Here is a 57,671-nt window from a genome sequence, read left to right as displayed (position 1 = left end):
TAGCTCATAATGATGATAGGAATGACGATCTCATTTGCAGGAAATCCCAGAATGAACGCCATCAGGATATAGCCGTCCAGCCCCAGCGTTCGGGCAAACGGGTCCAGAAACCCCGCGCATTGCGCGAGAAGGCTGATACCGCCGACCTGAATGTTGGCGAGCAGCCAGATCACAAGACCCGCGGGGGCGGCTACGACGACGGCGCGGCGCAGGACGAACAGCGTCCGGTCGAAGATGGAGCGGACGATTACCCGGCCGATCTGCGGGCGGCGGTAGGGGGGAAGCTCCAGATTAAACGAAGACGGCATCCCTTTTAGAATCGTCATGGAAAGAAGCTTGGAGATCAGCATGGTCAGGAAAACCCCGAAAACAATGACGGCGGTCAGGGTAAGCGCGGAAACGGCGGACTGGAAGGGGCCTGCCACCGCCGATGCAAAAAACATGGTGATGACGGCGATCAGGGTGGGAAACCTTCCGTTGCAGGGAACAAAGTTATTGGTCAGGATGGCGATGAGCCGTTCCCGGGGAGAGTCGATGATGCGGCAGCCGATCACGCCGCAGGCGTTGCAGCCGAAGCCCATGCACATTGTCAGGCTCTGCTTGCCGTGCGCGCAGGATTTGCGAAAGAAGTTGTCGAGGTTAAAGGCGACTCTGGGCAGGTATCCCAGGTCTTCCAGCAGAGTAAACAAAGGGAAAAAGATCGCCATCGGCGGAAGCATGACGGAAACGACCCAGGCCAGGGTCCGGTATACTCCCTGAACCAGCAGCCCTGTTACCCATTCGGGTGCGGATATCCACTGGAAAAATTCCATCAGCCGGTCCTCCACCCAGAACAATCCGTCCGCAATCAGGCCGGACGGCACGTTTGCGCCGGTAATGGTGATCCAGAAAATACCGAGCAGCAATAAAATCATAATGGGAATGCCGGTTGCCTTTGAGGTCAGGATCTTATCGATCTTCTGGTCCCGCTGTGCGTATTCCGCCTTTTCATAAACAATTGTTTCGCTGCCGATTGCTTCACACAGCTCTACAATCCCGGTAACGATCCGGTCGCGGAAAGAATCGTTCGAAATCCCCGTGCCTTCCAGAAACTCTTTTGCTTCTTTCAGCCGGTCTGAAATCTCTTTTTCCGATAAGACGTCTGTTCCGAGGAAATTTCTCATGGACTGCAGCAGGCTTTCATCGCCGTCCAGCAGCTTGAGCGCGACCCAGCGGCTGTTCAGCCTGCTGCCCAGCGCGCTTTCCAGAACGGGCTGAAGCATTGCCGCCGCCTGTTCGATTTCGTCCCCGTAAGTAATGGAAAGCGGACGCGTTTCGCTTTCCTCCCGCGTCAAACCGGCAACCGCATCCATCAGGTGATTTAGCCCTTTTCCGTTTCGGGCGCTTGTTCCCACGACAGGGATGCCCAGCTTTTGGGAGAGCGCTTCCAGATTGATTTTGATTTTCTTTTTTTTCGCCTCGTCCAGCAGGTTGACGCAAAGCACGACCCGCTTGGATATTTCCATGATTTGTAAAACCAGATTCAGATTGCGTTCCAGACACGTGGCGTCCGCAACGACGACGACGGCGTCCGGATTTCCAAAGCATATGAAATCACGCGCGATTTCCTCTTCTTCCGAGTTTGCCATCAGAGAATAGGTCCCCGGAATATCGACGAGGACAAAATTAGTCCCCTGATGTCTGTATTTTCCCTGTGCGTTGGCCACTGTCTTTCCGGGCCAGTTGCCCGTATGCTGATTCATTCCGGTCAGGCTGTTGAATACCGTGCTTTTTCCCACGTTGGGATTTCCGGCCAGTGCGACCACTTTATCGTCCGCGGTTTCCCTCTCAATTTGGAAAGCCCCGCTGCAGCCGCATAAAACCCCGGCGCCCGTGGATTCTCCCGTGAGCCCCATAACTTTCCCTCCTATATTCTAAAATAGAATTTATTTGTGCAGAGAAATAGGGTGGGGCCAGAGAGCGCATATCAACAGGAGATATGCCTTCTTTCGGTCCCACCGGTTCTACCTTACGCAGTAACCAGAATCTTGTCGGAAACATCGGACCGCAGCGCAATCACTGCTCCGCGAATCCGGTAAGCGGTCGGATTTCCGGACGGGCTCTGGTAAAGCGGCTCGATTTCCGTTCCGTCGATCACACCCAGATCAAGCATCCTTCTGCGGACCGTGCCGTTGGCATTTAAAGATGTCACGCTGCCTCTGACCCCCATGGGCAGTTCATTCAGCGGTATTCCTTTTTCACTCATAGCAATGACCTCCCGAAAACTATTTTTAAACCGTGTGACGGATTGATAGAGACCCTTTAATTTCTTGCACTAGGCTAATATATGGTTCTTTCACTGAAAGTGCTACAAAATTGTATTCGGACAAAAAAATTAGCCCTGCCGAATAATTTTTCCTTCCTCTAAAATTAGTTCTTATGCGGGAGCAATTTTGAATATATTATCGTAGGCATTGTTTGTAAGTTCTTCGGCCAGATTCCGCCCCAAATGCCAGGAATACGGCGGGCTGGGCCTGCATGCACATTTACAGACAAGGTCCAGCTTTCAATAAAAGGAAGGGTGCCCTTATGAAAAAATCGGAGAATCGCGAATTTCGGACTGCGCGCGGATATCAAATACTCAACCAGCGGGAAGGAATGCTGACCTCCTCCATGGAGGACTATTTGGAAATGATCTACCGCGCATGCAGCAGCGGCGGCTATTCAAGGGTCGGGAAGGTCTCAGAGCTGCTTCACGTAAAACCGTCGTCCGCTTCCAAAATGATTTTTAAACTGGCTGACATGGGGTATATCCGATATGACCGATATGAAATTATTCAGCTGACGGAAATGGGGGAAAAAACCGGCGCGGCTCTGTTGAACCGGCATATGATCATTGAGGAATTCCTGCAGCTGATCGGAAGCCCCAATGCTTTGGAAGAGACGGAGCTGATCGAGCATTCGCTGAGCCCGTCCACTGTCGAAAATCTGCAGTCTTTGATTGATTATTTTAAGGCGGATCCTCAGGCGGTCGATCAATTTGAAAAAATCAAACAAAAAACAGTCGCTTTGTAAATCAGTCGACGGAAATCATCAGATCAGCCCGGTACCTCTTCGGAGGTGCTTTTGTTGTATCCGGAAAACCACTCGCTTCTATCTTCACTCAGGAAGCGTGGATTTTTGGAATCAGCGTATCAAAATAATGCAGGGCGTAAACACCGCCGAGAATTACTACGGCATTTCCAGTTGATTCTGCAGCAAGGCTGCGTTCCTCCCCGCCTTTGGTGGGGAGGAACGTGTTTTGTATCGCAAACTGAAATGGAATTGCTGTAAGAGACAGTTTGCAGGGTGGTAAATATTGGAGTTGACCCCGAGCTGAAATTGACGGTAAAATGGTATTGAAAAATGCTCCGCTTGCTGATGTCGCGCAAATGATCAGTCGAAAGGCTGCGCGTTCAGACTGCTGGAGCTATCTTTGCACATTGAAATCGGTCTTTTACGGGCCTCCAGAGATTTAGAATACCAATTGGGGAAGATGTGTTTCTGAACATTTCTTCCCCTTTTTTAGCAGAACAGGACGTTTGGGATGGAAGGCTGTTCCGCTGGGGGTGCTATATACTGGAACGCAAACCGCATAAACTTTACCGAATTTTGAAAGTATTTGCCATCGTCAATCGTATCTATGGGTGAAGGGAGGAAAAGAGATGGAAAAAACATCGTCCGGTACCAACGATGTTGTAACAGAAGCTCTCGACAAATATTCCGATATGGTTCGAAGAATATGCTTTATGTATCTGAAAAATGAAGCGGATGTGGAGGACATCTTTCAAAATGTCTTTTTAAAGCTGCTGCAAAATAAAAAACCGTTTGAAAACGACGCGCATGAAAAGGCATGGCTCTGCAGAGTTACCATAAATGAATGCAAGGATTTCCACAAAAGCTTTTTCCGTAAAAATACTTGTTCCATCGACGACTTAGAGATTCCCATAGAGGATAAATCCGAAGAGGGTGTGCTGCGTGAAGTGTTGTCGCTTCCACAGAAATACAGGAATGTAATTTATCTCTTTTATTTCGAGGACTATTCGGTTCCTGAAATTGCAGTGATTCTTGGAAGAAATCAAAATACAATTCACACACATCTGCGAAGAGCGAAAGCAATTTTAAAGAACAAATTGAGAGGTTTTGATGATGGAAACTATTTTTAGGGCCGCTATGAACCATATCCGTGCCAAAGAAGATCTGAAAAGGAAAACAAGGGATTCCCTCATTGCCAGTTTAAGCACGACACCCGCTGCGGCGCAGAGCAGGCACAGGCGCTCCATGAGGCAAAGAGCCCTTATAGCGGCCTGTACCGTCGTTTTTGTGTGCGTAATGTCTGTTGCCGCGGTTTCCTACTATAAAACTCCCGCTTCCTATTTAAGCCTTGACATAAACCCCAGCGTTGAGCTGGGCGTCAATGGATTCGGAAGGATTGTGTCCGCGACCGCTTATAACAGCGAAGGCACAGCGATTCTGAACGGGCAAAACATCATGGACGCAGATGTCAAAAGCGCTGTCCATACTTTGGTTAAGTCGGCCGCGCAGAAAGGCTTTGTCGCACAGGACGGCTCAACGGTAATTTCCGTGACCTCTGAAACCGACGATACCTCGGACGCGATCGAACTGGAAGACGCCGCGGCACAGGGCGCAGAAACGGCAATAAAATCAGAAGGGAAGACCGCAACAATCAGCAAGGACCACATTCCCCTGGAAAAGCGGGATGAAGCCAAAAAACTGGCCATTACTCCGGGCAAGCTGAGCTTGATACGAAAGCTGCAGGCGCTCGATCCTTCCGTTACGGTCAGCGAATACAAGAATGCCAAAGTAACGGATATCATGAAAAAGATCCACGAACTGAAAAATTCGGCGGATACAGACGGGAACGATACAAAGGACAGCTCTGTTCCGACGGATAACAGCAGCGCCCCCGATGAAACGGACGGCGAAGATACACCGAATTCATCCGGTACAGCCGTTGACGGCAATCAACAGGCTGATGAGAGTTCCTTGGTTTCCTCGGGTGAAGCCGGCAAAGACAATGTCTCCGATTCATCCGATGACCCGGAAAAAGAAGACACTGCTTCCAGCCAAAAGGGGGAAACGTCCTCTCAGGCACAAAGTCACTCCAGCAGTTCAAACGGCTCAAAGGTCAGCCGCCGTTCCTCTTCCTCCCCTTCAAGTCAGCAGAAACGATGAAGACTTCCATACGGCGAATCGGCTGACACATGGAACACGGACACGGCATGAAGCCTGCTGCCGAAAAATCACCACCGCACTTTCACCACTGAATTCGCAAGAACATCACTCGATCAGGAGGATTCACAGAATGAAAAAATTTACAGCTAAGGTGCTTTCTCTCGTACTTTCATCTGCGCTGGTTATCAGCAGCTTTGCGACCGTCGCTGCCACGGCGGCTGCAAAGTCATTGACCGGCGTAATCAGCGGTACCAATCAGGACGCAATTTATCTTGTCAACGGCGGTACGGCAAATACCGCAGACCTCACGGATTTTCTGCTGGACAGCGGCAGCGATTTCCGCTTTGAAACCGCGGACCATCAGTCGGTCAGCGACGAGAAGATCAGCGCCATCGCCCATGTTTCCGGCGACAGCCTTGTTTCGTTAAAGGTGGACAGTTCCACCGACACGGCGACTCTCAAGCTGAAGAGCAGTTCGGTTTCCGGCAAAGAAGTGATTTCCGTTCTTTATGAGGGCGGCTACACCGACGAAGACGGAAATGATTACACGGTGAAAGCAAGGAGCAACCTTACCGTATATGTCTATGACAAGGATCAGATCGTCTTCGGCGAATACGACTCAGGCTTCTCAGCCAAAGAGCCCGGCACCGGTTTCTCTGATTTCGAAACCTTTGCTCAGACCGCCAACTATACAAAAGCTTTGGGTATTTATAAAGCGAAACCAGGCTCCGACTCCGCGCTGGCTGTTTATGAGGCTGCCGACTTAACCACGGCAACTGCCGGCATCACGGATAAAAACGCCTACAGCTTCAGCATGACGGGCAGCGACGTGCATGTTTCGGTCGCAGATACGACTTCGGCATTCACCCAGTCCCCGGTTGCTGTCGTAGGAAAAAATTTGTCTGCTGAAACGCACCTGTACACACAGGATGCCAATACCACGAACGTAAGCATCACGGTGAAGAAGCTGGTTTCAGACGGTTCCACCTACAAGGCATCCAGCAGCTCCGGCGACTCTTACACCCTGAAAACAAAGATTGAAAAGAAAACCGATGCGGCGACCTTATTGCCCGGCAGCAAGGTTTTTACCATTAAGAGAACGGACGGAAAAACAATGCTGACCGGCGACGCAAATCCCGGGACAAGCAATGTTACAGACAGCGAAGTAGTATTCCCGCAGGGCACCACACGCGTGAGTGTCGGGGAGAGCACCAATGTTAAGAAAATTTCCGGCTATGTCGGAGATCTCCAGATCGGCGGCGGGAAAGTCGGTTCCGTCGATATAAAAAGCGGTACCGTTGAGGTTACGGACGGCACCGTCGGCGACGTCAAAACGAGCGGGGCACCGTTCACGACCGACGGAGACGCAGTTCTTGTAAGCGGCGGTAAAGTTGGAAATATCGACGTTACGGAGGAAACTCTGGATTCGGACAGCAACGTGACCGTAAACGCGGGAACAACCGGAACCATCCATGCCGACGGTACGGTTACCGTCAGTGCGAATGATTCGGATACTCCGGTTGTTACGGGTAAGATTACCGCACAGGATATCTTGATGTACTCTAAGGAATCCAAAATCACCTGTGCAGGCGTTCAATCGGGCGCGGACGGTTCCATCACATTGTCCGGGGACAACACCAACGTGAATGCCATCGACCTCGATTTCCGCGAGACAACGGTGTATGTCGGCGACGACAGAGAAGCCTTCACCGGAAAAATCCCCGCTCCCTCCAACGCGAAAAACGGAATGCTCTATACCCAGAACGAGGACACAAGCGCAACCGTCAGCGGCTCCGTTACGGTTGACACCATTTCCCTGGATTCCGATACCGTCCTGACGTTTGACGGTATGGTCACGGCGGATACGATTGAAGGGGACGGCACCATGAGGATTGCTGCCGGAAACCTGTATGTAACCGGCAGTGTCTATAATGTCACCCTGAAGCTGACCGACAAGACCTTTGCGGCGGGCACCACCGTCTTTAAGGCCGCTTCGGATGCCGTCGATGTGGATGATTTCAATACCTTTGGATTCACACTCGAGAAAACGACGGGTACGGCAATCGATACTTTTAAAGTCGCATCCCTTTCTTTTGCAGGCATTGCAATCAATAAGGACTCTTCCAGCATTGCCAAGGGCTATTCCGAGACATTCACTGCAGCGGCCTATCCGGCCGGCACCTCCCTTCCCGCCGGGGCCAGAGTGGTCTGGGAGCTTGATGGGGGCAGCAGCGACGTCTTTGAGCTCACTTCCTCCGACGCTTCCGCAACCGTAACGGTAAACAGTATCGATCCGGTTTTCTCGTCGGAAAATAAAACGACTCTGACCGCGGTCCTGTATGACGCGGACGGTTATGAGATGGATGACTATGGTACGGCCAAATGCGATATTACCGCCGTTGCTGTTCCGACCGCGGTTTCCGACACAAACGCCGCCCTCTCGGTCGAGAAGGGTTCCAGCTATATCATGAAAGTGACCGCTTCGGCCACACCTTCTGTTACAGCCGGTACAAGCGGCGTATTCACAGTGGCGCCGGTTTCCCAGAACGGCAATGAATACCTCTACAGGCTTTCCGCAGTCGGCTCCGTCGGCTCCGCGACAGGCATCTACCTGAACGGGAATAAAATCTTTGTCGCGACGGTAAAAGGGATTGCTTTCACAAGTGATACCACAATGGATGTATCCGTGAATGGTTCTTACACCTTTAAGATTACCTCAGCGGTAGCTCCGACCGTTACGGTTGGTTCTCCCTCGTTCCAGCTCTCCTATGTTTCCAAATCCGGCAATGATTATTTGTATAAGATTACCTCCGCCGGTGCGGCGGGCTCAGCAGCCGGAATCTATGTAAACGGTACTAGAATTTTTGTAGCTACCGTAAAGGGGACTCCTTTCACGAGCGATACGACGATGGATTTGACCGTGCATGGTTCCTATACCTTCAGGATTACCTCGGCAGCGGCTCCGTCCGTTACCGTCGGGTCTCCGGTCTTCAGCCTTGCTTATGCCGGCAAATCCGGCAATGATTATCTCTACAAAATCACCTCCGCCGGTGCGGCGGGTTCGGCAGCCGGAATTTATGTAAACGGTACAAGAATTTTTGTTGCTGCGGTGGGATAAGGATTTCCCTGCCGTATTCATTACAATAGAATTAGTCTTATTGCGAGGCATCGGCTCCTGTTTACTTTGAGCCGATGCCTCTTTAGACTGATGCATATTGCAATTCCATTTCAGTTTGCGAGATAAAACACGTTCCTCCCCCGCCGAAGGGCGGGGGAGGAACACAATCTTGTCACAGAATCAACTGGAAATGCTGTAATTGACTTTTTCCATATTTTATATTAAAATAATAATGTTAACAAAGTCATGAAGGCTTTTAAAATCTTCACTTATATTTATTAGCACACAACCATGAAGGGATGCCGTACGAAACGGCTCTTTTCATGGTATTTTTATTTAGGAGGATAGTAAAGATTTGTTTGCTCCAATGATAACTTGTTAAGGAGACTACCATGAAAAAAACAACGACAGTAAATCTGACCGGAACCGCGCTCTGTATCGCGCTCGGAATTCTGCTTCCCACTTTTTTCCATATGATCGGCGCCGGACCTACCTTTTTGCCGATGCACATTCCCGTTTTACTTTGCGGATTGATTTTCGGGTGGCCGTATGGAGCGGTATGCGGGTTTATCGTACCGCTTTTCTCTTCTGTCCTGACTGGCATGCCTCCCATTTTCCCGACGGCTGCGGCCATGACGCTTGAGCTTTGCGCTTACGGCGCACTGACCGGATTCTTTTATCAAAAGCTCCGCTGGAATGTCTACCCCGCGCTTATTGGCGCAATGCTTGGCGGACGGATTGTATCGGGTCTGGCAAACGCTGTGTTTATGAACATGGCAGGCAAGCCTTACGGCTTTGCCGCATTTATTTCAGCTTCCTTTGTCGTGGCACTGCCGGGAATTATTATCCAGATGATTCTGATTCCGATCTTTATTCTGGCCTTGGAGAAGGCTAAAATGATACGGAGGGAAAGAGCGTAAAATATGAGCGAATATTTAAATCAACGAAATGAAATCAAACAGTTCTTTGACGGATGCGCAGAAAATTGGGACAATCATTGTACGTTCGACAAAGAAAAAATTGCATCGATCGTCACCTTGTCGGCAATAAAGGCCGGGTCGCGAGTGGTGGATATCGCCTGCGGGACCGGCGTATTGTTCCCCGAAATCCTTTCGCGCAACCCCGCTTCTGTTTTGGGTATTGACCTTTCGGGCGAAATGATATCCAAGGCGCGAAGCAAATTCGCGGATTCCCGTTTGCGGCTGCTTGCCTCGGATTTGTTTGACGTACATGAGACCGGTTTTGACACGGCCCTGATATTCAGCGCATATCCCCACTTTCCCGATAAACCAAAGCTTGCGGAGCATCTGGCAAGTATGCTGAGGCCGGACGGAAGATTCGTCATTGCTCACAGCGAGGGCAGAAGCCCTATCAATCACTGTCATTCGGGTGATGCGGTGAGCCGGATTTCGTGGCCTTTGCGTCCTGCGAAAGAGGAAGCCGAAGTATTTCTCCGCTGTTTTCATGTGGATATGTTAATCGACACTCCTGAAATTTACCTCATTTCCGGTACAAAAAAATCAGATCCGAAGGATTAGGTCATGCACGAGTTTCCGGACAATATCAATGCACCCCAAAGGTATTTCGGCATATTTTGCCGTTTGGCCTTTGGGGTGCATTTTATCTTCAGGATGGTGGTCAGGGCTGCTTTTCAATCGTAAAGAGGCAGAAAGAATCGTTCATCATTCGTATGCTTTCTTTCAGCCGGTCCTTCACCGCGACGCTTTTGCTCCCGGTAACAGACAGACCGCTTAACGAGTGATCGCTGATCCAGTTGTTATGCTGACCGTCAACATAATACTCAGTCAGCAGATAGGTTCCTTCCTTCAGACCGAAAATCTCCAGGTCATAATCGTTGATCTGAGCCCCGGGATTGGCGGCCAAAATTTGGATAGCCCCCTGCCCATCCATGGTTGCTACGCAGTTGTCATTGACGTAACCTTCAATCAGAAGCTCCCTGTCTCCAAGCATATGGAGCATTTTCATCACGTGCCCGCTCGGGGTCGGAACATACTGATTCTGATCATTCAGGACAAACATCGTGCGCCCAAGCTGCTGATTTGGATTGTGGAAGGAGCACCATGGAAACATCTTGAGATTTTTGCAATAGGAGCCTAAAATCATTCCGGCGATCTCTCCGCTGGCATTTTGAAGGTTGTTCGGTCTTCCCGCGTCGCCCACTCCGGTTCTCAACCCATATTCCGTCATCAGAAGCGGCAGATCAGGCAGGTTCAGTTTTTTGATCTTCGCTTCATGACGGACATAGAATTGAAGAATTCTTCCGGGATTGGTATGATATTCATGCATGGAATAAAAATCAATTTTACGGTCCTTATCCTTTGCAAGGATCTCTAAAAATTCATCCCAGTATTTCCAGTTTGTCATTCCCGCGGACATCCCGAAACCGCCGACCAGCAGCGGCGTCTCGTAGGAGTGTTCTGCATTCAGTTGCTCAATCGCCCGATAGGCTCTCTTATACAGATTATAAAATTCCGGCATAGTCAGTTCGCCGAAATTTGGAATTTCAACTTCGTTACAGCACTCAATATAGACGATATTGGGACACAGGGCTTTATAGTGCTCGACTACTTTTTTAAATACCTCTTCATATTGATCAAACGAAACAAGGCCGTCGGTCACCTCCCGCTCATATCTGCGGATATTCAAAAGGACCGTGTCCGCACAGGCCGCGTGAGACGTCAGATATTCTTCAACATGAACTCCCAGCGGGGAAGGAACGGTCAGAGGCCAGTCGTAGTGATAATGATTCGGGTCGTCCTGATAGCGGTTTTCCCCAATCAAATAATTCCAGTGATAGGTATTATCACGGTAGTCCCATACCTCATCCAATGTAATGAACAGGCGAATCATCTCGGGGCGTCCGATATATGCCTCCATTGCCTCCGGAAAACGTTTATCCGGGGTGTACCTTAATGTGGTGTTATGGTACTTTTCGACGTGCGGCCACTCTCTCATGACTCTGTTTGCGTCCACCTTGATTTCCATATTTTTCTCCTTTTACATAAAATTTAATTTCGTTACAGCATTTCCCGTTGATTCTGCAGCAAGGTTGCGTTCCTCCTCCGCCTTTGGCGGGGGAGGAACGTGTTTTTGCCTTGCAAACTGAGATGGAATTGCTGTAAATAGTATAGAATAGTAAAAATTCAGCCGGCCTATGCGTTTTCGATAGGGAATAGGAACCGGATACCAGTGCTTGAACGTGATGATTTGAAAGGCAGACTCCAACCAATTTTCAAAGCTATTATAGCATGGATAGAATAAAATTTCACTAATATATAAAACAAAATTCTATTTTATATGCTGTACGAATTCAACAAAATAAATCCTTGCCTTCCTATCCGGGGGACATGGCGAAGAACATAAGCTTCCGGGCACAGCACCCGATGGCCGGAAAAAGGAAGTGTGCATAGATGGAACTATGTTCGAATTCAGGCAGAAAATACCGAGCGGAGAAGAAACAAGAAATCCAAATATAAAATAAAGTTTCATAAATGTATCCCGAAAAAACTGATTTTACAGGACTAATTTTAAAAAATAGATTTATTTAAACTGAAATATGTGGAAAACGACCAATGGACAAAATAAAATTTTGTTTCAATTCATAATGGAATTCTGTTTCATAAGTGCTATAATATATGCGAAGGGCGGTTCCCGATCCGATTTTCAATTACATAGTTGTAGGGAGGAAAACATATGGAAGCAAAGACCTTAGCACAGGAAATTCTGGAATGTCTTGGAGGAGCGGCAAACATCGCAGAACTGGAAAACTGTATGACCAGACTGAGGGTACAGGTTCGGGATGCCGACAAAGTGAAAAAGGATGCTCTGCTGAAGATCAAGGGAGTGATGGGGGTCGTTGGGACGCCCGAAGAGCCTCAGGTAATTCTCGGTCCGGGCGTGGCGGACAAAATCTGTACGGAACTGAAACAGATGGACGGGCTGAATTATTCGGAGGCAAAACAGGATGGAGCGCTGATGCACAAGAAAAAGTCAAAAGGCATTTTTGAATTTTTCTCCAACGTATTCGTACCCCTCGTTTCGATCTTTGCCGGAGCCGGTCTGCTTTACGGTATCAGGCAGGTTTTCGTGCTCATATTCACCCTCACGGGTACGGCTGCCTTTAACCCGGCTGCGGTCGCGGACGGCGGCTCCGTATTCATGGCGGCGCTGACGGTTCTGTGCTCCACGTTCTTTACGTATCTGAACATCGCGGTCGGCTGCCAGGCGGCGAAAGTCATGGGCGGCAATCCGTATCTCGGCCTGATCGCCGGCGGCATCGTCACAAACGTAGGGAATCTTGCGGGCGTCTCGATGGGCTTTTTCGGTCTTACCTTCACCAACGGCAAGGGCGGTACGCTTGCGGCGCTCGCGGCCGGTGCGCTGATTGCTGTTGTGGAAAAATGGATCAAGGACCACTGCCCGGATTCCCTGAAAATCCACCTGCCCTCTCTCGGGGCGATCCTGGTCGTCGGTCTTGCAACGCTGTTCATCATCCAGCCGGTATGCGGCATTCTGACAACCGGCATCACCAATGTGCTGCTGTGGCTGGTAAACAACGCGGGACCGCTTGGCGGCGCGGTGATTGCCTTCACGTTCCTGCCACTGGTTATGACGGGCATGCATCAGGGTCTTACTCCCATCCATCTTTCCCTGATCCAGCAGCTTGGCTACACACCGATTTACGCCTTTGACTCCATGGCGGGCGGCGGACAGGTGGGTGCAGCCATTGCCCTGTTCTTTAAATACCGGAAGAACAAAAGCCTGCACAATGCCGTAAAGGGCGGTCTCCCCGCCGGAATCCTCGGCATCGGTGAACCGCTGATTTTCGGTGTTAGCCTTCCGCTGGGCCGCGTATTCTTTACGGCCTGCGCCGGGGCAGCTCTGGGCGGTGCTCTCCTCGGCTTCTTCCCCCACTCGGGCGCCGTTACCGTCAGCGTTTCCGGAATCCTCGGCGTTCTTGTCAACACCAATCCATTGGCGTATCTGGCCGCCTATGCTCTTTCCATCGCCGGAGGCTTCCTGTTTACCTGGTCTGTCGGTGCGAAAAAAGAGGCGCTTGATGCGTTCGGCGGAGATCGGTAAAGCCGGAACTGAAATATTCTGTGGCCCAATGCCGGAACGGGAGCCTTCGGGAGCTCCTTTTTCCGGCAGCGGGCTTTCCCGGCAAGACACTGAAGTTACAGTCAACAACCTGATATCATATTGAATTGAATTTAGAAAGGATTTTGCAAAGATGAGTTTTATGTTCAAACCCCTAGCCTATGATGACCACACCGCAATCAACCGTCCCGACATCCCGGCATCCGTCAGGGAGGATCTTGTTTTCGGTACCGTGCAGTCCGCGAAGCGTATTGCTGAAAAGGCCGTTTCCCTGCTGGAAAGCGGAAAATCGGGATGTGTCGTGGCCGTGGACGGTTACGCCTCCGCCAAATTCAGCGACCTTTCGGGTGCGCTGTCACAGGCCGTACGGCAGCGCGGCTACCGGGTGGTCCTGCGCACCATGGACGAGGTTTACAAACCGGTCGAAGAACTGGATGCCATGGTGGCGGAGTGTCTTCCCCTGAATTACGAGGAAGACCCTGTTCTGCTGTTCGGCAAACTGTACGAGGGAAGCTTCTCCGATTTTATCGACAGGGGAAAGGCAGAAAAACTGCTGGAGGAAATGCGGAATCTTCCCGAGAAAACGTTGCTGATTTTTATCGGGTACGGCAGCACGTCGGAGACCTTTTCGGCTCTGGCGGACCTGAAGGTCTATATTGATGTGACCCCGAAAACCGCCGCTGTCCGCGCACGCGAGGGGAAACTGGTTAACGTTGGGGACAAAACCCCGAGACCGTTTGCGGAACTGATGCGCCGCAACTATTTCGTGGATTTTGAAATTATCCTGAAAAACCGCAAACGTCTGCTGACGCAGAATGAAATTGATTTTTACATCTGCGGCGACCATGACGAGGATTTTGTGCTGATGAGCAGTCAGGACCTCGAAACGATCCTGACCGGCCTGGCCCGCTATCCGTTCCGCACCAAGCCCGTCTATCTAGAGGGCATCTGGGGCGGCGAATTTATCCGCAAGGTCAGACGGCTGCCTTCCGAATACAAAAATATCGCCTGGGTATTCGACATGATCCCGATGGAGGTCAGTGTCGTAGTCGACGCGGACGGCCGCGAAGTCGAGTTTCCGTTCTTTACCTTCATTCAGAAATGCCCTCTGCCGATCATGGGCGAAAAATGCACCAAACGGTTCGGCGGCTATTTTCCCATCCGGTTTAATTACGACGATACCTACCACAGCAACGGCAACATGTCTGTTCAGGTACATCCCTACGAATCGGTCTGTAAGGAATATTATAATGAAAAAGGCAGCCAGGACGAGGCTTACTACGTCATTGCCACCGGTCACGGGGCGAAAACATACCTCGGCTTCAACGAAGATGCCGACCCCGCCGAATTTGTCGCGCTGGCGAAACAGTCCGAAAAGGACGGCAGCGACCTGGATTATGCCAAATATGTCAACCATATCGACTCCGTTCCCGGCCGTCAGGTCATGATTCCCGGCGGAACCATCCACGCCTCCGGCCGCAACCAGCTGATTCTGGAGCTCGGTTCGCTTACCATCGGTTCCTATACCTATAAAATGTACGATTATAACCGGCGAGATGCCGAAGGCAACCTCCGCCCGATTCACAGCGCGATGGGTGAGAAGGTGCTTCGTACCGAGCGCACCTCGGATTGGGTACGCGAAAACATCGCCATTGAGCCGATTCCCGATGGGGAAGGCGACGGGTGGAAACAATATATTGTAGGAAAAACCGATTTGATGTATTATCAGACCAAGCAGCTTTATCTTGAAAAAAAGGCGGAATTCTCCAACAACGGCCAGTTTACCGTTCTCACCCTGGTGGACGGCGAGGAAGTGAAGGTCTATTCCAAATCCAATCCCGAGTTCTGCTACCGGCAGAAATTCCTGGATATCGTTGTGGTTCCGGCGTCCATCACCGATTATGTGATTGAAAATATGGGCTACCAGCCGGCTGTTGTCCACAAGACCATGCTCAGAACCGATGACTGAAGAATTCAGAAAGGAACGGAAAATCATGAGGGAAGACTTTATCCGCGAACCGAAGGGAATACAGAAATGGTGGGAAGACTGCGAGCTTTCCGGCCAGAACGTTGTCTGGCGTCAGAAAAAAATCAGCGAGCTGAAGGGCATTTACAAAAATGAGGATGCTCTGGCGGCGTTCGGCGACCAGCTTGCCTACCGCGTAGCGAATCAGAATTTCCACCGCACCGACTACGTCAAGGGCAATCTGCAGTGGGGCATTACTTATCTGGAAGCTTACTGCGTCGACGGGGAATGCAGCATGACGCACGGACATTTCCACATTGACCGCGACTGCGACGAATATTACTACGGCCTGCAGGGCGAAGGCTTTCTGCTGTTCTGGGACGGCGGGGACGAATTTTACGCGGAAAAGATTTTTCCGGGCTCGCTGCACTACATCAGCGGTAAATACGCCCACCGTATCATCAATTCCGGCGAAGGCGTTCTGGCCGTGGCCGCGTGCAGCCTGCCCGCCACCAAGCAGGACCACGCCGTCATTGAACAGAAGCCGTTTCCTTTCCGCTGCTATAAGCGCAACGGAGAAATCCAGTGGGTCGGGGAGGGCTGAAAAATGGAACCGATTCTTCCCATCTCCGGTTACTGCGTCAGCGTCTGGGGCGGCAGCCGTCTTACAGATATTCGGGGCATCACGCCGCCCGAAGGGCAGCAGTATGGAATCTGCCGGGAGGTGAGCGCCTACCGGAACACAACAAGCAAAATTCTCAGCGGCGAATATGCCGGCAAAACCCTTCACGAACTGATCGGCCTCCGGCACGGGGAACTGCTGGGCAGGGACCCCGCCGACCAGCTGGTGCGTGTGGCCTATATTGACGCGCGGGAGGATCTTTCCATTCAGGTCCACCCCGGCGAAGAGTATGCGAGCCGCGTGGAAAACGATTTTGAAAAGTCGGAATCGTGGTACATTCTGGACTGCGACGAAGGCGCCTATGTGGTGGCCGGAACGACGATAACGGACAAAGAGCAGCTGCGCAAAGCCGCCGCCGACGGCACCATCGAGCAATATATCCGCAAAGTGCCGGTGAAAAAGGGCGACTTCGTCATGATTCCCGCCGGGATGCTGCACGCCTGCGGCAAAAACATGCTGGCGCTGGAGGCGGGCAGCTTTGGCGGCATCACCTACCGCCTGTACGACTATGGGCGCGGCAGAGAGCTGCATCTGGAAAAGGGGTTTGATGTGCTTGACCCGGCCCTGCAGCCTGAGGTGCGGCACTTCGAGCCGGGAAGCAGGCCGGCCGCCGGCGCCAGCGTGCGGGAAGCGATCCGCCATCCCAGCTTCTGCGTGGATATCGTGGATATCGCGGACGAATGGGAGCCGGAAAACAACGGCGTCTGCCTGTCGCTTACCGCCGTGGAAGGGAACGCCGTCGTGGAAACCGCCGAAGGGCGGTATCAGATGAATCATACCCACACCGTTCTTCTTCCGTCGGACCGGAAGTCCTGCAAAGTAAAAGGAAACTGCAGAATCCTGTGCTGCTGGCACCCGTTCTGAGAATATCAAAAAGACCGGCCCCGTTCGGGGCCGGTCGTATTCTCCGCAAACAGGACTACTCTTTCAGTCTCAGCAGCAGCGAACGGTAATCCGTAAGCATTTTCGCCGGGTCCTCTCCGCTCTCGTTCACAAAATTCAGGAACAGGATGTCCACAATAAACAGCTGCGCGTACCGTGAAAAAATGGCCGCTACTTTCGTCACCTGTTCTACGTTCGGAACGAAAAGGCAGATGTCGGCGAGTTCGGAAAGGGTCGTGTGGCCGTACCGGGTAATGGCGATGACTTTGCATCCGTTTTCCTTCGCCCGCTGGACGGCCAGATTTACCTCGCGCGTGATTCCGCTGTAGGAAACGGCCACGACAACATCGTCGGGGCCCGCCATGATGGCGTTTTGGGTGCCGAAGTTTCCGTCGATGTTGTAAATACAGCACTTATGCATCTTCATCAGCTTCTGCTGCAAATCCTGTACGATCAGGGAAGATGCCCCGATACCGAAAAAGTACACCAGTTTGGCGCGGTTGATGATGGACACGGCCTCCCTGAATTTTTCAAGGCGGTTGATGTTCAGCGCTTCCTGGCACACGCTGGTAATATTGTGAAGAAAGTGCTGGTTGAGATCGTCTTTGTTATTGCCCCACTGAAGAATCTCATTGAAATCGTTTACGGTTTTCACGTCCACGTTGCGCACCAGCTCTATGCGCATTTCGTTAAAGGATTTGTATTCCAGATTGTGGACAAAACGCGTTACGGTGGAAGGGGCCACCCCGGCCGCGCTGGCCAGGCCGTATATACTCAGCTTTACGGTCTGCTCTGGATTCTGTGTAATATAATCCGCAATTCTGCGTTCCGCTTTGGTAAACGAATTGTAATATTGACTGATTCGAGTCAGGCAGTTCATAAAGGAAACCTCCGACTGGTCTTTGAATGATTGGACAGCTGGACCATCATTATTGTAACATGTTTTTAACCGGGTGTATACACGGGAATTGTTCTCTAACGGACCTATTTTAAAAAATAGGAACGCAGCCTTGTTGCAGAATGAACTGGAAATGCTGTAAACAGGTTTCCGCAGGTCTTGAAGGAAAGCGGAAACCGAAGACAATTTTATCGCAAGAAAGGAAACAGGAACCATGGAAAGGAAAGTATATTCGCCGATTACCGGCCGCGCTGTCTCTGTTACCGAGGTCCCGGACGAAGTTTTTTCCGGGAAAGTGCTGGGCGACGGCGTCGCCGTTTATCCCGAGTCGCCGTTCGTGCTGGCGCCGTTCGACGGCGTGATCTCCAATATCGCCAGGACCCTGCACGCCATATGCATCACCGGCGACAACGGAATCGAGCTGCTGATTCATCTCGGGATAGACACGGTGAAACTGAACGGAAAGGGATTCACCTGCTATGTGGAAGACGGCAGCCGTGTCCGCAGGGGCGACCGGATTATGAAAATGGATCTCAAGCTTTTCAAGTCAAACAATTTCCGAATGATTTCCCCTTGTATTATCACCAATCTGGCCGACTTTACAAATCCAAAAATCCGGCTGGGAGAAGTGACCGCGGCGCAGTCGGAGATTATTTCCTGCGAATCCGCAGAGGCCGCCGATGACTGATCTCCGTGCCGTTATTACCGATCTGGACGGCACTCTTCTGAATGACCGCGGCTATGTCCATCCGGACGACCTGAAGACGCTGTCCAAGCTTCGGGAACACGGCGTACGAACACTGATCGCGACAGGCCGCCATCCCGATCTGTTCCGTTTCTATCTGCCGCGGCTTGGGACGATGGACGCAGCCGTCGCCTGCAACGGAACCCTGCTGTACGACCCCTCCCGGGATGTCGGAGAGGTCCTGGATCAGTTCACGGCCGGGCAGCTGGAGCGGCTGGATCGCTTTTGCAGACGTGAAGGATTGTATTTTAATTATTACACTTCCGTCAGCCCGTATTTCTGCCGGCGTGACCCCAGGCTTTCAGCGGACGGCCGGTCGGTGGAAATGCATAAAAATTTTTTTATCCGCTCCGGTATCCGGTCTTATGAAGAATGGAGAGGCCTGCCGGAGGAACCTGTGGTAAAGGCATCGATTCCGACCCTTTTACCGGAGCAGATGGATAGACTGCAGAGGGAATTCGCCGACCTGACTCTGGAGCTCTATCATAGTCCCTGCTGCGTGGAAATGGAACCTCCGGACTGCGGCAAAGGGCCGGGCCTGAAGAAGGCCGCGCAGAAACTCCGTTTTCCGCTGGAAAAAACCCTGGTAATCGGAGACAGCAGCAATGACATTTCCATGTTTCGCGTGGCGGGCTTTGCCGCGGCACCCGCGAACGTGTCCCCGGAAGCGGAACCCTACATAGCCTATCGCGGGACCGACAACAATCATGCGCCGATTACGGATATCGTGCGCCATTTTGCGCCGGAGCTGCTGCGATAGCACAGCGGAGACGGCTGGGAAATCATCAAGGAGGAAAAGGAAATGAAAACGTTTGAGTATATCGTAACCGCAGAGGAAGGGCTGCACGCACGGCCGGCGGGCCTGCTGGCGCAGGCCGCGAAAAAATGCGTGTCCAAAATCACTATGACGGCGGCCGGTAAATCGGCAGACGCCAAACGGCTTTTCGCGATCATGAATCTCGGTGTAAAGAAGGGCGACGGAGTCGTCTTTCAGATTGAAGGCGAGGGCGAAGAAACCGAAAGCAGACAGCTTCGGGATTTTTGCGAAAAGAATCTATGATTTTACTGCCTTTTACACGATAGCAAGAAAATGCGCCTTAAAACGGGTTCTTGAAGCCCGCTCAAAGGTGCATTTTTTGTTGAGGGGCTGTTTTGCAACAGCTCCTTTGTACTTATGAGCTTCGCGAAAAAGTTTCAGCGTTCAGACCTGTCCGCTATGCAAAAAGAAAAAATCCAACGGTACATTCAGATAGCTACAGCATTTCCAGTTGATTCTGCAATAAGTTTGCGTTTCTCCCCCCGCCGAAGGCGGGGGGAGAAACGTGTTTTGTCTCGCAAACTAAAATGGAATTGCTGTAGATGAAAACTGTTGACAAATTAGAAAGCTACCTTTATAATATAGGAAGGTAGCTTAATAAAACTTGAACGGCCCGATCTAAGGAGGGAAAATCATGAGTGAGAGCAAATACAGCGGGTTGGTGGAGCAGTTTATGCAAATCCAATGGCTGCTCATCCGGCATCACCACCACAACCACATGGCTTTCGGCCTGACGGGGAATCCATACCGCGGTCAGGGACGGGTGCTGAAATTGCTGAAAATGAAGCCGGAAATCACGCAGAAAGAGCTTTCGGACTTAATGGATATGCGTCCCCAATCTTTGGGGGACCTGCTGAAGAAGCTGGAGCAGAAAGGGTACATCACGCGTACGCCGTCGGAGGATGACAAGAGGGTCATGATTATCCGCTTGACCGAGAAAGGGAAAAACGCCGAAATCCAGGACGACAGGCAGCTTGGATTTGAAACATTATTCGACTGCCTCTCGGAAGAAGAGCAGACGAAGCTGGGGGAATATCTGGAGCGCATTATAGACGATTGGCGCGGCGACAATGAACAGGAGTTCGGATTCGGACATTTTGGGCACGATGGCTTCTGGAATCGGCACAGCTAAGAGGACGGCGCATACCGCCCGAACCCCGTAAGGAGGTTAGAGAATGGACAATAATACGATAACCCCTTCGCTTGAGAATTACCTTAAAACGATATACCTCCTGCACAAGGCGGACAGCTCCGTCCGGCTTATCGACATTGCCGAAAGGATGTCCGTGTCGAAACCGAGTGCAAACAGGGCGGTTGCGGAGCTGTCGGAAAAAGGATTTGTGGAACACGAGAAATTCGGTCCCATACGATTGACCGATCAAGGAATTGCAACAGCGCAAAAACTGCTCGCCAAGTTTGACACAATCAAGCGTTTTTTAATGAACGTGCTGAAGCTCAGCGAAGCTCTGGCGGTAAGTGAGGCCTGCGTCCTTGAGCATACGATTCAGGATGTAACATTGAATCAAATGGCGGCACTGATATGAATACGCCAAACCAGGTTGAATGCATACGTACTGTGCCATACAAATGCCTGCACGAAAGAAATAACATAGAAAGCAATGCTTACAAGCTCATTATACGGAGGTTATACACGATGTTTCCTTGGATCAAAAGGAAGACAGCCATGCCCATTGACCCTGCGCTTCAGCAAATATTGGAAACAAAACGCTGTGGCCAATGTCCGCGAAATTGCAGGCTGTCGGACCCGAAATGCGGGCGCGGAAAAAAGCAGGCGGAAATCGCGGCGAAAAATAACACAAAAGGATAATCAACTATTGGTTTCATTACCGTGACACCGGACGGCTGTAAAAAATGCACCTTAAGCGGGCTTTAAAAACCCGTTTTAAGGCGCATTTTCTTTTTATGAAAAGCGATTCCTTTGTGCAATTTGCTGTCATAAAATTCATTTCACAGTGGCTCAGGTAATGCAGGGGACGGAACTTTGACCGCGAGGGCCGAACCGGTTACGGCCCTCATTTGTTTTTATCCACAATCTCCTTTGCCATTGCCGTCAGATCAGTCTGCTGAAGCTTGCTGTCAGAGGCCATTAAATCATAGCTGATCCCTTCGCTGTCGGTCCAGGTTACGTTCTGAACGATGCTGTTCCGTACGGCGTCGCTGCCGTAAGTGAACATGATCTCTCCGCTTTCCTGGGCCTTTTTGTCTTGTTCCGTCAATTGATAATCTGCCGGAACAAATTTATATTTCTGTGAGGAATAAGAAAGGGTCACACCTTTATAATCCGTGTTTACCTCTTTGGAATCTGATGTTGCTCCGGGAAGCTGTTTGTTGGCGTATAGGTTTACTTTCTTATCCTTGCCGGATACATATGTGTAGGAAATAAATTTATAATCGCCCATTTTTTTGCCGTTTTCATCAACCGGGGTGGTATTGCCGATGACCGCTTCCTGAAAAGTATAGCCGTTTGAAAACGTTTCCAAATTGTTCGGAACAAATCCAAGATCCTTTTGAAGCGCTTTTTCCGTCGGAAAAGAAGTATAGGTCGGTTTGGATGACGAGGTTGACAGATACTGGCTGACTTGTGTCGCCGCGAAAACGGTAACCGTGGTCAAACAGAGGATGGCGGCCAGAATCACTGCGCTTTTTAGTGAAAGTCGTTTCTTCATTAGAAAACCCTCCTTTTGGGTCTGTTGTTTCATTGCTTTATTTATTCTGAGTCTTAATTGATCGGAAGCCTCAACCTGGTTCGAGATATTTAAGAGCGCCTCTTTTATATTTTCTTCAAATACTTTTGTGGTCTGCATAGGTCCCCGCACTCCTCTCCTGAATGGTTAACAGAATACAGCCTTGCTTTCAACTTCTTCCTTGCTGAAAAAAGTCTGGACTTTACGGTACCTTCCAGACATCTGCAAACTTTTGCGATCTCCTTTGTAGAAAGGCCGTTAAAGTAGTACAAAATGATAACTGTTTTCTGCTTTGGCTCCAAATGGTTGATTTCCGAGTATAAAAGTCTGTTTTCCTCAACTGCTGAATATTGTTCATTTAAAAGATCAAGATTTGACTCCTCGACCTTTTCCGCCATGTTATCCATTGGTATTTCACGGCTGGCTGACCGGCCGAATTTCCAGGCTGTTCTGGTCAATATTCTGAAAAACCAGGCATGAAAGCCGTTCGGATTTTGCAGGTCGCCGATATGTTTAAAGCATTTTATAAACGCCTCTTGTGCAATATCCTCACAGATGGACTTTCTGCCGGTAATCAGATAAGCCGTTCTGACCGCTTCATTCTTGTACTTCTCGAATATCTGGTCGAACGCATCAGAATTTCCTTGCTGCATCATTAAAATCAAATCTGAATCTTCGATTTTGCATTCTCCTTTCCCGGAACGATTCGGTGCACCTGACTATAAGAGTCCCTGAAAGATGAAACGGTTCAAAAAAAATCAGTTTTATCATAAAAATATTCGCACAGGACCTCAAGGATAAATAAACGGCTTCGCCGTCCTTGGCTTCCCGTGTGCCTGCTGTTATATTGCAGATATGGCAGCATCAGACAAAGTCGCTGCCGTCACATCTTATTTTGCTCCATTTTACACCCGTGTCTGAACTTTTAACAGAATTTGGGATACTCCCCAGACGCCGCCAGTAACTTAGGGCTTTTGCCCAAATATGAAGACCCCCCGGTTTTACCGGGGGGTAACTATTCTAACACGCAGTGATACGACTTCACAATGCGGTTTCAATTTTATATTCCAGCGTGTATTGAAAGAAACAATAGAGATTGATGGCTTCTCACAAGTTCTTAGTGCCTTATATTACAAGCCGCAGATTATAGTTCTGCAAAATATTTAATTGTTCTAACCATTTGGCTTGTATACGAATTTTCATTATCGTACCATGACACAACTTTCACTAAAGCCTTCCCATCAGGAAGGGAAGTAACCTTTGTTTGTGTAGCATCAAACAATGAACCATATGTTATACCAATTATATCTGAAGATACCAGCTGTTCTTCTGTATATCCAAATGAATCGGAAGATGCCGCTTTCATAACAGCATTTATATCCTCTTTCTTTATCGTCTTATTGACTACAGCGACTAACTCTGTCACCGAACCAGCCGGTACTGGCACGCGCTGAGATACACCGTCTAATTTCCCCTCTAATTTTGGAATCACCAGTCCGATTGCTTTAGCTGCACCAGAAGAAGTTGGTACGATGTTTAAAGCTGCTGCACGTGCTCTTCGCAAGTCGCCCTTTGCATGTGGGCCGTCAAGGGTCATTTGGTCACCGGTATAAGCATGAATTGTTGTCATAAATCCTTTTTCAATTGGAGCCAATTTATCAAGCACATCAACCATCAGAGCCAAACAATTTGTTGTGCATGAAGCGGCTGAAATAACCGTATCATTTTTGGTCAAAACATGTTCGTTTACTCCATACACAATGGTGGGCAGATCATTTCCAGCCGGAGCAGAGATAACAACCTTTTTAGCCCCTGCTTCAATATGGGCTGATGCTTTTTCTTTGGATGTAAAAAATCCTGTACATTCTAAAACCACATCTACATCAAGCTTACTCCAAGGAAGATTTTTAGGATCCTTTTGAGCATAAATTTCAATTTCTTTTCCTGCTACCACAATAGAGCTTTCTTTTGTTTCTACCTTATCCGCTAAAGCATATCTTCCCTGCGCAGAATCGTACTTTAATAAATGAGCCAACATCTGGGGGCTGGTTAAGTCATTAATTGCTACTACCTCATATCCCTCTGCGGAGAACATTTGTCTAAAAGCAAGTCGGCCAATGCGTCCAAAGCCGTTAATTGCAACCTTTACTGCCATGATTTATTTTCCTCCTTGTTAATTAAAAAATCATTCTAACACAACGTTAATAGTAAAAAGCTGGCTAACATGTTGATATTATATCCTTTTGCTATATTAATATTTTATAACTTGCAGCTCTGTGGTACAATGAAATAAACGAAGAATTTAACTATACTATCTGTAAGGAGAGTGTTATGCCACAAATAGACCGCTATAAAAAAAGAACTGTTGATATAGATTTTTTTGCCACGGAAGATTTTAAAGCGCTCCCATACCAGAGCCGGTTTACTATAGTATTTGTCACCAGCGGGAGCATAAAAGGAACGTTGAACAATCGGCCTATTGCAATTTCTGCACCCGGAATACTCTGTTTGTCAGAAACTGATGTGATACAAGTTTTTAAAAGAGAAAAAGTATCCGCGCAATCGTTCAGCTTTGACCCGGATTTTCTCAGTACAATACCAATTTCAAAAACAGAAGATTATTTTATGCCTGATTTAAAAATACACACAGGATTATCTTTATTTCAAAGAGATAGTACACATACTGGCGTACCCGTTATTACTACAAAAGCATATTCGAAATTGTTAGATTGGTTTTTTATTATTGGAACAGAAGTATTTGCTCAAAGCGATTCACTTTGGGTTTGCAGAATCAAAAAAAATCTTATTCAAATGTTAGGTTTAATCGAAAGCTTGGATTCGGAAAATAGACAATCTCCTGTTGATACGGTTTTAGAATATATACACACCAATTACGCTAATAAGATTACTCTAGGAGATTTAACACAATGTGCTCACCTAAACCGTGTTTCACTCAATGAGATGTTTCATCAACGATGTAACTGCACAGCAATGTCCTATTTATTATCATATCGGTTAAAAGTCGCAGAAGAATTACTCACCCACACTGGTATGACCTTGAATGAAATTGCACGTTCTACAGGTTTTGAATACGACACCTATTTTATTAAGCAATTTACTGCTAAAAAAATGATGTCTCCTACATCATTCCGAAACACCTCCCGTAAACTGGCAAGTTATCTGTAGCCATGCAGGGGTAATATGCTTCTACGAGCATGAATTCGGGATACAAAAAAATTGATATTCTGATTCCTTATAAGGGCCTGCTGCAATTCCATTTCAGTTTGCGAGACAAAACGCAACCTTGTTGCAGAATCAGCTGAAAATGCTGTCATGCGATAATTCTGTTCAAAATAGTCTGTCTTTTGAACGGTAAAAAATATAATTGACATTGGACGAATAACATGATAATCTAAACACGGTCGTCTATACAGGACGAGAATTTACTGACCGCTTCTATTTTTTAGAGGTTCAGGGCCTACGGACAGCCCGGTCAACTGCCGACGCGGAGCAATCCGCATTATTGATTGCGTTAAAAGCGCAACTTTTATAAGCTGGCAACTTAATTGCCTGTTGGGTTCATTCGCCCGAAGTGTACTATGGTACACACTTGTAAAACGGTCAATAAGAGTAGTAAAAGTAAGTTCTTTGCTATATAGACTCTGAAACATCAGCACGAAAGCAATCCTTCCTTACGGCATATCCATGTGAAAATCGTGGTGTTCCGTGTGGTGCTGTTTATATTGAATTGATTTTATAGGTGTGTCACAGTATACTGTGGCGCACTTATTTTTTTATTTAGGGAGGAATTATCATGGCGGATAAGCTAAGCCTGTACGGTTTTAATAATCTGACAAAATCGCTCTGTTTCAATATTTATGATATTTGTTATGCAAAAACCCCCCGCGAGCAGCAGGACTATATCAAATACATCAACGAGCAGTACAATTCCGAGCGCCTGACCGCGATCCTTACCCACCTGACGGAAATGATCGGCGCAACGGTGCTGAATATTTCAAAGCAGGACTACGAACCGCAGGGGGCGTCGGTAACCCTTTTAATTGCCGAAGAAAGCATGGTGCAAAACCTCAGCGGTGAAACAGTGGTGGCGCATCTGAATAAAAGCCATGTCAGCGTACACACCTATCCCGAATATCATCCCGGGACCTCGATCGCAACCTTCCGGGTGGATATTGACGTAGCCACCTGCGGGGAGATTACGCCGCTTTCCACTCTTGAGTTTCTCATCAACAGCTTTGACTCGGATATCATCACCATGGATTACCGCGTACGCGGCTTTACCCGCGACGTAGAGGGGAAAAAGCTGTTTACCGACCAGAAAATCAGCTCGATCCAAAATTTCATTACGCCGGAAACATTAAAGAAATACGATGCCATTGACATCAACGTTTATCAGGCAAACATCTACCACACCAAAATGCTTATCAAGGATATCGTTTTGCAGAACTACCTTTTTAATTCCGATGTTTATGAAATCCCGCCAAAGCTGCGTTTGGACATTACACAGGCGCTGCGGCAGGAGATGATCGAGATTTTCAGCGGCGAAAACATTTATCAGGAGGGTGGAGCCCAATGAAACAAAATCAGGCTCCCCTTTATGAAGCGCTGGAGCGCGTGAGGGACGGCGGTCTTGTACCGTTCGATGTTCCGGGGCATAAGCGGGGCAAGGGCAACCGGGAGCTGACCGAGTTTTTGGGCGAACGCTGCCTTTCCGTCGACGTTAATTCGATGAAGCCTCTGGACAACCTGTGCCACCCCACGGGGGTACTCCAAGAAGCCGAAGCCTTGGCCGCACAGGCCTTTGGCGCGGCGCACGCTTTTTTTATGGTGGGCGGTACGACCTCTTCGGTGCAGGCGATGATCCTTTCCCACGTGAAGGCGGGCGAGCGGATTATCCTGCCGCGCAATGTGCACCAGAGCGCAATCAACGCCCTGGTACTCTGCGGTGCGGTGCCTGTTTATATCAATCCCCGGACCGACAAAAAAATCGGTATCGCACTGGGCATATCGGTCGCCGATGTCAAACGGGCAATCGCGGAGCATCCGGAAGCGAAAGCAATTTTAGTCAATAACCCCACTTACTACGGCATTTGCTCTGATTTAAAGCAAATCACCCGGCTGGCCCACGCGCAGGGAATGAAGGTACTGGTGGACGAAGCCCACGGCACGCACTTTTATTTTGGGAAGGATATGCCGGTTTCCGCTATGGCGGCGGGCGCGGATATGGCGGCCGTGAGCATGCATAAATCGGGCGGCTCGCTTACGCAAAGCTCGATCCTGCTGTGCGGGGAGCATGTGAACGCCCACTATGTGCGGCAGATTATCAACCTGACCCAAACCACCAGCGCGTCTTACCTGCTGCTTTCCAGCCTGGACATTTCACGCCGCAACCTCGCTCTGCGCGGGGAAGAGCTGTTTGAGAAGGTCAAACGCTTTTCACAGTATGCCCGGGAGGAAATCAACAAGCTGGGTGATTATTACGCCTACGGCAGGGAGCTGTGCAACGGCGACAGCTTTTTTGATTTTGACGCCACCAAACTTTCGGTCAACACCCGTGCTCTGGGTTTGGCGGGTATTGAGGTCTACGATATTCTGCGTGAGGAATATGATATTCAGGTGGAATTCGGCGATTTGGGAAATATCCTTGCCTATATTTCACTTGGGGATAAAAACAAGCATATCGAACGGCTTATCAGTGCCCTGGGCGAAATCCGGCGGCTTTACAAGCGCCCTGTCAGAGAGATGCCCGAGAGCGAATATATCAGCCCCGACGTGGTGCTGTCCCCGCAGGCGGCCTTTTACGGCGATAAGCAGAGCCTGCCGCTTGCGCAGTGCGCGGGCAGGATATGTGCCGAATTTGTGATGTGCTATCCGCCGGGGATCCCGATTCTTGGCCCGGGCGAGCGTGTTACCGGGGAAATTATTGCATACGTCCGGTATGCAAAGGAAAAGGGCTGCTTGCTTACAGGGCCCGAGAGCATGGATGTAAGCAGCCTGAACGTGCTGAAAGGAGAAGGGTGATGGACGATTTATGGTACAGCGAATATGATACGCCCAACGTGCGCTTTTCGATCAGGGTAAACGCGCAGTTACACAGCGAGCAAAGCGATTATCAGAAAATCGCCGTGTATGACTCCCCCGAGTTCGGGCGCTTTTTGACGCTGGACGGCGTGCTGATGCTCACCGAGCGGGACGAGTTTATTTATCACGAGATGATTACCCACGTTCCGATGGCTGTCAGCCCGGAGGTCAAACGGGTGCTGCTGATCGGCGGGGGAGACGGCGGCGCAGCCAGAGAGCTCGGTAAATATCCGGACATTGAGCAGATCGACGTGGTAGAGATTGACCGGCGCGTGGTCGCTGTCTGCAAACAGTATCTGCCTCAGACCGCCTGCGGGTTTGATAATCCAAAGGTCCGGCTGCATTTTAACGACGGTCTGCGCTTTGTCCGTTCGGCAGAGGAGGAATACGACCTGATTATCGTCGATTCCACCGACCCCTCGGGACCGGGTGAAGTGCTTTTTACCAAAGAGTTTTACGGCAACTGCATGAAAGCGCTGCGCCGGAACGGGATCATGGTCAACCAGCACGAAAGCCCCTTCTATAGCGAGGATGCCAAAGCCATGAAGGCGGCGCATAAGCGGATTGTTTCGGTATTTCCGCTGGCGCGTGTCTATCAGGCGCATATCCCCACCTATCCCTCGGGGCAGTGGCTGTTCGGCTTCGCCTCCAAGGGGCTGCATCCGCTGAGAAATCTGGACGCGGAACGCTGGAATGCCCTGGGCATTCCGACACGTTACTACAATACCAATCTGCACAGGGGCTCGTTTTATCTGGCAAATTACATCGAGGAGGCGCTGAGCGAAAATGAATAGGAATCTGCAATGCTTTTTGTCCTGCGAAGCAGAGTACGACGAAGCGGATATCGCGCTCTTTGGCGTGCCGTTTGACGGTACGACCTCCTTTCGCCCCGGCGCACGCTTCGGCCCCGCCGCAATCCGCGGAGAAAGCTTTGGGCTTGAAACCTACTCGCCGTACTGCGGCCGCGACCTTACCGACTGCCGTATCTTTGACGGCGGCGATTTAGAGCCGCCCTTCGGCAATCCCCGGCGGATGCTCGCGCTGACACAGGAGTATACCGCACGGGTGCTGGAAGACGGCAAGCTGCCCGTTATGCTGGGCGGCGAACACTTGATCACCCTTGGTGCGGTGCGGGCGGTGCTGGAGCGCTATCCCGGGCTGCATATCATCCATTTTGACGCGCATACCGACCTGCGCAGCGATTATCTGGGCGAGGAGCTTTCCCACGCCACGGTCATGCGGCAGATCTGGAAGCTGGTGGGAGACGGCAGGATACACCAGTTCGGCATCCGCAGCGGAGAGCGGTACGAATTTGAATTTGCGGGGGCCCATACCGACCTTCATCCGTTCAACCTGCACGATTTCGAGTCGTTTCTGCCCAGTCTGGCGGGAAAACCCGTCTACTTCTCGCTGGATTTGGATGTGCTGGACCCCTCTGTGTTTTGCGGCACGGGCACTCCCGAGCCGGGCGGAGTCGGTTTTCAGGAGCTTTTAGACGCCGTTCTGCAGCTGCACCGGCTGAATATTGTAGGCTGTGATATCAACGAGCTATCCCCCCACTACGACCATAGCGGGGCCTCCACAGCCGTCGCCTGTAAAATCGTCAGAGAACTACTATTACAGCTAAAAGGAGAAATGGAAAATGGGTAAATGTATGATCATCGGCTGCGGGGGTGTGGCGGGCGTTGCCATCCACAAGTGCTGTCAGAACAGCGATGCCTTTGAAGAGATTATGATTGCCAGCCGCACCAAATCGAAATGCGACACTCTGAAGGATTCGCTGCAGGCCAGTACCAAAACCAAAATCCACACCGCGCGGGTAGATGCCGACAAGGTGGACGAGCTGGTTGCGCTGATCCGGGACTTTCAGCCCGATGTCGTCCTGAATCTGGCCCTGCCATATCAGGATTTAAGCATTATGGAAGCCTGCCTTGCCACCAAAACGCACTACGTCGATACCGCCAACTATGAACCGACCGATACCGCCAAATTTGAGTATAAATGGCAGTGGGACTATCGCGAACGCTTTCGCGAGGCGGGGATCTGCGCGCTGCTGGGCAGCGGCTTTGACCCCGGCGTAACCGGCGTATTCTCGGCCTATGCGCTCAAGCACCAGTTTGATGAAATCAGCGAGATCGATATCCTCGATTGCAACGGCGGTGACCACGGGTATCCCTTTGCCACCAACTTTAACCCCGAAATCAACATCCGTGAGGTATCCGCCAAAGGCAGCTACTGGGAAGACGGGGGCTGGGTGGAAACCGAACCGATGGAGATCAAGCGCCGGTACGACTTTGCGGGAGTAGGGCCCAAGGATATGTATCTGCTGCATCATGAGGAAATCGAAAGCCTTGCCCTCAACATCCCCGGTATCCGCCGCATCCGTTTTTTCATGACCTTTGGCGAAAGCTATCTGACCCATCTGAAGTGCTTGGAAAACGTGGGCATGACCTCCATCAAGCCGATTCTGTACGAGGGGCGCGAGATTGTACCCCTGCAATTTTTAAAGGCGGTCCTGCCCGACCCTGCTTCGCTTGGCCCGCGCACGGTCGGCAAGACGAACATCGGCTGTATCTTTCAGGGGAAAAAGGACGGCAAGGATAAAACCTACTGCCTCTACAATATCTGCGACCATCAGGAATGCTATCGTGAGGTGGGCTCCCAGGCGATTTCATATACCACCGGCGTGCCCGCTATGATCGGCGCTATGCTGGTGATGAACGGCACATGGAACAAACCGGGGGTCTGGAATATTGAGGAATTTGATCCCGATCCGTTCATGGATGCACTCAATCAATGGGGACTGCCCTGGATCGAAGACTTTGCCCCCGTCCTGGTGGAATGATGGATCCCCGTATCTTTGCGCTTCCCACCCCTTGCTATGTGGTGGATGAGGCGCTTCTTATAAAAAATCTGGAAATCCTCCGCGACACCGCCCGGCGGGCCGGCTGTAAAATTCTGCTGGCGCAAAAAGCCTTTTCGATGTTTGCAGTCTATCCGCTGATCAGGCAATATCTTGACGGAACCACTGCAAGCGGGCTTTTTGAAGCAAAGCTGGGGCACGAAGAAATGGGAGGAGAAACGCATATTTTTTCGGCCGCTTATCTTGAAAATGATTTTGAAGAAATATTAAGAATCTGCGACCACATTACCTTCAATTCCTTTTATCAGTGGGAAAAGTATAGGCGTCAGTCGCTCGCTTCCGGAAAAAGCTTCGGAATCCGGATCAATCCGGAGCATTCCACACAGGAGCACGGTATCTACGACCCCTGTGCGGCCGGTTCAAGGTTAGGGGTAACACTCCAAAATTTTCGTCCGGACCTGCTCGAGGGGATTGAAGGACTGCATTTTCATACTCTGTGCGAGCAAAACAGCGATGCGTTAATGGAAACACTGGCGGCGGTAGAGGACAAGTTCGGCGCATTTTTGCCGCAGATGAAATGGGTGAACTTCGGGGGCGGGCACCACATCACCCGCCCGGATTATGACCGGGACGCGCTGATTGCCTATATCCGGCGCTTTCGGGCAAAATACGGTGTCGAGGTTTATCTTGAGCCGGGGGAAGCGGTGGCGCTGAATGCGGGCTTTCTGGTAACCAGTGTGCTGGACATTGTAAAAAACGGCGTCGAAACAGCCCTGCTGGATGCTTCGGCGGCCTGCCATATGCCCGATGTGATCGAAATGCCCTACCGTCCGCCCCTTTACGAAAGCGGAAACGCCGGCGAAAAAGCATATACCTACCGTCTTGCGGGTGCTACCTGTCTGGCGGGAGACGTCATTGGCGATTACTCCTTCGATCATCCCTTAAAACCGGGCGACCGCCTTGCCTTTTGTGATATGGCGATTTATTCGATGGTAAAAAACAACACCTTTAACGGGATTTGTCTGCCATCCATCGCACTGCGCAGGCGAAACGGCGAACTGACGGTGATCAGGAGCTTCGGGTACGCCGATTTCAAAAACAGATTATCTTAATAACGTTTTATACAGACGGAAAACAAATCGGGCTCTCATAAAAATGAGAGCCCGATTTGTTTTAATGGCTATAGGCGGGACCCATGATTCCTGCTCCGTTTCCGTACGGTTGATGTAATTGGCTTTTCAGAGGTTCAATTTCAAATTTCACGTTTTGAATATTCATGTTATAATAGACACGGTTATCCGTCCGGAAAAGTATGCAGGGCGAAAGGAGCGGAAAGAGATTTGAGAAATATCTCCAATATAGAATTTCATGCGGGAAGTAAAGAGGAACGGTTGCCTGATTTCGCGTCTGATTTTCCATATATCGCTTCTCACGCTGATTTTATAGGACGTTTCGTACCATGGCACTGGCATAAAGCAGTAGAACTTTTTTATATGCAAAGCGGTACACTGGAATATTATACGCCAAAAGGAAAAAAGGTATTTCCCACAGGTTCCGGCGGGTTGGTCAATTCGAATGTGCTTCATATGACAAAGCCGCAGGCGGAAGGAACCATTCAGCTTCTGCATATTTTCGATCCTTCTTTTATCGCCGGAGAGCAGGGGTGCCGGATCGAACAAAGGTATATTACACCGGTTATCGCGCATTCACAGTTGGAAATCATAGCATTATATCCCGATCATCCGGAACAGGCACCGTTATTAAATACAATCCGGGAATCTTTTAACCTTTCTGAAAACGATTTTGGATACGAAATCAAACTGCGCGCATCTTTGTCTGACATATGGCTCCGCCTTCTTACCATGTCTTCCCCTTTACTGAGGGAGGGGGGAGATTATGACAGAATAAATGATAAGATAAAATTGATGATGATCTATATCCATGAACATTATGCAGAGAAAATCTCAATCGGGGAAATTGCCGCTGCTGCTTTTTCCAGTGAACGTGAGTGCTTTCGGGCATTCCATGATTGCCTGCATATGACGCCTGTGGAATATATAAAAAGTTACCGGCTGCAAATGGCGTGCCATCTGCTGGCTAAAAGCCGGGAATCCATTACGTTTATCAGCCGCGCCTGCGGATTGGGAAGCAGCAGCTATTTCGGAAAAATGTTTCGGGAACATGCCGGCTGTACTCCCGCAGAGTATCGCAGAAAATGGCGGGATAATGATATATAAAGGCGGAAATATGATATTTATCCAGAAAAGATTGCACTATAATGATATCCGTAAAGGTGATGGGGCAATCTGAAAAAGCAAAGCTCATTGCAATCACCGCAACCGTTTTCTCATGAATGGAGGGTCTGCAATGATAAAACTGGACGTCTTTAATATGAAAAACTTTTTACAGACAGTAAACGAGTGTAGTGGAGCGATTAATTTGCTGCACCCGGACGGCAGAAAAGAAAACATTAACAAACAGTATGGTGTTCAGAATGAATTGCTGCAAAAACATAGGGAAAACAAAGGCTTTCTGCGGATCTCACTGGATATTCCAGCCTACAGGGATTATATGCGTCTTGTATATTTTACGATTGGGGACTCTTAAATAGTTTGTCTGTCAATTTTTCATCAGAAAAGGGCCTGACCGGTTTTTGGGTCAGGCCCCGGTCGTTTCAAGAAAAAGAGCCAAAACGCATCACAATCAGGTGTGCGTTTTGGCTCTTCATTGGTTTCGGAACCGTCCCAGGGACAGCTTCTCTGCTCAGGGAAGGTTTTGCCGGCAAAGTATAGAAGGCTTGCTTCTGTGACAATGCTGATTTTACCGGGAATTCAGTGTCGTCTGAATTCTGTGAACAGGTCTCTGGTTCCGGCTATTGCGGGTTTGCGCTTGCTAATTTCTGTTTCTCCTTCTCCGCTTTGCGGTTGCTGGAAAAGCTGACAAAGGAGCCCACCAGGACAAACAGAATGCCGATTACGACGTTTGGCACAATTGTCTCGCCAAGCAGAACAATTGCTAAAATCGTAGCCAGGGCAGGCTTTATCAGGAACACCATGGAGGTCATGACGGGGGAAGTCAGCTTCACGGCTCCAAGGAAGAATATGTAGCTGAAAGCCTTGATGAAGATTCCCATGTAAAGAAGGATGATGACGCTCTGGGGTGCGATTCCGGAGAGGATCGGCCTTTTGGTGATTACCAGTATCAAAAACAGAACAATGATTCCGACCAGGAAACAAAAGAAGTTCAGCACATAAGAGCCATAGTAGCCGATTCTCGTCTTGCTGCAGACGTTAAAGATGGCCCATGCTACCGCGGCAACCAATGCATACAGAATCCCTGTGAGGTTGCGGCCTCCGGTCATTCCGGTGAGCAGGCTTACCGGGTTAAAGATAACGATAACGCCGACGATGCTGATAGCCATGGAAATGAGATCGGTTTTACTGATCTTAGATTTCAAAATCATGACTGCAAACGGTATGGTAAAAATTGCGTTGGAACAGAAAACCACCGCTGAAGTAGACGCCGCCGTATAGGTGACCGCAAACTGCAGGCACAGCATCGACACGGGAACGCATAAGATTCCCATCGGGATAAAATATGCCCAATCCTTCGCGGTCAGTTTCAGCTTTTCCTTCTTCATCTCCTTGAACGCCATGGGCGCCAGAATGATGGTTCCAATGGTAAATACGATGAAGGTGACCTGTATCGGATCCATTTTTCCCGTGGTCGCCAAAAATTTACCGGAAATTTCCTGCGTGCTGTACAGCAATGCCGCTAAAACGATATACAAATATCCCTTTTTCATTTCAATTCCCCCAAAAATATTTTATTTTATCCACCACTTATCAATCGATCGATTGCTCCAAAAACGGTATCAGTCCTCCTGCGTTTACCAGTTTCAGGATATGCTCCGGCATTTTTGTGGATTTATAAACTTCGGACCTGGTGAGATTGCTGACCTTCCCGTCGAAAAAATCCACTTCTATTTCATCCCCATCGGAGATTTTGTCCGTCTCCTGACACTCAATGACCAGCAGGCCCAAATTGATCGCGTTTCTGTAAAAAATTCTTGCAAAAGATTTCGCTAAGATTACTTTTACTCCCAATTCTCTAAGGCACAGCGGGGCTGTCTCCCTGCTGGAGCCTGACCCAAAATTGTTTTCCGCGACCAGAATATCACCGGGTTTGAATTTCTTGGAAAAATCTTTGTCAATTGGGTACATCGTATAGGCTGCCGCCTCTTTGATGCTGAGTTCAATATAATTAGGAGGAGATATGATGTCGGTATTGATATTGTCACCATATTTATGAACTTTTCCTCTAAACTTGTTTTCCACAGTGTTGCCTCCCTATTTTTGCTTATGCTTCAACGCTTTGTCCCTTTATAAAAACTCCCTCGGGTCGGTAATTTCGCCCGTAATTGCAGAAGCTGCAACGGAGAGCGGCGAAGCCAGATATACTTCGGAATCCTTGCTTCCCATACGGCCGAGGAAATTTCTGTTGGTAGATGAAATACAGACTTCACCGCCCGCCAAATCTCCGGAATGGACTCCCAGACAGGCTCCGCAGCTGGATGCCAGAACCGTGGCACCTGCTTCTGAAAGCGTGGTGAGAATACCTTCCTTCGCGCATCTTTCCCATATTTGCCGCGATGCCGGATTGACCAATAACCGGATTCCCTTTGCGATCTTTCTGCCTTTCAGCATATCTGCCGCTAATTTCAGGTCGTGATAACGTCCGCCCGTGCAGGAACCAAGATAAGCCTGATCGATTCTGACATGGCCAACACTGGAAATTTCGGTCACATTGTCCACTTCGTGCGGGCAGGCGCACAAAGGGTTGATTTCGGAGACGTCGAATTGATATTTGTGGAAGTAAACGGCGTCTTCATCACTTGTGAAGGTTTCGCCTTCCGCCGCGCCGACTTCTTTCAGATATGCCTTTGTGATCTCGTCACATGCGATGATTCCATTTTTCGCACCGGTTTCCACCGCCATATTCGTCATGCACAAACGCTCGTCCATCGGCAGATTCCTGATTGTGTCGCCGACGAATTCCATCGCCTTATAGGTTGCGCCGCTGTGGCCGACCGTGCCGATCGCTTTCAGGATCAGGTCTTTCGCCATTACGCCGGGCTTTATTTTGCCGCTGAATCCAAATTGAATGGTCTCCGGTACTTTCAGCCATATTTCTCCCGTCGCCACCACGCCGAGCATCTCCGTAGAGCCGATTCCGGTGGAAAAAGCGCCCAAAGCTCCATACATGCACGTATGTGAGTCCGTACCCACGACCAGATATCCCGGTGAAACATGTCCGCCTTCCACCATCACCTGATGGCACGGGCCGCAGAATTCATAGTAATTCTTAATGTTGTATTCTTTTGCCCAGTCCCTGGTGAACTTAACGATTTCCGCCTGGTTCTCATTCGCCGGAGGAGTATAATGGTCGGAAATAATGATCACTTTATCGGGATCCCAGACTTTTTTATTCAATCTCTTCATATGTTCCGCGATTTGTACTCTCGGCCCCAGAACATCGTCCATCATAGCCCGGTCAACCTTCGCCCATACGATATCGCCGGCCTTGACATTCTCATTGCCGCTGGCTTTCGCCAGTATTTTTTCACTGATTGTCATTGACATAAAATCACACCAATCTCCTATTCATTTGCCCTTATTTACGAATTGCTTTTTTGTCCTCCCCGTCATCATTCAGACAGTTTTTTCACAAATCGGCATTCCCTCCTATTTAATCGAATCGACGTCATTGGAATTGTGCACTAACTACAATGATAGCAATTTGCGTTCCAAGTCCTGTCCAACCTTGCAAAAAATCATCAGCGCCCATGATCCGCGCCGGCAAAAAAAGTCAAGTGAGGGGTGCGCGTCTGCGAAATGCTTCAAAAATGTTAGACACGGTCCTTGTTGTTTGATTCAAATTGTTTTATAATGTTTATATGTTTCAGATTATTTTGAAACATTTTGTCGAAGCGGCAGATGCTTTTCTGTGCGCTCCGTTCCGACGCAATCGTAAAATGGATGTTCTGCGGCAATCGGCGCGCTTCTGTTTTGCGGGAGCGTCTGAGGAATATATTCCAACGTACAGGGAGAACCAAAATGAAAAAAAATGAAGAGATCGGGCGGGCAGTGCCGGAAATATGTTTGGTCGCCCCCTCCCAGGCACTGGCGGATTTAACGGCTTCCATCGCACAAAAAAGGGGAGAGGACATCGGAATTTATGTGGGCGTCCTGGATGAAGGAGTTCGAGCCGCTGAAGAGTTGTCAAAACAGGGAGCAAAAATTTTTGTAAGCAGAAAAGGGACCGCGTCTGTGATCGGCAGAAAGGGGTTCAACGTAGTAAAAATAAACACCACGCTGAACGATTACCTTCGGCACCTGAACCTGATGCGGCAGTATTCCGGCAAAATTGCCATCGTTGAATATTATGAATTCATACCGGAACTGAAAAAGCTTTGCGACTATCTTAAAATAGAGGTGGCTTCTCTTTTGGGCTACAGCGGCACGCAGGATTACAAAGACTGCGTGGAACAAGCCATAACCAGCGGCGCCAGCATGCTGATGGGCGGGGGCGCTCAGCTTCCGGCGGAAGCGAAAAGGCTGGGAATTCCTTACACTGTTGTCGAAAACACGAAGGAGTCCATTAATGCGGCTTTGGATGTTGCCCAGCAGCTGCTCAGAGTGCAAAAAAAGGAAGCGGAAGAAAAAAAGCACTATAAGATACAGCTGGAGAAGTATACCACCGTCGTGGATTATGCCCACGACGCCATTATCAGCGTAGACAAAGAAGACATCATCACTCTTGCAAACACAGAAGCTTTCAAAATTCTGCAATGGACGGACAGCTGCGTTGGGAAAGACATTGCAAATATCGTTCCGGCATTTGAATTCAGTGCGTTGGGGCACGACCAGAAAAAGGAGCTCAATAAGATTGTTAAAATCCATAATCTCCTGATTTCCGTGAATAAAATTCCGATTATCATTAACGGAATTTTTGAAGGCGCCGTCTATATGTTTCAGGATATTAAGGATATTCAGAAAAGTGAGGAAAAAATCCGCCTGCAGCTCTATAAGAAAGGACATATTGCCAAATATGATTTCGTCAATATCATCGGAAACAGCCGCAGCATAGAGCGTACCAAGGAGATTGCCAAAGGCTATGCGAACACAAATTTCTCCATTCTGATCACCGGCGAAACCGGAACGGGAAAAGAGCTGTTTGCCCAAAGTATCCACAATAACAGTCCGAGAAAGAACGGCCCGTTTGTCGCAATCAATTGTGCCGCACTGCCGAAAGACCTGCTGAGCAGTGAATTATTCGGTTATGAGGAGGGCGCCTTTACGGGAGCCGCCAAAGGAGGGAAGCCCGGAATATTTGAAGTCGCGCACGGGGGAACCATTTTTCTGGACGAAATCGGGGAAATTCCTATGGAAACTCAGGTACAGCTGCTCCGGGTCCTTCAGGAAAGGGAAGTCAGAAGATTAAGCAGCGATCGGGTGATCCCCATCGACGTAAGGGTAATCTGTGCAACAAACAAAGATCTGGCAAAGGAAGTAAAGGAGGGGCGGTTCAGGGCGGACCTGTTTTACAGAATCAATGTTCTGAAGCTGGCGATCCCTCCGCTGAGGGAGCGGGAGGAAGATATTCCGCTGATTATAGACCATTTTCTGCAGCGGTTGACCGATCAGAATTACCTGTTGATCAAAGAATACATGCAGACTCTGTATCCTAAAATTGCGGGGTATTCGTGGCCGGGAAATGTCCGGGAACTGCTTGGGATTACCGAAAGGATCGCAACTCTTCTGGAAAATAATTTTTCAATGGATATCGATTTGAATATGATTTTGGAAAATATCGATTCTACTTTTTTCATTGAGGATAATCGAACCATCGAACAGCTTCAGAAAAGCGATATCGTCGCAGCTTTGAGAAATCATGCATATCACAGGGGCAAAACCGCCGATGCGCTTGGAGTTTCACGCAGCACACTGTGGCGCCTGATTAACAAGTACCATATTTCTCAGGACTGACAGCCAATCTTCCCTTATGAAAACATCGCATCAGTTGGCACGAAAATTGCTTATTTATAAGTGATCAGCCGACATCCTCAGAAAATGAACGCGGAAGAGGTCCGGTGAAATTCAGTTTATCATAAGGAGAAGGCATATGAAGCTTGATTTGACATTAAAGCACACTCAGACTCAAATCATAAGTCCTGCATTGCAGCAGACTCTTAAAATTCTTCAGATGCCGCTTCCTGAGCTCCGTGAAAAAATGGAGCTTGAGTTGGAGGAAAACCCGGTCCTGGACTGGATGGAAGATAATGCTTGCGAGGATGGAATCTCCGGCTACAGCCAGTGGACCGGTGAGTTGGAGGGGGAGGACCGCGCCGTGTTTCAAAGCGACGGCCGCATGACGGCGGATTTCACTTCCAGGCACATTCCCGTAAAAACAGACGGCAGCCTCAGCCCCCTTGACCTGATCACAAAGGAAGAAACTTTCAAAGAGTATCTTTTAGGCCAGCTTCCGGATATTAAAGCCGATAAAAGGACATTATCCATTTGCCGCTATATGATTGAAAGTCTCAGTTCCTCCGGGTATCTGGACAGCAGCCTCCAGAATATCGCCACTGCCTTGCGCTTGCCGCTCCAGCAGGTAAAACATGCGCTGAGCCTGGTGCAGACCCTGCAGCCCTGCGGTGTGGGAGCACAAAATTTAGAGGAGTGCCTCAGCCTTCAGGTGAAAAAATTCTTTGATGGTGATGAGAATTTGCTGCGGATGATTCATGAATGCCTCGAATTGATTGCAAGGAACAAAATTAAGGAGATCGCCAGAACCCTCCGGGTGGATATCGAATCGGCGGCCGGCTACTGTGTAATCATAAAATCGCTGCAGCCCATTCCTTCCTGCGGCTTCAACACGGAATCTCCTGTGGAATATGTGATCCCCGAGGCGAATATCAGCACGGAGCAGAAAAACATATGGATCCAAATGAACGATCATTTTCTTCCGAAGATATCCATTAACCGGTTCTATGAAGAGATGTACGAAAAGGGAAAAGACGAAGAGACACACGAGTTTCTTCGTCAAAAGATCATCGGTGCAAAATCGTTTTTAAACGGCGTTTCCATGCGCAATGAAATACTGACCAGTGTTTTGCGCCAAATTGTGGAACTGCAGAAAAGCTATTTTTTTGATGGGATTCTGAAGCCGATGAAGCTGGCGGACATCTCCGAACCGCTTGGAATCCATGAGTCCACGGTCAGCAGGGCGATTCAGGGCAAATATATCACCTGCAAACACGGGACGATTCCGTTAAAATCCTTTTTTACGACTGCCATCCGTACTGCGGAGAGTGAAAATATTTCCTCAAGTCAGATCAAAAGCACGATACGCGACCTGATTGGCCGTGAAGACAGCCGGAATCCCCTTTCGGATTTTGATATCTGCGAATGTCTCAAGAAGAAAAATGTTTCAATTTCAAGAAGAACCGTCGCCAAATACCGGCGCGAAATGCAGATCGATTCCTCAACCATGCGGCGAGCTTTTATTCAAGCATGAAAATAGGAACCGCTTTTAAACATCTGCAGGCTGAGAAAGATTACATAATTAATAACAAACATAGATCCTGCAGCTGCTTCTAAGAATTGTTTATGTAAAGCACCGCTGAACAAGACCGAGTGATATAACTGATTTATGAGTAACAGCCATACTGATACCTCCTTTTTAAAGTTTGGTATCAGTATGGCTGTTGTTTGTTTTTTCATTATGCCGGTGCCTTAATCAACTCCGGCCGAGTGGTCTGCAAGCTATCCATGGCGCCCTGATAAATCTGTGTATCATAAAAATTCACTTAGCTCAAAGCTGATCATCATATCCAGAAAACAGTTGTAATCCTGTAAGTCGATATGGAAAAGCTCCTCGATTCTGTTTAGTCGGTAAGTCAGCGTATTCCGATGGATATGCAGCTTTTCGGCCGTATGGTTTTTATTGAACAGAGACTCGCAGTAACACTTAAGCGTAGATAGAAGCTCCGTGTTGTTTTTGATGTCGTAATCTTCGATTGTTTTCAGCAGCGGATCGATAAAGCAGGAAAATCCGGGCTGCTGTGAAATAAACAGATACAATGGCATGGGGTCCCCTCTGTCGTAATAGGAAAGATGGGGGACTTTCTCTTTTGGACTATTTTTATATGCTCTTGCGACAAGGTCAGCTGTTAAGTGACTTTGCAAGTAATAATCCGGTAATAGATACAAATTTTCAACCGGATAAACTGCTCCGCAATAAATTTCATAGCGTGAAAGGAAATTGGACATTTCCTGTGCGAGACTTTTCATTTCACTGAGGCTGTGCTTCTTTTCGTCCAGAACGAGACTTACCAGATCTGTTTTAAAAAGAGTGGAAACTGCCCCGGAAAATCTTTTTTTAAATGGATTATGAACGAAAGACAGCAAAGCCTGCTGGGCTTTGTTTCGGCCAAAAGGTGCCGTCAACAGAATCCCGGGTTTTTTGTAAAACCGTGAAAGGTTTAAAACGGCGCTGCTTTTCGCACTGTCAGGGCTGTTTCTGTTTAAAAGAATATTCAAATCGCTTGACAGAGACGGGGCATAATCCTGTGAAAGCTTGACCTTTATCCGCAGCACACTGACAAGAATTGAGGCAGCTTCCAATTGCCAGGGTTCAACGGAGTTTTTATTGATGAAAATCGCAATGTGGCCGTAAATATGGACGTCGTCATACACCTCGGCGAAAATCCGAGGCATATCTTCCACTAGACCTTTGTTGGCGAAGAAAGGATCATAGCGCGGGCCATCCTCTTCCAGATAAGCCTTCTGAAAATTCACAATTGTGTCAATTGGCAGCGTCCCGCTCTCCAGAAGCGTGTCGTAAACAGAGTCTCCGATTTTCTTTAAAGGATACTGAGCCACAATGTGGTACTCTTCATTTGTAAAAACCACGGGGGCGTCGAATATCTCGCTGGCACATTTAACAATATTTCCGAATCCGGGCCGATCCATAACTGCGTGGAATTTGCGGTAAATCTCAAGAAAATCATGGTTTCCTTTTGCATCCCACAAAGTGAATCACCTCTTTGGATTGATTATAGCAGTTCCTGTTAAAATGCACAATGACTCTATTTGATTTAGTTAAAACAAACATAGTGGAAAATCGTTAAATTATATACAATTGAATTATCATCAGGACAAATGATAATATTATTTTTTCGTCAGATATCACGGCGTAAAAAATAGGATTGTCATTATGTACAATAATGTCGATAAGGAGGACGTATTGATGAATTTTGAAAAAACCTTCAGTCCCATGCACATTGGCAAAGTACTGATTAAAAACCGTTTGGTTGTTCCCGCAATGGACTCGGCCATGTGTGAGATGGATGGAACCATCAAGCAAATGGCTATCGACTATTACCATGCGAGGGCCAAAGGCGGTTTCGGTATAGTCATTACCGAAATTGCTGCAGTCGATGAAAAAGCCACCGGCATGCCCGGCGAACCGCGGCTTTATTCTGAAGAGTATCTTCCTGGTTTAACCAAGCTTGCCGCAGCTATTCACAACGGCGGGGCCAAAGCGTTTGTGCAGCTGCACCACGCGGGCCGCGAAACGATCCCGGACGAAATTGAGGGACTTACCCCAGCAGCTCCGTCCAGCATTCCCTCCGTCGTCTATCGTGTCAAAGTGGAAGAATATACAACCGAGCAGGTTTATGAGTTGATCCATTCTTACATCACCTGCGCTGAAAGGTGTAAAAGAGCGGGCTTTGATGGGATTGAATTCCATTGTGCACACGGGTACATGGGACTTCAGTTCTTCAGTCCGCGCACAAACAAGCGTATAGACGAATTCGGGGGCGGCTATGAAGGCCGGACATACTTCCATAAGCTCATTATTGAAGGAATCCGCAAGGCCTGTGGCGAAGACTTTGGAATTATCGTCAGGATGGATTCCATTGAAGGCAGAATCGGTGGGGTGGAAGAAAACGAGGCCATTGTTTTTGCAAGATTGATGGAAAGCTATGGCGCCGATGCGCTGAATGTTTCCGCAGGAACCTACGGCTCGTGGGTAGAGACGGTTCCTTCCCCGGACGTTCCGCAAGGCTGGAACTGGCACGCGGCCAGACGTATCCGCCAGGCCGTGGGGGTGCCGGTCATGCTGGCCGGAAGGTTCTCCGATCCTTTTGTCATTGAGCAGTCTATTGAGCGCGGCGATACCGATTTTGTCTGTACCGGACGCCAGTCCATTGCCGACCCGGATTTCCCGAACAAAATGGCCAGCGGATACCTTTCTGAAATCATCCCTTGCATTGGATGCACCCAACGCTGCATGAGCTTTAATGATCATAGTACTCTTCAGGAAGGCGACTGGGGCGTTTCCTGCATGCTGAACCCCATGAGCAACAATCGCAGGGAAGTTCAGTATCAGCCAACCGAAACGCCCAAAAAGGTTATGATTATCGGAGCTGGTATAGCGGGTATGGAAGCCGCTTGGATCGCTGCTCAACGCGGCCATGAGGTAACCGTTTATGAGCGCAATGACGAAAACCATGTCGGCGGACAGTTCCTGATTGCCTCTTACCCGCCTTACAAACAGGAGCTTACGCGTGCTATCCGTTACTATAAAACCATGTGTGAAAAAAACGGAGTCAAAATGGTGTATAACACAGAAGCGGACGAGGCGCTTATTCGGGCTGAAAAACCGGATGTTCTTGTTATTGCAACCGGCGCAACTCCGTTCCGCTTAAACATCCCCGGTAACGATGCTCCGAACGTATATCAGGCAAACGACGTATTAACTGGAAAGTCGATCCTTGGAAACAGCGCACTCGTAATAGGCGGCGGCTTGGTCGGTGTTGAAACGGCGGAATTCTGCCGCGATTATTGTTCCAGAGTTGCTGTTGTGGAAATGCGCAACGACATTGCCCTTGACCTCTACATGACGGTTCGGGACAATCTGATGAAGCGCTTTAAGCAGGAAGGCATCGAAGTATACACGAACACCACGGTTTCCAAAATTGAAGGCAACAGTGTTTACGCAACACAAAACGAAGAGGAGATTGTACTGTCCGGATTTGACAATATTGTATTCGCCGTTGGTTCAAAAGCGATCCCTCCGTTTGAAAAACCGGAATCTTTTGCAAAAGAAGTTTATGTGATCGGTGACGCGAAAAAAGCCAGAAGCGCTCTTGAAGCAATTTACGAGGGAGCAAAAATCGGGCGGACAATTTAATCGGATTTTACACAAAGGAGGGTGATTTATAATGATTCTTGAAAACTATATCGAGTGTATGAATAACAGCGATTTTGAAGGAATAGCCCGACTTTTTACCGAGGACTGCCGCTTTAACGATGGCGGAGGACGCACAATTCATGTTGATGATCTGGTTGTCACCGGCAGGCAGGAGCTTAAAGCCGCGTTTAAAGAGGTTTGGAAACAGTACAGGGTGCGTGCAAAGATTGTAAAGCTTAACGCCAACTCTATGGAATACGATGTCTGTTTAGGCGATGTGGTACTTCCGTGTATCGGCTGCGCCACCCTTAAAGATGACCTTATCGACGAGTACATTGTAAGGCCGCGCTAAGCATAGCCATTTACCCGTTCAATCATCTGACGGACAGGCGGTAACACTCTTAGAACAACGCAAACCGCACTGACCGTTTCAAAAAACAAGTTATAAAATGTAGAAATCCAATATAAAGATAAACATGAAAAAGCCATCGAATTTTCGATGGCTTTTTCTGTGCTCGGATACAAGAAAAAATATTTTTTAATCAGAGGTTTTATTCCTTCTGCAACTAGTTGCAGACTTATATTAGACGAAGCTGAAACACCAGTGCCAATTGTCTGATCCACCCTCATGATTACGGATTGCTGCTGATTTTGATGATGGTAATAAGCGCCCCGGCGCCGGTTGTAAGGTGAACTGTCTCAGTATTTCCCAGCATCACTAACGCGACAGTCGTGTTGGACGCAGTGACCTCATAGAGTATTTCGTTGGCATAGCTGACCATATTGGTCGTGGGAGCGATTGTAGAGGGTTCTATAACGGCAGAGTTGATCAGCAGCGCTGTCGAAATCAGATTCGTTGCTTGTTCAATGTTTACATTATAGGCAATCCTGTACAACCCCGGATCGTCAATGGTAAAGCTTTCGCCTGTAATGTCGTGACCAATACTTTCTCCGGGGGGAATATAAACACCCAGAGTGAGGGGAACTACCGTTCCTGCGGGTACCACATTGACGTCCACATCGCTGTTGTATGCGAAAGCCGCAGTTTGTGTCGGCGCATCTCCTGTAGGTCCAGTGGGTCCTGTTGGGCCAGTGTCGCCTGTTGGGCCGGTATCGCCGGTCGGACCCGTGTCACCGGTTGGACCAGTATCACCCGTAGGGCCGGTTGCACCTGCGGCTCCTGCCGCGCCAGTCGGGCCTGTTGGGCCAGTATCCCCGGTCGCTCCTGCGGCTCCCGCCGCACCAGTCGGGCCGGTATCCCCAGTCGCGCCTGCAGCTCCTGCCGCGCCAGTCGGGCCGGTTGGGCCGGTATCGCCGTCTGCGCCTGTGGCTCCCGCCGCGCCGGTTGGGCCAGTCGGGCCGGTATCGCCGTCTGCACCTGCGGCTCCTGCCGCGCCAGTCGGGCCGGTATCGCCGTCTGCGCCTGCGGCTCCTGCCGCGCCGGTCGGGCCGGTATCACCGGTCGCGCCTGTGGCTCCTGCCGCACCAGTCGGGCCAGTTGGACCGGTATCACCGTCTGCACCTGTGGCTCCCGCCGCGCCGGTTGGACCGGTATCTCCAGTCGCACCTGCGGCTCCTGCCGTGCCGGTTGGACCGGTATCTCCAGTCGCACCTGCGGCTCCTGCCGCACCAGTCGGGCCGGTATCTCCAGTCGCGCCTGCGGCTCCTGCCGCGCCGGTCGGGCCGGTATCACCGGTCGCGCCTGTGGCTCCTGCCGCACCAGTCGGGCCAGTTGGACCGGTATCACCGTCTGCACCTGTGGCTCCCGCCGCGCCGGTTGGACCGGTATCTCCAGTCGCACCTGCGGCTCCTGCCGTGCCGGTTGGACCGGTATCTCCAGTCGCACCTGCGGCTCCTGCCGCACCAGTCGGGCCGGTATCTCCAGTCGCGCCTGTGGCTCCTGCCGCACCAGTCGGGCCAGTTGGACCGGTATCACCGTCTGCACCTGCGGCACCTGCTGCACCGGTTGGACCGGTATCTCCGGTCGCACCTGCGGCTCCCGCTGCGCCAGTCGGGCCGGTATCGCCGGTTGCACCTGCGGCTCCCGCCGCGCCGGTTGGACCGGTATCACCGTCTGCACCTGCGGCACCTGCCGCACCGGTTGGGCCGGTATCTCCGGTCGCACCTGCGGCTCCCGCTGCGCCAGTCGGGCCGGTATCGCCGTCTGCACCTGCGGCTCCCGCCGCGCCGGTCGGGCCGGTATCGCCGTCTGCACCTGCGGCTCCCGCCGCACCGGTTGGGCCGGTATCGCCGTCTGCACCTGCGGCACCTGCCGCACCGGTTGGACCGGTATCTCCGGTCGCACCTGCGGCTCCCGCCGCGCCGGTCGGGCCGGTATCTCCAGTCGCGCCTGTGACTCCCGCCGCGCCGGTCGGGCCGGTATCTCCAGTCGCACCTGCAGCTCCCGCCGCACCGGTTGGGCCGGTATCGCCGGTTGCTCCCGCGGCTCCAGTCGGGCCGGTTGGTCCGGTATCGCCGTCTGCGCCTGCGGCTCCCGCCGCACCAGTCGGGCCAGTATCGCCGTCTGCACCTGCGGCTCCTGCCGCGCCAGTCGGGCCGGTATCGCCGTCTGCACCCGCGGCTCCCGCTGCGCCAGTCGGACCGGTATCCCCAGTCGCTCCTGCGGCTCCTGCTGCACCGGTTGGGCCGGTATCGCCTGTTGCTCCCGCGGCTCCAGTCGGGCCGGTTGGTCCGGTATCGCCGTCTGCGCCTGCGGCTCCTGCTGCTCCAGTTGGGCCGGTATCGCCAGTCGCGCCTGCGGCTCCCGCCGCGCCAGTCGGACCGGTATCCCCAGTCGCACCTGCAGCTCCCGCTGCACCGGTTGGGCCGGTATCGCCGGTTGCTCCCGCGGCTCCAGTCGGGCCGGTTGGTCCGGTATCGCCGTCTGCGCCTGCGGCTCCCGCCGCGCCGGTCGGGCCGGTATCTCCAGTCGCACCTGCAGCTCCCGCTGCACCGGTTGGTCCGGTATCGCCGGTCGCACCTGCAGCTCCCGCCGCGCCGGTTGGACCGGTATCTCCGGTTGCACCTGCGGCTCCCGCCGCGCCGGTTGGGCCGGTATCACCGGTCGCGCCTGCGGCTCCCGCCGCACCAGTCGGGCCGGTATCGCCGTCTGCACCTGCGGCTCCTGCCGCGCCGGTTGGGCCGGTATCTCCGGTTGCACCTGCGGCTCCTGCCGCACCAGTCGGGCCTGTATCGCCGGTTGCTCCTGCAGCACCTGCCGCTCCAGTCGGGCCGGTATCGCCGTCTATACCTGCGGCTCCTGCCGCGCCGGTCGGCCCGGTATCCCCGGTCGCTCCTGCGGCTCCTGCCGCGCCGGTTGGGCCGGTATCGCCGGTTGCGCCTACGGCTCCTGCCGCGCCAGTCGGGCCGGTATCGCCGTCTGCACCCGCGGCTCCCGCTGCGCCAGTCGGACCGGTATCCCCAGTCGCTCCTGCGGCTCCTGCTGCACCGGTTGGGCCGGTATCGCCTGTTGCTCCCGCGGCTCCAGTCGGGCCGGTTGGTCCGGTATCGCCGTCTGCGCCTGCGGCTCCTGCTGCTCCAGTTGGGCCGGTATCGCCAGTCGCGCCTGCGGCTCCCGCCGCGCCAGTCGGACCGGTATCCCCAGTCGCACCTGCAGCTCCCGCTGCACCGGTTGGGCCGGTATCGCCGGTTGCTCCCGCGGCTCCAGTCGGGCCGGTTGGTCCGGTATCGCCGTCTGCGCCTGCGGCTCCCGCCGCGCCGGTCGGGCCGGTATCTCCAGTCGCACCTGCAGCTCCCGCTGCACCGGTTGGTCCGGTATCGCCGGTCGCACCTGCAGCTCCCGCCGCGCCGGTTGGACCGGTATCTCCGGTTGCACCTGCGGCTCCCGCCGCGCCGGTTGGGCCGGTATCACCGGTCGCGCCTGCGGCTCCCGCCGCACCAGTCGGGCCGGTATCGCCGTCTGCACCTGCGGCTCCTGCCGCGCCGGTTGGGCCGGTATCTCCGGTTGCACCTGCGGCTCCTGCCGCACCAGTCGGGCCTGTATCGCCGGTTGCTCCTGCAGCACCTGCCGCTCCAGTCGGGCCGGTATCGCCGTCTATACCTGCGGCTCCTGCCGCGCCGGTCGGCCCGGTATCCCCGGTCGCTCCTGCGGCTCCTGCCGCGCCGGTTGGGCCGGTATCGCCGTCCGCGCCTGCCGCGCCAGTCGGGCCAGTTGGACCGGTATCTCCGGTCGCGCCTGCGGCTCCTGCCGCTCCAGTCGGGCCGGTCTGGCCGGTATTGCCGGTTGCGCCTGCGGCTCCTGCCGCACCAGTTGGGCCGGTATCCCCGGTTGCGCCTGCCGCACCTGCCGCGCCAGTCGGGCCGGTATCGCCGTCTGCACCTGCGGCTCCCGCCGCGCCGGTTGGGCCGGTATCGCCGGTCGCACCTGCGGCTCCTGCCGCGCCGGTCGGGCCGGTATCGCCGTCTGCACCTGCGGCTCCCGCTGCGCCAGTCGGGCCGGTATCGCCGTCTGCACCTGCGGCTCCCGCAGCACCGGTTGGACCGGTATCCCCGGTTGCACCTGCTGCTCCTGCCGCGCCGGTTGGACCGGTATCGCCGGTTGCACCTGCGGCTCCCGTCGTACCAGTCGGGCCTGTTGGGCCGGTATCCCCGTCTGCACCTGCGGCTCCTGCCGCACCGGTTGGACCGGTATCGCCGTCTGCACCTGCGGCTCCCGCCGCGCCGGTTGGGCCGGTATCGCCGGTCGCGCCTGCGGCTCCTGCCGCACCAGTCGGGCCAGTATCCCCGGTTGCGCCTGCGGCTCCCGCTGCGCCGGTTGGACCGGTATCCCCGGTTGCACCTGCGGCACCCGCCGCACCGGTTGGACCTGTTGGACCAGTTGGGCCGGTATCGCCGGTTGCTCCTGTCGGACCAGTCGGGCCGGTATCGCCGGTTGCTCCTGTCGGACCAGTCGGGCCGGTAGGCCCGCCTGAAGATAAATCATCTTCAACTATGACAAGAGTCGCCTTAATTGGAACGGGTGGGGATAAGAATATTGTGCTTGTGCTCGAATTGACTAAAGATAATGTGGCCGGCGCCGCGGTCACATCAATAATACCTACTCCAACAACTTCATCTGTCTTATTTGGCGAATTACCTACCAGAAAATCGCCCTGCGATGATGATAATGCAAAAACCATACCGTTTGTTGATTGCGACGATTGAGTGGCAACCCACCAATCGACAACATAGCGGCCTGGTTCATTAAAAGTAATTACACCCGTCGCTGGATTATAGCTTATATCTCCGGAAGAGTAAACTACTGAATCAAAAATAACATTGCCGGAAACAGCAATGGAACCATCTAAAGTACGTTCTATTTGTAAAGCAATATCGGACATTTTATATCCTCCATCTTTCGTAATTGGAATCTATGAGGCGCTGTGCTAAATCTAGGCTATGCAACTAGATAGATCAAAGAAACGCTGTTTCATCATATGTTTCATTTGTTGCTGAAGTGAAGAAGCTTAATTCATATTTTGACCTTCATCACTATACATTTGTCAGCGACATACTGTTGTTTCCGATGATTCAGTCTATGGCCACTACATCCGGAGTTTCCGGGCTTTATCGAAAAAAGCGGGAGCTGAGCAGCCAATTATTTTTCTGAATAACCATGCAATATTTGAAATTGGCCCTTGACAAAAAGTGTCAAGAGCAATATTATTACATGTGTTATATAACGGATGTCATATAGAAAGCAAAGAGGATTTTTATGCCAAAACAAAGGATCACGCAGGAAGAAATTTTGAAGACAGCGTTTTCACTGCTCCGTAAAGAAGGGCTCGAAAAGGTTAACGCAAGGACCATAGCGAATTGGATCGGCTGCTCGGTGCAGCCCATTTACAGTTACTTTAGCAATATGGAAGAGCTGATGAACCGGCTATATGACTGTGCAGGCCAATACCTCAACGAATATGTCGATGCAAACGCAGACAAGCAGCATTATTTTGAATCCATCGGAAAGTGCCACATCTTCTTCGCCAAGGAAGAAAAGCACCTGTTTCGCTTCTTGTTTTTGTCCCCCTATACGCGGGTGGAAAGTTTGAGAGACCTCTACAAAAAGCACGGAAGAGCCGATGTCACGCAAATTATTCAGAATTCCCTGGGCCTGTCGCTTTCGGATGCGGAAGAGCTGTATACGAATATGATCATTTATACGCACGGCATTGCCTGCCTAATTGCGACCGACGCAGCCAATATCACCTATGAAGAGATTCATCCCAAAGTGTATTCCGCTTATCTGGCATTTTTGTCGCAGCTTAGGAAGGAGAAGGTATGAGACTGATTGTTCATGATTTGACCCCGGAGCAGGAAAGAAAGATTTTAACCTTCAGAGAGAATACCCGTATCATTTCAGACGACGGCACCATACACCCCTGTATCGGGTGCTTTGGCTGCTGGACCAAAACGCCGGCGCAGTGCGTGATCCGAGATCATTACGGAGATATGGGCGAAGCCTTGTCAAAATGCGACGAGCTGATTCTGATCAGCCGCTGTTGTTACGGCGGATTCAGCCCCTTTGTAAAAAATGTGCTGGACAGGAGCATTTCCTACATCCACCCTTATTTTGTGATAAAAGACGGCGAGATGCACCATCGGCCCAGGTACAGCACCCATTTCTCGACAAGCGCTTATTTTTACGGCGATGAGCTCAGCGAGCAGGATCAAGCACTCGCCCGCAGCCTTGTGGAAGCCAATTCCATCAATTTTCACAGCATCGTGAAGGATATTCTCTTCGAGACAAAAGCCGAAGCGTTTGGGGGTAGATTTCAATGAAGATTGCGTTGATCAACGGCAGCCCGAAATTTAAGGGCAGCGCCTCGGGCGTGATCCTGGACGAGCTAAAAGGCTATTTTGACGGAGATGTCATTACGGAATGCCTGTTTCACGCGGCCGTTCTGCCAACCCAGTCTCAATTGGAGACATTCGGCCAGCAGGATGCCCTTGTATTCGCATTTCCTTTATATGTGGACGGTATCCCTTCCCATCTTTTGCGCTGTCTTGTCGAGATGGAAGCTTTCTTGAGAAACAGGTCGTCGGAGCTGATGGTCTATGCGGTCGTAAACTCCGGCTTTTATGAAGGAAAGCAGAGCGAAAATGCGCTCGGCATGATGAAAAGCTGGTGCGAAAAGTCCCATGTGAAGTGGGGCCAAGGCGTCGGTCTCGGCGGAGGCGGCATGCTCGCAGCTGCCAATATCCCGAGCGGGCACGGACCGCGCAAGGGACCTTCCCTTGCACTGCGTGAGCTTGCTGAAAACGTGACCCAAAAAAAGAGTGCGGAAAATATTTTCGTTTCTCCAAGCTTTCCACGCTTTTTATATAAAGCCGCAGCCCAAATGAACTGGCGGGCGGAGATCAAGCGAAACGGGTTGAAAACCCAGGACCTGTTTTTGCGTAAATGACCGGCTGCGCCGGATAATATCCGGAGTTCCGGAACAGATGTCCATTTTAATTCACGAGACCTTCCTGTTTTATGATTCCTAACTTTTTCACGAAAGGTAAGGAGCGCCGCAAAAGGGGGGCATCATCCCGCAATATAGGTCCAAAAGCAAAAAAAGGCCGCCCAGAGGGCGGCCTTTTTCATATAAATACGGCGGAATCCAGTGTTACTGGGCTTCGCTGCGTGTCAACATTGTATCAATGCGGTATCTTCGGCTACCGTTCCGACCCGACAGCACAGGAGACGGCTATGGAAACATAGTGGCTATTCAGCACTCCTCATCCACAGTGTCCTTTCAAATCCGTGTAAATGGAAAGGCTACTGACCCGATGAACTGCCCGAACTAAAAAATGTTATTTTTCTGCTTTAGGTGCTTACGGCTCCCATTTGGTCAAGATAACTGTTGCCAAGGAGGATATCTGAAGACCGAGTTCCGATTGATAGCCCGACCTGTTCTTTTCTCAGGCCTCATCCATGCCTTTGCGATTCATGTTAGCTGAATTTCCATGATATAAATAGAAACCTGCAAAAAAAGCAATTGAGAGGCATCTTTCCAATCAATATGGAACAGTATCTGCATGCGTTTTAAACGGTATGCAAGAGTTGTTTTATGAATATAGAGTCTGTCCGCTGTTTGGGACACGTTTTGATTGCAATCAAAATATGTTTTGATCGTATGGTAAAACTGAGTGGAATTTTGCTTGTCATACTCAATCATGGAGAGGATGGCATCTGCCACATATTGTTTCAGATTTCCGGTTGGCGGATGAACATCTGTCATAAGGTCATAAAGCTTACAGTCATCATAATTTTGAACCGGATTTTGCATTCCCCAGCGTTTTGCAAACAAAACGGCGCGTGACGCACCTTGAAAATAGCGATGGACATAGAATAGATCGCTGAATTCAGCGCTGATTCCAAAATATACGGCATTTTTGTATGCAAGCTCAAGAATATCGTTTTCGGAGGAAAGCGGCCCGTCTTCTTTGGTTGTATCAACAAGCAGAGCTATACTGCCGTCGTACCGTGCTGCTGCTACGTAATCTTTCCTGGATTCAAGGCGGCCGGCTATTTTGTAATACATGTCTGCGGTAATATTCCCGCTTCGTGAATCAATTCGGCAGATTTTCATTCTGGAGGGCAGGTACAGTGTGGTTGAAACCTGAAGGCGCAGCTCATATTCCGTGCGTCTGGACAGCTTTTGCGTAAGGAGATCCTGCAACAATTTTGTCCAGGCGTGATCCGGCAACGGAAATGCCTTTGCCTTTTGTATTCTCAGTGCAAGAGCATAAACCTGCGCGATCATCATAGCAAGCGGTTTATCCATCTCAGTCAGTGGCCGGTCTTTTTCTAAAATCGTAAGGTGCCCCTCATAAAATCCGTCGCAGTAAGCCCTAACGATCATACGCCGCTGTCCTGCAAACGGAGAATCCAAAATATACGGCTGAAGCCGTACACTGTCGATTGCCTCCGTTACACATCGGGCATATTCCATAAAGGAAGTGCCTTCACGGCTTTTGATTCGATGCACAAGGTCATTTTCGGGTGCATTTCCACTGACAGCAACAACATTCCAATCCGCATCCATCAGGAAGACGGGGTTGCCTAAATATCGTGATGACAGGTTAACAAGTTCTGTCATCATGTCTTTTTTCTGCAGCAATTCGTACAATTCGAGCTTGATTTGGTCATTGTCTACAAATTTCGACATCATGCTTTCACCTTATCCTTCATTTACAGGATATAAAACTGCATCTTTTCTCAGAGCATAGCATAGCAAAGCAAAATTTGCAATGCTATAATAGAAGCGCAGAGAAAGATGTTCCATAATTATGAGAATATTATAAATTATTTTAAGCATTATAACTAAATTTTAAAATAGCTGTATTCATACAATCATAGAATATGGCTTAGGAGGTTTGACTTTATGAGAACAGTACTCGAGCCGCAGACCCAAATTCCGGTATATGACGAGGCTGACGTATTAGTCGTGGGAGGCGGTCCTGCCGGCAGCGCCGCCGCTATATCGGCGGCCAGAAACGGAGCAAAAGTGATTTTACTGGAAAGATACGGCTTTTTAGGCGGCCTTGTTACCGGCGGTCAGGTCTGTATGATTCCAAATCTGGACAACGGTACCGGTGACAAAGTTTTGGGAATCCAGAAAGAATGGATGACGCGTCTTGGAAAATACCCCGACGCTGTATTCGGGCCAAAGGATCGCGAAGCGGGCAGCACCAATTCGGAGCTGGTTAAAAAATGGTCCAATTATTTTGGCACCGTATGGAACAACAGAGTAATGTATACTACTTTTATCGACCCGGAGCTGATGAAAATCGTCCTAAACGACATGGTGGAAGAAGCAAAGGTCACTGTCTACTTTCACTGCTGGGCCGCTAAAGCGTTTATGGACGAAGGGACCTTGAAAGGCGTGTTTTTTGAAAGCAAAGAGGGGCGCAAAGCCATTTTGGCCAAAGTAGTCATCGATGCGACTGGTGAGGGAGATATTTTTGCTTCCGCAGGCGCCGAGTTCGACAATAGCATTGATCCTACGATCCGCAACTCCAACATGGCAGAATGTTTCCGCCTTGCCAACACGGATTATGCAAAATACGCAGCTTACAAAGCGGCATTTCCGGAAGAGTGTGCCCGGAAGCTGCAGTGTCTGAATGAAACGGCGGGATATAAACTGCTTCCTATTCCCTCCAACCGCAACGACAACATGTGGGTGAATAACTGGATTCCGGAAAGAAACAGTATGAAGATCCAGGACCTCACCTATGTGGAAATGAAAATTAAAAAGGCAATTCCGGATGTTGTCCGCTATTTACAGAAAGAACTGCCGGGTTTTGAGGATTGCTACCTGATGGATATCGCATCTGTTGTCGGCTGCCGCTACTCCCGGCGGCTGAAAGGACAATATCAGATTACCTTTGACGACTTAAAGCAGGGAAAGACATTTTCAGATTCCATTGCCGTTACACCGGCGATGCACAGCTTCAACAAACCGGACGGTGAAGCCGCTCTGAGTATTCCGTTCAGGGCTTTGGTTCCTGAAAAGCTGGACAACCTTCTTGCAGCAGGACGATGCCTGAGTGCGGATGTGCGGGCCCATAACTGGCTGAATTTAATTCCGCACAGTGTGGCAACGGGGGAGGCTTCCGGCGCTGCTGCTTATCTTGCGGTTCAGTCTGGCAAAAAGCCCCGCGATATTGACATCGTTAAGCTGCAGAAAATTTTGAGAAATCAAGGAGTATACCTTCCGGAAATCTAATTAAGCTTCAGAGGCTAAAATAGAGGGAGTGTTCATGTTGAAAAAAACAGATGCTAAGCGAGTGTTCGGCGCTGTTCTGGGCATTGTAATTGCCGTTGTTTTCGTCTGCCTGCCGGTTCCTGATGGTCTGACCCATCCGGCAATGGTCGCACTTGGAATTACTCTTTGGGCAATTATCTATTGGATTTTTCAGGTTTTCAGTATTTTTATTACTTCCATGCTGATGTGCGCACTGTTCGCACTGACGGGTGTTGTTCCGTTTACCCATGCGTATTCCGGCTTTTCCAGCTCCACCTGGTGGTTTATGCTGGCTGCTCTCGGCATGAGCCTGGCGCTTACTAAGACCGGATTGATGAAGCGTTTCGCTTACTCCATTATGAAGCTGTTTTCGCCTACTTACAAAGGACAAGTCTTGGGTCTGATTGCCTCCGGGATCATAATCAATCCTTTTATTCCCAGTGCCACAGCAAAGCTTTGTATGGGAGTTCCCATTGCCGAAAGCGTTGGGGAAGCCATGGGCTACGAGAAAAAGAGCAACGGAATGCACGGCCTTTTCCTCGCGGTGGTCACAGGGTTTATGCTAATGAGCGTTTGCTTTATCAGCGCCAACTTTTTTGGTTACATCGCCTTTGGCCTGCTGCCGGCCGAAACACAGGCTGAATTCACCTGGATCAAATGGTTCATCAGTATGCTGCCTTGGGGGGTTGTAGTCGCAGTTGGCTGCCTGATCAGTATTTGGGTGCTGTATCGGCCAAAAGAAGAGAAGCATTTCTCTAAAGGCTATGTGAATCAGGAGCTGGCCGCCATGGGTCCAATGACCATGAATGAAAAACTGACTCTTGGGGTATTTTTGGTTGCCGTTGTCCTTTGGGCACTGCAGAAAATTATTAACGTTGACGGTACCGTTGTCGCCGTGTTCGCCCTTCTCATATTTTTGATTTTCAATGTGATTGATGTTTCAGATTTTAAAACAAAAATTCCCTGGGACATGCTGTTTATGGTAGGGAGTATGATCAGTTTTGGCAGCATACTGAACGAACTCAAGATCCAAACATACATCAGCAAGCAACTGGCGCCATACATCGGCCTGTTCACCGGAAATCCGTACATATTTATTACAGTAGTGGCAATCGCCATTTATCTGATACGGTTTATTTATGTGGATCAGGTTTCCAGCATTACGATATTTGTGGTTCTGCTGATTCCGTTCGCTCAGGCAATGAGCATCAGTCCCTGGATTTGTGCTATGGTTGTGTTCACATCCATCCTAACTTGGAATGTGATTTATCAAAATGGTCTGTTTCTCATCGGCTATTCTGCCGGTGGAGGTGAAGAAAGCATCTCTTTTCCCGCTATCAGCAAGCTGTCTTATATTTACATGGCTTTGAACATTCTGGGATTCTGGGCCTGTATTCCTTTCTGGCATCTGCTCGGCATCCTCTAAGCAAAACTCATCAGTTTGGTATTAACTTAAAAGGAGCAGGGACGTCTTTCGACATCCCTGCTCCTTTGTCTGCCAAAATGCGCGTCTGACAACAAAGTGATGCTGTATCCAGCCACAAAGAAGAATTATAATCTGGCCACCGGATAATGAAAATCCGGTGGCCTTTTAGTGCGAAAACTCCCGGCCATGCCGGGAGCCTGACTAAACAATATCAGCTCTCAATAGAGTCGAAAAGATAAATCATCTGATTCTCGGTGTGTTTCATATCAACCTTGCATTCGATGGGGAAAGGAACGGTCTGGCTGATCTTTCAATGCTTTCATTTGAATAATGATATAGATCATGAATACAGTGTGTTCTTTTCCAGAAAAAGGTCAATGGCAAAAGAATAGCTCAGAAGGAATTTTACCTGAGAATCTTCAAGATCGATTCCGGAAACCTGCATAATTTTCTGCCGCCTGTAGTTGAGCGTATTGCGGTGCAGAAAGAGAATTTCTGCCGTCTTGTTCTGGTTAAAACCGGTAAGCGTATAAGTGCGCAGGGTTTCATACAGCTTCGTGTCTTTTTGCTGGTCGTATTCCCTTAGAAGAGAGAGGGATGGATGACAGTAGTGCATGAGTTTCATCTCTTCGGGAAGATGATCGAGTATATCAAAAAACGCATAATCTTCATAGCTGTGTATCAGGCCGTCCGCGTCCATCTTCTGCGAAAGGATCATGGCTTTTTCCGCCTGACGGTAATATTCCGGAAATTTTGCCGGATCGGAAAAGGAGTTGCTGATACCGGCTAAAAGGTAGTTCTGTGCGCACAATGTTTTTAGAAGCTCCAGCTGCTCCGGAGGAACCGCCCGGTTCTTTTTCACTCCGATGATCAGCACAATTGATTTCTGGTAAACAATGCTCTGCTCCACCTGAAAGATGCTTTCAAGCTGGGGCTGAATAGACGCGGCCAGACTGACTTCACCATGATAATAAAGCGGCTTGACCGTCAGGACACGCATATAGGGCGGAAATGTGAGTTCGCTGACATGGATACGGGTGGCCGCCTGCTTTTCAGAAATTCCGTTCAGCATATCCGTCAGCATTTCACTGTAAAGGTGTGAGCGCAGAGTGATTTTGTTTTGGTGTCTCAGCGTCGTT

At 50.2% G+C, this 57,671-nt stretch carries 48 protein-coding genes (2 of these 48 cut by a window edge); 33 read left to right on the top strand and 15 right to left on the bottom strand.

Annotated features, from left to right (window positions below):
- Together feoB and LY85_RS05085 are read right to left on the bottom strand one after the other, a co-directional pair.
- A protein-coding gene (gene feoB, locus LY85_RS05090) for a ferrous iron transport protein B (RefSeq protein ID WP_141825734.1) crosses the window boundary here: on the bottom strand, positions 1 to 1,895 show its 5' portion. 265 nt of this gene lie to the left of the window's left edge; the window shows 1,895 of its 2,160 coding nt (coding positions 1-1,895); the start codon lies at positions 1,893 to 1,895; its stop codon lies beyond the left edge, outside the window.
- 113 nt (positions 1,896 to 2,008) lie between these two features.
- Positions 2,009 to 2,245 (bottom strand): FeoA family protein, encoded by a 237-nt coding sequence (locus LY85_RS05085; protein ID WP_038325020.1) that lies wholly within the window; start codon positions 2,243 to 2,245, stop codon positions 2,009 to 2,011.
- Positions 2,246 to 2,568: 323 nt separating this feature from the next.
- Here LY85_RS05085 and LY85_RS05080 point away from each other — a divergent pair, with 323 nt between their 5' ends.
- The 6 genes from LY85_RS05080 to LY85_RS05055 all read left to right on the top strand — a co-directional run bounded on the left by LY85_RS05080 (position 2,569) and on the right by LY85_RS05055 (position 9,870).
- Entirely contained in the window at positions 2,569 to 3,054 is a 486-nt protein-coding gene (locus LY85_RS05080) for an iron dependent repressor, metal binding and dimerization domain protein (protein ID WP_141825733.1), read from the top strand.
- 629 nt (positions 3,055 to 3,683) lie between these two features.
- Positions 3,684 to 4,184: a sigma-70 family RNA polymerase sigma factor gene (locus tag LY85_RS05075; protein ID WP_038325018.1), complete on the top strand. Its 501-nt coding sequence runs from the start codon at positions 3,684 to 3,686 to the stop codon at positions 4,182 to 4,184.
- On the top strand, positions 4,165 to 5,214 hold the full coding sequence (locus LY85_RS05070; protein ID WP_141825732.1) for a hypothetical protein: 1,050 nt from the start codon (positions 4,165 to 4,167) through the stop codon (positions 5,212 to 5,214). The genes LY85_RS05075 and LY85_RS05070 overlap by 20 nt, the downstream gene beginning before the upstream one ends.
- Before the next feature lie 130 nt (positions 5,215 to 5,344).
- Positions 5,345 to 8,332, top strand: a complete 2,988-nt coding sequence (locus tag LY85_RS05065) for a hypothetical protein (protein ID WP_141825731.1) — start codon at positions 5,345 to 5,347, stop codon at positions 8,330 to 8,332.
- Positions 8,333 to 8,724: 392 nt separating this feature from the next.
- Complete coding sequence (locus LY85_RS05060) at positions 8,725 to 9,252, top strand: ECF transporter S component (protein ID WP_141825730.1); 528 nt, start codon at positions 8,725 to 8,727, stop codon at positions 9,250 to 9,252.
- A 3-nt stretch (positions 9,253 to 9,255) separates the two neighbouring features.
- Positions 9,256 to 9,870, top strand: a complete 615-nt coding sequence (locus LY85_RS05055; RefSeq protein ID WP_141825729.1) for a class I SAM-dependent methyltransferase — start codon at positions 9,256 to 9,258, stop codon at positions 9,868 to 9,870.
- Between the two features lie 100 nt (positions 9,871 to 9,970).
- Here LY85_RS05055 and LY85_RS05050 read toward each other — a convergent pair whose 3' ends face one another.
- Positions 9,971 to 11,338 carry a hypothetical protein gene (locus tag LY85_RS05050; protein WP_141825728.1) on the bottom strand — a complete coding sequence of 456 codons (1,368 nt, stop codon included), beginning with the start codon at positions 11,336 to 11,338 and terminating at the stop codon, positions 9,971 to 9,973.
- 708 nt (positions 11,339 to 12,046) lie between these two features.
- Here LY85_RS05050 and LY85_RS05045 point away from each other — a divergent pair.
- From LY85_RS05045 to LY85_RS05030, 4 genes are all read left to right on the top strand, one after another.
- Positions 12,047 to 13,435 carry a PTS transporter subunit EIIC gene (locus LY85_RS05045; RefSeq protein ID WP_141825727.1) on the top strand — a complete coding sequence of 463 codons (1,389 nt, stop codon included), beginning with the start codon at positions 12,047 to 12,049 and terminating at the stop codon, positions 13,433 to 13,435.
- Between the two features lie 160 nt (positions 13,436 to 13,595).
- Positions 13,596 to 15,422 (top strand): class I mannose-6-phosphate isomerase, encoded by a 1,827-nt coding sequence (locus LY85_RS05040; RefSeq protein ID WP_243122487.1) that lies wholly within the window; start codon positions 13,596 to 13,598, stop codon positions 15,420 to 15,422.
- 25 nt (positions 15,423 to 15,447) lie between these two features.
- Positions 15,448 to 16,023 carry a glucose-6-phosphate isomerase family protein gene (locus LY85_RS05035; protein ID WP_038325011.1) on the top strand — a complete coding sequence of 192 codons (576 nt, stop codon included), beginning with the start codon at positions 15,448 to 15,450 and terminating at the stop codon, positions 16,021 to 16,023.
- Positions 16,024 to 16,026: 3 nt separating this feature from the next.
- Positions 16,027 to 16,965: a class I mannose-6-phosphate isomerase gene (locus LY85_RS05030; RefSeq protein ID WP_141825725.1), complete on the top strand. Its 939-nt coding sequence runs from the start codon at positions 16,027 to 16,029 to the stop codon at positions 16,963 to 16,965.
- A gap of 55 nt (positions 16,966 to 17,020) precedes the next feature.
- On the opposite strand, the gene LY85_RS05025 is transcribed toward LY85_RS05030, so the two are convergent.
- Positions 17,021 to 17,863, bottom strand: coding sequence for a MurR/RpiR family transcriptional regulator (locus LY85_RS05025; RefSeq protein WP_038325008.1), 843 nt, complete (start codon positions 17,861 to 17,863; stop codon positions 17,021 to 17,023).
- Positions 17,864 to 18,095: 232 nt separating this feature from the next.
- Between LY85_RS05025 and LY85_RS05020 the strand changes: the two genes are divergently transcribed.
- The 5 genes from LY85_RS05020 (at position 18,096) to LY85_RS05000 (ending at position 20,987) form a co-directional block, all read left to right on the top strand.
- Entirely contained in the window at positions 18,096 to 18,569 is a 474-nt protein-coding gene (locus LY85_RS05020; RefSeq protein WP_042082004.1) for a PTS glucose transporter subunit IIA, read from the top strand.
- Positions 18,562 to 19,386, top strand: a complete 825-nt coding sequence (locus LY85_RS05015) for an HAD family hydrolase (RefSeq protein ID WP_141825723.1) — start codon at positions 18,562 to 18,564, stop codon at positions 19,384 to 19,386. The genes LY85_RS05020 and LY85_RS05015 overlap by 8 nt, the downstream gene beginning before the upstream one ends.
- A 42-nt stretch (positions 19,387 to 19,428) precedes the next feature.
- Positions 19,429 to 19,686, top strand: coding sequence for an HPr family phosphocarrier protein (locus LY85_RS05010; protein WP_038325004.1), 258 nt, complete (start codon positions 19,429 to 19,431; stop codon positions 19,684 to 19,686).
- Between the two features lie 391 nt (positions 19,687 to 20,077).
- Positions 20,078 to 20,575, top strand: a complete 498-nt coding sequence (locus LY85_RS05005) for a MarR family transcriptional regulator (RefSeq protein WP_052010665.1) — start codon at positions 20,078 to 20,080, stop codon at positions 20,573 to 20,575.
- Between the two features lie 43 nt (positions 20,576 to 20,618).
- Positions 20,619 to 20,987: a metal-dependent transcriptional regulator gene (locus LY85_RS05000; RefSeq protein WP_141825722.1), complete on the top strand. Its 369-nt coding sequence runs from the start codon at positions 20,619 to 20,621 to the stop codon at positions 20,985 to 20,987.
- A 489-nt stretch (positions 20,988 to 21,476) separates the two neighbouring features.
- On the opposite strand, the gene LY85_RS04995 is transcribed toward LY85_RS05000, so the two are convergent.
- The 3 genes from LY85_RS04995 to gap form a co-directional block, all read right to left on the bottom strand.
- The gene (locus LY85_RS04995) at positions 21,477 to 22,130 is read right to left on the bottom strand and encodes a hypothetical protein (protein WP_141825721.1); all 654 of its coding nucleotides are present in this window, start codon (positions 22,128 to 22,130) and stop codon (positions 21,477 to 21,479) included.
- Positions 22,131 to 22,234: 104 nt separating this feature from the next.
- Positions 22,235 to 22,813, bottom strand: a complete 579-nt coding sequence (locus LY85_RS04990; protein ID WP_279230990.1) for an RNA polymerase sigma factor — start codon at positions 22,811 to 22,813, stop codon at positions 22,235 to 22,237.
- A gap of 479 nt (positions 22,814 to 23,292) precedes the next feature.
- The gene (gene gap / locus LY85_RS04985; RefSeq protein ID WP_141825719.1) at positions 23,293 to 24,303 is read right to left on the bottom strand and encodes a type I glyceraldehyde-3-phosphate dehydrogenase; all 1,011 of its coding nucleotides are present in this window, start codon (positions 24,301 to 24,303) and stop codon (positions 23,293 to 23,295) included.
- Between the two features lie 176 nt (positions 24,304 to 24,479).
- Here gap and LY85_RS04980 point away from each other — a divergent pair, with 176 nt between their 5' ends.
- The 9 genes from LY85_RS04980 to LY85_RS04940 all read left to right on the top strand — a co-directional run bounded on the left by LY85_RS04980 (position 24,480) and on the right by LY85_RS04940 (position 33,720).
- On the top strand, positions 24,480 to 25,334 hold the full coding sequence (locus LY85_RS04980; protein ID WP_141825718.1) for an AraC family transcriptional regulator: 855 nt from the start codon (positions 24,480 to 24,482) through the stop codon (positions 25,332 to 25,334).
- Positions 25,335 to 25,962: 628 nt separating this feature from the next.
- The gene (gene speD / locus LY85_RS04975) at positions 25,963 to 26,745 is read left to right on the top strand and encodes an adenosylmethionine decarboxylase (RefSeq protein WP_141825717.1); all 783 of its coding nucleotides are present in this window, start codon (positions 25,963 to 25,965) and stop codon (positions 26,743 to 26,745) included.
- Positions 26,742 to 28,190 carry an aminotransferase class I/II-fold pyridoxal phosphate-dependent enzyme gene (locus LY85_RS04970; protein WP_141825716.1) on the top strand — a complete coding sequence of 483 codons (1,449 nt, stop codon included), beginning with the start codon at positions 26,742 to 26,744 and terminating at the stop codon, positions 28,188 to 28,190. The genes speD and LY85_RS04970 overlap by 4 nt, the downstream gene beginning before the upstream one ends.
- Positions 28,190 to 29,044, top strand: a complete 855-nt coding sequence (gene speE, locus LY85_RS04965; protein WP_141825715.1) for a polyamine aminopropyltransferase — start codon at positions 28,190 to 28,192, stop codon at positions 29,042 to 29,044. Before LY85_RS04970 ends, speE begins: the two co-directional genes overlap by 1 nt.
- Positions 29,037 to 29,900 carry an agmatinase gene (gene speB / locus LY85_RS04960; RefSeq protein ID WP_141825714.1) on the top strand — a complete coding sequence of 288 codons (864 nt, stop codon included), beginning with the start codon at positions 29,037 to 29,039 and terminating at the stop codon, positions 29,898 to 29,900. The genes speE and speB overlap by 8 nt, the downstream gene beginning before the upstream one ends.
- The gene (locus tag LY85_RS04955; protein WP_141825713.1) at positions 29,893 to 31,095 is read left to right on the top strand and encodes a saccharopine dehydrogenase family protein; all 1,203 of its coding nucleotides are present in this window, start codon (positions 29,893 to 29,895) and stop codon (positions 31,093 to 31,095) included. The genes speB and LY85_RS04955 overlap by 8 nt, the downstream gene beginning before the upstream one ends.
- Positions 31,095 to 32,225 (top strand): carboxynorspermidine decarboxylase, encoded by a 1,131-nt coding sequence (gene nspC, locus LY85_RS04950; RefSeq protein WP_141827976.1) that lies wholly within the window; start codon positions 31,095 to 31,097, stop codon positions 32,223 to 32,225. The genes LY85_RS04955 and nspC overlap by 1 nt, the downstream gene beginning before the upstream one ends.
- A gap of 228 nt (positions 32,226 to 32,453) precedes the next feature.
- A complete protein-coding gene (locus LY85_RS04945; RefSeq protein ID WP_141825712.1) occupies positions 32,454 to 33,350 on the top strand; it encodes a helix-turn-helix domain-containing protein in 897 nt (298 codons plus the stop codon).
- 130 nt (positions 33,351 to 33,480) lie between these two features.
- Positions 33,481 to 33,720, top strand: coding sequence for a ribonuclease HII (locus LY85_RS04940; protein WP_141825711.1), 240 nt, complete (start codon positions 33,481 to 33,483; stop codon positions 33,718 to 33,720).
- 265 nt (positions 33,721 to 33,985) lie between these two features.
- On the opposite strand, the gene LY85_RS04935 is transcribed toward LY85_RS04940, so the two are convergent.
- From LY85_RS04935 to LY85_RS04925, 3 genes are read right to left on the bottom strand one after another with little or no spacing between them, the layout of a single operon-like run.
- Entirely contained in the window at positions 33,986 to 34,918 is a 933-nt protein-coding gene (locus LY85_RS04935) for a DMT family transporter (RefSeq protein WP_141825710.1), read from the bottom strand.
- A 40-nt stretch (positions 34,919 to 34,958) separates the two neighbouring features.
- Entirely contained in the window at positions 34,959 to 35,450 is a 492-nt protein-coding gene (gene leuD / locus LY85_RS04930) for a 3-isopropylmalate dehydratase (RefSeq protein WP_141825709.1), read from the bottom strand.
- A gap of 45 nt (positions 35,451 to 35,495) precedes the next feature.
- The gene (locus tag LY85_RS04925; protein ID WP_141825708.1) at positions 35,496 to 36,755 is read right to left on the bottom strand and encodes a 3-isopropylmalate dehydratase large subunit; all 1,260 of its coding nucleotides are present in this window, start codon (positions 36,753 to 36,755) and stop codon (positions 35,496 to 35,498) included.
- Positions 36,756 to 37,229: 474 nt separating this feature from the next.
- On the opposite strand from LY85_RS04925, the gene LY85_RS04920 reads away from it, so the two are divergent.
- Positions 37,230 to 39,161: a sigma 54-interacting transcriptional regulator gene (locus LY85_RS04920; protein WP_185741108.1), complete on the top strand. Its 1,932-nt coding sequence runs from the start codon at positions 37,230 to 37,232 to the stop codon at positions 39,159 to 39,161.
- 136 nt (positions 39,162 to 39,297) lie between these two features.
- Positions 39,298 to 40,692 (top strand): RNA polymerase factor sigma-54, encoded by a 1,395-nt coding sequence (gene rpoN / locus LY85_RS04915; protein ID WP_141825706.1) that lies wholly within the window; start codon positions 39,298 to 39,300, stop codon positions 40,690 to 40,692.
- A gap of 278 nt (positions 40,693 to 40,970) precedes the next feature.
- On the opposite strand, the gene LY85_RS04910 is transcribed toward rpoN, so the two are convergent.
- Positions 40,971 to 42,209 carry a PucR family transcriptional regulator gene (locus LY85_RS04910; protein ID WP_141825705.1) on the bottom strand — a complete coding sequence of 413 codons (1,239 nt, stop codon included), beginning with the start codon at positions 42,207 to 42,209 and terminating at the stop codon, positions 40,971 to 40,973.
- Between the two features lie 217 nt (positions 42,210 to 42,426).
- Here LY85_RS04910 and LY85_RS04905 point away from each other — a divergent pair, with 217 nt between their 5' ends.
- Both LY85_RS04905 and LY85_RS04900 read left to right on the top strand, forming a co-directional pair.
- On the top strand, positions 42,427 to 44,376 hold the full coding sequence (locus LY85_RS04905) for an NAD(P)/FAD-dependent oxidoreductase (RefSeq protein WP_185741107.1): 1,950 nt from the start codon (positions 42,427 to 42,429) through the stop codon (positions 44,374 to 44,376).
- A 31-nt stretch (positions 44,377 to 44,407) separates the two neighbouring features.
- Positions 44,408 to 44,728: a nuclear transport factor 2 family protein gene (locus LY85_RS04900; RefSeq protein ID WP_141825703.1), complete on the top strand. Its 321-nt coding sequence runs from the start codon at positions 44,408 to 44,410 to the stop codon at positions 44,726 to 44,728.
- Here LY85_RS04900 and LY85_RS04895 read toward each other — a convergent pair.
- Both LY85_RS04895 and LY85_RS19435 read right to left on the bottom strand, forming a co-directional pair.
- Positions 44,725 to 45,000 (bottom strand): hypothetical protein, encoded by a 276-nt coding sequence (locus LY85_RS04895; protein WP_141825702.1) that lies wholly within the window; start codon positions 44,998 to 45,000, stop codon positions 44,725 to 44,727. The two genes, LY85_RS04900 and LY85_RS04895, sit on opposite strands and share 4 nt — an antisense overlap.
- Before the next feature lie 8 nt (positions 45,001 to 45,008).
- Positions 45,009 to 49,421: a hypothetical protein gene (locus LY85_RS19435; RefSeq protein WP_207705546.1), complete on the bottom strand. Its 4,413-nt coding sequence runs from the start codon at positions 49,419 to 49,421 to the stop codon at positions 45,009 to 45,011.
- Positions 49,422 to 50,089: 668 nt separating this feature from the next.
- On the opposite strand from LY85_RS19435, the gene LY85_RS04885 reads away from it, so the two are divergent.
- The 3 genes from LY85_RS04885 to LY85_RS04875 are packed head-to-tail and all read left to right on the top strand — an operon-like array spanning position 50,090 to position 51,779.
- Positions 50,090 to 50,656: a TetR/AcrR family transcriptional regulator gene (locus LY85_RS04885; protein WP_141825700.1), complete on the top strand. Its 567-nt coding sequence runs from the start codon at positions 50,090 to 50,092 to the stop codon at positions 50,654 to 50,656.
- On the top strand, positions 50,653 to 51,153 hold the full coding sequence (locus tag LY85_RS04880; protein WP_141825699.1) for a flavodoxin family protein: 501 nt from the start codon (positions 50,653 to 50,655) through the stop codon (positions 51,151 to 51,153). Before LY85_RS04885 ends, LY85_RS04880 begins: the two co-directional genes overlap by 4 nt.
- On the top strand, positions 51,150 to 51,779 hold the full coding sequence (locus tag LY85_RS04875) for an NAD(P)H-dependent oxidoreductase (RefSeq protein ID WP_141825698.1): 630 nt from the start codon (positions 51,150 to 51,152) through the stop codon (positions 51,777 to 51,779). The genes LY85_RS04880 and LY85_RS04875 overlap by 4 nt, the downstream gene beginning before the upstream one ends.
- 525 nt (positions 51,780 to 52,304) lie before the next feature.
- Here the strand turns inward: LY85_RS04875 and LY85_RS04870 are convergent.
- The gene (locus LY85_RS04870) at positions 52,305 to 53,528 is read right to left on the bottom strand and encodes a helix-turn-helix domain-containing protein (RefSeq protein WP_207705545.1); all 1,224 of its coding nucleotides are present in this window, start codon (positions 53,526 to 53,528) and stop codon (positions 52,305 to 52,307) included.
- Positions 53,529 to 53,744: 216 nt separating this feature from the next.
- Between LY85_RS04870 and LY85_RS04865 the strand changes: the two genes are divergently transcribed.
- Together LY85_RS04865 and LY85_RS04860 are read left to right on the top strand one after the other, a co-directional pair.
- Positions 53,745 to 55,088 (top strand): FAD-dependent oxidoreductase, encoded by a 1,344-nt coding sequence (locus LY85_RS04865; RefSeq protein WP_141825696.1) that lies wholly within the window; start codon positions 53,745 to 53,747, stop codon positions 55,086 to 55,088.
- 34 nt (positions 55,089 to 55,122) lie between these two features.
- A complete protein-coding gene (locus LY85_RS04860) occupies positions 55,123 to 56,532 on the top strand; it encodes an SLC13 family permease (protein WP_141825695.1) in 1,410 nt (469 codons plus the stop codon).
- Between the two features lie 340 nt (positions 56,533 to 56,872).
- Here the strand turns inward: LY85_RS04860 and LY85_RS04855 are convergent, their stop codons facing one another.
- Positions 56,873 to 57,671, bottom strand: the 3' portion of a protein-coding gene (locus LY85_RS04855; RefSeq protein ID WP_185741106.1) for a helix-turn-helix domain-containing protein. It continues 650 nt past the right edge of the window; only the last 799 of its 1,449 coding nucleotides appear in the window; its start codon lies off the right edge, out of view; it ends in the stop codon at positions 56,873 to 56,875.

It is taken from the genome of Clostridium sp. KNHs216, assembly GCF_006714885.1.
GTDB lineage: Bacteria > Bacillota > Clostridia > Oscillospirales > Acutalibacteraceae > Caproiciproducens.
Note: the sequence above shows the minus strand (reverse complement) of the source record. Positions and strands in the feature narration are given on the sequence as shown.

Bases quoted from the DNA above. Each gene is read 5' to 3' on its own strand.
- LY85_RS05085 (WP_038325020.1), bottom strand. From the start codon at position 2,245: ATGAGTGAAAAAGGAATACCGCTGAATGAACTGCCCATGGGGGTCAGA.
- LY85_RS05080 (WP_141825733.1), top strand. From the start codon at position 2,569: ATGAAAAAATCGGAGAATCGCGAATTTCGGACTGCGCGCGGATATCAA.
- LY85_RS05075 (WP_038325018.1), top strand. From the start codon at position 3,684: ATGGAAAAAACATCGTCCGGTACCAACGATGTTGTAACAGAAGCTCTC.
- LY85_RS05070 (WP_141825732.1), top strand. From the start codon at position 4,165: ATGATGGAAACTATTTTTAGGGCCGCTATGAACCATATCCGTGCCAAA.
- LY85_RS05065 (WP_141825731.1), top strand. From the start codon at position 5,345: ATGAAAAAATTTACAGCTAAGGTGCTTTCTCTCGTACTTTCATCTGCG.
- LY85_RS05060 (WP_141825730.1), top strand. From the start codon at position 8,725: ATGAAAAAAACAACGACAGTAAATCTGACCGGAACCGCGCTCTGTATC.
- LY85_RS05055 (WP_141825729.1), top strand. From the start codon at position 9,256: ATGAGCGAATATTTAAATCAACGAAATGAAATCAAACAGTTCTTTGAC.
- LY85_RS05050 (WP_141825728.1), bottom strand. From the start codon at position 11,338: ATGGAAATCAAGGTGGACGCAAACAGAGTCATGAGAGAGTGGCCGCAC.
- LY85_RS05045 (WP_141825727.1), top strand. From the start codon at position 12,047: ATGGAAGCAAAGACCTTAGCACAGGAAATTCTGGAATGTCTTGGAGGA.
- LY85_RS05040 (WP_243122487.1), top strand. From the start codon at position 13,596: ATGTTCAAACCCCTAGCCTATGATGACCACACCGCAATCAACCGTCCC.
- LY85_RS05035 (WP_038325011.1), top strand. From the start codon at position 15,448: ATGAGGGAAGACTTTATCCGCGAACCGAAGGGAATACAGAAATGGTGG.
- LY85_RS05030 (WP_141825725.1), top strand. From the start codon at position 16,027: ATGGAACCGATTCTTCCCATCTCCGGTTACTGCGTCAGCGTCTGGGGC.
- LY85_RS05025 (WP_038325008.1), bottom strand. From the start codon at position 17,863: ATGAACTGCCTGACTCGAATCAGTCAATATTACAATTCGTTTACCAAA.
- LY85_RS05020 (WP_042082004.1), top strand. From the start codon at position 18,096: ATGGAAAGGAAAGTATATTCGCCGATTACCGGCCGCGCTGTCTCTGTT.
- LY85_RS05015 (WP_141825723.1), top strand. From the start codon at position 18,562: ATGACTGATCTCCGTGCCGTTATTACCGATCTGGACGGCACTCTTCTG.
- LY85_RS05010 (WP_038325004.1), top strand. From the start codon at position 19,429: ATGAAAACGTTTGAGTATATCGTAACCGCAGAGGAAGGGCTGCACGCA.
- LY85_RS05005 (WP_052010665.1), top strand. From the start codon at position 20,078: ATGAGTGAGAGCAAATACAGCGGGTTGGTGGAGCAGTTTATGCAAATC.
- LY85_RS05000 (WP_141825722.1), top strand. From the start codon at position 20,619: ATGGACAATAATACGATAACCCCTTCGCTTGAGAATTACCTTAAAACG.
- LY85_RS04995 (WP_141825721.1), bottom strand. From the start codon at position 22,130: ATGAAGAAACGACTTTCACTAAAAAGCGCAGTGATTCTGGCCGCCATC.
- gap (WP_141825719.1), bottom strand. From the start codon at position 24,303: ATGGCAGTAAAGGTTGCAATTAACGGCTTTGGACGCATTGGCCGACTT.
- LY85_RS04980 (WP_141825718.1), top strand. From the start codon at position 24,480: ATGCCACAAATAGACCGCTATAAAAAAAGAACTGTTGATATAGATTTT.
- speD (WP_141825717.1), top strand. From the start codon at position 25,963: ATGGCGGATAAGCTAAGCCTGTACGGTTTTAATAATCTGACAAAATCG.
- LY85_RS04970 (WP_141825716.1), top strand. From the start codon at position 26,742: ATGAAACAAAATCAGGCTCCCCTTTATGAAGCGCTGGAGCGCGTGAGG.
- speE (WP_141825715.1), top strand. From the start codon at position 28,190: ATGGACGATTTATGGTACAGCGAATATGATACGCCCAACGTGCGCTTT.
- speB (WP_141825714.1), top strand. From the start codon at position 29,037: ATGAATAGGAATCTGCAATGCTTTTTGTCCTGCGAAGCAGAGTACGAC.
- LY85_RS04955 (WP_141825713.1), top strand. From the start codon at position 29,893: ATGGGTAAATGTATGATCATCGGCTGCGGGGGTGTGGCGGGCGTTGCC.
- nspC (WP_141827976.1), top strand. From the start codon at position 31,095: ATGGATCCCCGTATCTTTGCGCTTCCCACCCCTTGCTATGTGGTGGAT.
- LY85_RS04940 (WP_141825711.1), top strand. From the start codon at position 33,481: ATGATAAAACTGGACGTCTTTAATATGAAAAACTTTTTACAGACAGTA.
- LY85_RS04935 (WP_141825710.1), bottom strand. From the start codon at position 34,918: ATGAAAAAGGGATATTTGTATATCGTTTTAGCGGCATTGCTGTACAGC.
- LY85_RS04925 (WP_141825708.1), bottom strand. From the start codon at position 36,755: ATGTCAATGACAATCAGTGAAAAAATACTGGCGAAAGCCAGCGGCAAT.
- LY85_RS04920 (WP_185741108.1), top strand. From the start codon at position 37,230: ATGAAAAAAAATGAAGAGATCGGGCGGGCAGTGCCGGAAATATGTTTG.
- rpoN (WP_141825706.1), top strand. From the start codon at position 39,298: ATGAAGCTTGATTTGACATTAAAGCACACTCAGACTCAAATCATAAGT.
- LY85_RS04905 (WP_185741107.1), top strand. From the start codon at position 42,427: ATGAATTTTGAAAAAACCTTCAGTCCCATGCACATTGGCAAAGTACTG.
- LY85_RS04900 (WP_141825703.1), top strand. From the start codon at position 44,408: ATGATTCTTGAAAACTATATCGAGTGTATGAATAACAGCGATTTTGAA.
- LY85_RS04885 (WP_141825700.1), top strand. From the start codon at position 50,090: ATGCCAAAACAAAGGATCACGCAGGAAGAAATTTTGAAGACAGCGTTT.
- LY85_RS04880 (WP_141825699.1), top strand. From the start codon at position 50,653: ATGAGACTGATTGTTCATGATTTGACCCCGGAGCAGGAAAGAAAGATT.
- LY85_RS04875 (WP_141825698.1), top strand. From the start codon at position 51,150: ATGAAGATTGCGTTGATCAACGGCAGCCCGAAATTTAAGGGCAGCGCC.
- LY85_RS04870 (WP_207705545.1), bottom strand. From the start codon at position 53,528: ATGTCGAAATTTGTAGACAATGACCAAATCAAGCTCGAATTGTACGAA.
- LY85_RS04865 (WP_141825696.1), top strand. From the start codon at position 53,745: ATGAGAACAGTACTCGAGCCGCAGACCCAAATTCCGGTATATGACGAG.
- LY85_RS04860 (WP_141825695.1), top strand. From the start codon at position 55,123: ATGTTGAAAAAAACAGATGCTAAGCGAGTGTTCGGCGCTGTTCTGGGC.